The 57,671-nt window shown below is 37.5% G+C and carries 51 protein-coding genes, 2 pseudogenes and 1 other annotated feature (2 of these 54 running past the window's edge); of the genes and pseudogenes, 33 read left to right on the forward strand and 20 right to left on the reverse strand.

Translation table 11 applies throughout. The annotated features are described in order from the left end of the window. A protein-coding gene (gene fabF / locus MKX57_RS11610; protein WP_107922232.1) for a beta-ketoacyl-ACP synthase II crosses the window boundary here: on the forward strand, positions 1–230 show its 3' portion. 1,006 nt of this gene lie to the left of the window's left edge; 230 of the gene's 1,236 nt are visible here — the last part of the coding sequence; its start codon lies beyond the left edge, outside the window; it ends in the stop codon at positions 228–230. Positions 231–393: 163 nt separating this feature from the next. Next, on the forward strand, positions 394–1,137 hold the full coding sequence (locus MKX57_RS11615; protein WP_239354542.1) for an amidohydrolase family protein: 744 nt from the start codon (positions 394–396) through the stop codon (positions 1,135–1,137). 49 nt (positions 1,138–1,186) lie between these two features. Here the strand turns inward: MKX57_RS11615 and MKX57_RS11620 are convergent, their stop codons facing one another. Next, a complete protein-coding gene (locus MKX57_RS11620; protein ID WP_008180083.1) occupies positions 1,187–2,791 on the reverse strand; it encodes an ATP-binding cassette domain-containing protein in 1,605 nt (534 codons plus the stop codon). A gap of 739 nt (positions 2,792–3,530) precedes the next feature. On the opposite strand from MKX57_RS11620, the gene MKX57_RS11625 reads away from it, so the two are divergent. Beyond that, positions 3,531–3,968 (forward strand): helix-turn-helix domain-containing protein, encoded by a 438-nt coding sequence (locus MKX57_RS11625; RefSeq protein WP_069481329.1) that lies wholly within the window; start codon positions 3,531–3,533, stop codon positions 3,966–3,968. Beyond that, complete coding sequence (locus tag MKX57_RS11630; RefSeq protein WP_342551099.1) at positions 3,965–5,146, forward strand: macrolide family glycosyltransferase; 1,182 nt, start codon at positions 3,965–3,967, stop codon at positions 5,144–5,146. The genes MKX57_RS11625 and MKX57_RS11630 overlap by 4 nt, the downstream gene beginning before the upstream one ends. Positions 5,147–5,823: 677 nt before the next feature. On the opposite strand, the pseudogene MKX57_RS11635 reads toward MKX57_RS11630, so the two are convergent. Continuing rightward, a pseudogene (locus MKX57_RS11635) lies at positions 5,824–6,697 on the reverse strand (GNAT family N-acetyltransferase). Between the two features lie 667 nt (positions 6,698–7,364). On the opposite strand from MKX57_RS11635, the gene MKX57_RS11640 reads away from it, so the two are divergent. Both MKX57_RS11640 and MKX57_RS11645 read left to right on the forward strand, forming a co-directional pair. After that, on the forward strand, positions 7,365–8,864 hold the full coding sequence (locus MKX57_RS11640; protein ID WP_342551100.1) for a PAS domain-containing protein: 1,500 nt from the start codon (positions 7,365–7,367) through the stop codon (positions 8,862–8,864). A gap of 275 nt (positions 8,865–9,139) precedes the next feature. Further along, positions 9,140–9,560: pseudogene (locus MKX57_RS11645) on the forward strand (MFS transporter); the annotation flags it as partial. On the opposite strand, the gene MKX57_RS11650 reads toward MKX57_RS11645, so the two are convergent. Both MKX57_RS11650 and MKX57_RS11655 read right to left on the reverse strand, forming a co-directional pair. Beyond that, positions 9,515–9,898, reverse strand: a complete 384-nt coding sequence (locus MKX57_RS11650) for a helix-turn-helix domain-containing protein (protein WP_107922238.1) — start codon at positions 9,896–9,898, stop codon at positions 9,515–9,517. The pseudogene MKX57_RS11645 and the gene MKX57_RS11650 overlap by 46 nt on opposite strands. Before the next feature lie 68 nt (positions 9,899–9,966). Continuing rightward, a complete protein-coding gene (locus MKX57_RS11655; RefSeq protein WP_107922239.1) occupies positions 9,967–10,431 on the reverse strand; it encodes a DUF2691 family protein in 465 nt (154 codons plus the stop codon). Positions 10,432–10,605: 174 nt separating this feature from the next. Here MKX57_RS11655 and MKX57_RS11660 point away from each other — a divergent pair, with 174 nt between their 5' ends. Beyond that, positions 10,606–11,754 carry a copper amine oxidase N-terminal domain-containing protein gene (locus MKX57_RS11660; RefSeq protein WP_239354549.1) on the forward strand — a complete coding sequence of 383 codons (1,149 nt, stop codon included), beginning with the start codon at positions 10,606–10,608 and terminating at the stop codon, positions 11,752–11,754. Between the two features lie 149 nt (positions 11,755–11,903). Here MKX57_RS11660 and MKX57_RS11665 read toward each other — a convergent pair whose 3' ends face one another. Next, entirely contained in the window at positions 11,904–12,104 is a 201-nt protein-coding gene (locus MKX57_RS11665; RefSeq protein WP_008180036.1) for a hypothetical protein, read from the reverse strand. 587 nt (positions 12,105–12,691) lie between these two features. Between MKX57_RS11665 and MKX57_RS11670 the strand changes: the two genes are divergently transcribed. Continuing rightward, positions 12,692–14,578 (forward strand): FAD-dependent oxidoreductase, encoded by a 1,887-nt coding sequence (locus MKX57_RS11670; protein WP_089984338.1) that lies wholly within the window; start codon positions 12,692–12,694, stop codon positions 14,576–14,578. Between the two features lie 12 nt (positions 14,579–14,590). Here MKX57_RS11670 and MKX57_RS11675 read toward each other — a convergent pair whose 3' ends face one another. Both MKX57_RS11675 and MKX57_RS11680 read right to left on the reverse strand, forming a co-directional pair. Then, positions 14,591–15,784: an MFS transporter gene (locus tag MKX57_RS11675; protein ID WP_342551101.1), complete on the reverse strand. Its 1,194-nt coding sequence runs from the start codon at positions 15,782–15,784 to the stop codon at positions 14,591–14,593. A 118-nt stretch (positions 15,785–15,902) separates the two neighbouring features. After that, positions 15,903–16,202, reverse strand: coding sequence for a metalloregulator ArsR/SmtB family transcription factor (locus MKX57_RS11680; protein WP_089986552.1), 300 nt, complete (start codon positions 16,200–16,202; stop codon positions 15,903–15,905). Between the two features lie 104 nt (positions 16,203–16,306). Continuing rightward, positions 16,307–16,526: a binding site (T-box leader), on the forward strand. A gap of 45 nt (positions 16,527–16,571) precedes the next feature. Here MKX57_RS11680 and argS point away from each other — a divergent pair. From argS to recQ, 4 genes are all read left to right on the forward strand, one after another. Next, positions 16,572–18,245, forward strand: a complete 1,674-nt coding sequence (gene argS, locus MKX57_RS11685) for an arginine--tRNA ligase (RefSeq protein ID WP_342551102.1) — start codon at positions 16,572–16,574, stop codon at positions 18,243–18,245. Positions 18,246–18,354: 109 nt separating this feature from the next. Then, the gene (locus MKX57_RS11690; RefSeq protein WP_342551103.1) at positions 18,355–19,530 is read left to right on the forward strand and encodes an MFS transporter; all 1,176 of its coding nucleotides are present in this window, start codon (positions 18,355–18,357) and stop codon (positions 19,528–19,530) included. Positions 19,531–19,827: 297 nt separating this feature from the next. Beyond that, a complete protein-coding gene (locus MKX57_RS11695; protein WP_239354555.1) occupies positions 19,828–20,886 on the forward strand; it encodes a hypothetical protein in 1,059 nt (352 codons plus the stop codon). A 7-nt stretch (positions 20,887–20,893) separates the two neighbouring features. Continuing rightward, the gene (gene recQ / locus MKX57_RS11700) at positions 20,894–22,666 is read left to right on the forward strand and encodes a DNA helicase RecQ (protein WP_342551104.1); all 1,773 of its coding nucleotides are present in this window, start codon (positions 20,894–20,896) and stop codon (positions 22,664–22,666) included. A gap of 65 nt (positions 22,667–22,731) precedes the next feature. On the opposite strand, the gene msrA is transcribed toward recQ, so the two are convergent. Further along, positions 22,732–23,253 carry a peptide-methionine (S)-S-oxide reductase MsrA gene (gene msrA, locus MKX57_RS11705; protein WP_089986547.1) on the reverse strand — a complete coding sequence of 174 codons (522 nt, stop codon included), beginning with the start codon at positions 23,251–23,253 and terminating at the stop codon, positions 22,732–22,734. Positions 23,254–23,430: 177 nt separating this feature from the next. On the opposite strand from msrA, the gene MKX57_RS11710 reads away from it, so the two are divergent. From MKX57_RS11710 to MKX57_RS11720, 3 genes are all read left to right on the forward strand, one after another. Continuing rightward, on the forward strand, positions 23,431–24,381 hold the full coding sequence (locus MKX57_RS11710; protein WP_008177649.1) for an LCP family protein: 951 nt from the start codon (positions 23,431–23,433) through the stop codon (positions 24,379–24,381). 64 nt (positions 24,382–24,445) lie between these two features. Further along, on the forward strand, positions 24,446–25,645 hold the full coding sequence (locus tag MKX57_RS11715) for an AI-2E family transporter (protein WP_342551105.1): 1,200 nt from the start codon (positions 24,446–24,448) through the stop codon (positions 25,643–25,645). Positions 25,646–25,715: 70 nt separating this feature from the next. Continuing rightward, a complete protein-coding gene (locus MKX57_RS11720) occupies positions 25,716–26,081 on the forward strand; it encodes a cupin domain-containing protein (RefSeq protein ID WP_043990359.1) in 366 nt (121 codons plus the stop codon). A 43-nt stretch (positions 26,082–26,124) separates the two neighbouring features. On the opposite strand, the gene MKX57_RS11725 is transcribed toward MKX57_RS11720, so the two are convergent. Further along, positions 26,125–27,300, reverse strand: coding sequence for an aminotransferase class I/II-fold pyridoxal phosphate-dependent enzyme (locus tag MKX57_RS11725; protein ID WP_043990358.1), 1,176 nt, complete (start codon positions 27,298–27,300; stop codon positions 26,125–26,127). A gap of 281 nt (positions 27,301–27,581) precedes the next feature. Here MKX57_RS11725 and MKX57_RS11730 point away from each other — a divergent pair, with 281 nt between their 5' ends. Continuing rightward, the gene (locus MKX57_RS11730; protein ID WP_342551106.1) at positions 27,582–28,397 is read left to right on the forward strand and encodes an ATP-binding protein; all 816 of its coding nucleotides are present in this window, start codon (positions 27,582–27,584) and stop codon (positions 28,395–28,397) included. Positions 28,398–28,443: 46 nt separating this feature from the next. On the opposite strand, the gene MKX57_RS11735 is transcribed toward MKX57_RS11730, so the two are convergent. Further along, complete coding sequence (locus MKX57_RS11735) at positions 28,444–29,238, reverse strand: enoyl-CoA hydratase/isomerase family protein (protein WP_008177644.1); 795 nt, start codon at positions 29,236–29,238, stop codon at positions 28,444–28,446. A 357-nt stretch (positions 29,239–29,595) separates the two neighbouring features. On the opposite strand from MKX57_RS11735, the gene MKX57_RS11740 reads away from it, so the two are divergent. Next, complete coding sequence (locus tag MKX57_RS11740) at positions 29,596–30,471, forward strand: site-specific integrase (protein ID WP_043990356.1); 876 nt, start codon at positions 29,596–29,598, stop codon at positions 30,469–30,471. A 52-nt stretch (positions 30,472–30,523) separates the two neighbouring features. Here the strand turns inward: MKX57_RS11740 and MKX57_RS11745 are convergent, their stop codons facing one another. The 3 genes from MKX57_RS11745 to MKX57_RS11755 form a co-directional block, all read right to left on the reverse strand. Then, on the reverse strand, positions 30,524–31,378 hold the full coding sequence (locus MKX57_RS11745; RefSeq protein WP_008177642.1) for a transglutaminase family protein: 855 nt from the start codon (positions 31,376–31,378) through the stop codon (positions 30,524–30,526). Between the two features lie 61 nt (positions 31,379–31,439). Further along, positions 31,440–32,405: an alpha-E domain-containing protein gene (locus MKX57_RS11750; protein ID WP_089986544.1), complete on the reverse strand. Its 966-nt coding sequence runs from the start codon at positions 32,403–32,405 to the stop codon at positions 31,440–31,442. Further along, positions 32,359–33,849, reverse strand: coding sequence for a circularly permuted type 2 ATP-grasp protein (locus tag MKX57_RS11755; RefSeq protein WP_089986543.1), 1,491 nt, complete (start codon positions 33,847–33,849; stop codon positions 32,359–32,361). Before MKX57_RS11755 ends, MKX57_RS11750 begins: the two co-directional genes overlap by 47 nt. Positions 33,850–33,924: 75 nt before the next feature. On the opposite strand from MKX57_RS11755, the gene MKX57_RS11760 reads away from it, so the two are divergent. The 3 genes from MKX57_RS11760 (at position 33,925) to MKX57_RS11770 (ending at position 36,208) form a co-directional block, all read left to right on the forward strand. After that, a complete protein-coding gene (locus MKX57_RS11760) occupies positions 33,925–34,338 on the forward strand; it encodes a hypothetical protein (protein WP_089986542.1) in 414 nt (137 codons plus the stop codon). 338 nt (positions 34,339–34,676) lie between these two features. Beyond that, the gene (locus tag MKX57_RS11765) at positions 34,677–35,639 is read left to right on the forward strand and encodes a tyrosine recombinase XerC (protein ID WP_043990366.1); all 963 of its coding nucleotides are present in this window, start codon (positions 34,677–34,679) and stop codon (positions 35,637–35,639) included. Positions 35,640–35,692: 53 nt separating this feature from the next. Continuing rightward, positions 35,693–36,208: a DinB family protein gene (locus tag MKX57_RS11770; protein ID WP_090001526.1), complete on the forward strand. Its 516-nt coding sequence runs from the start codon at positions 35,693–35,695 to the stop codon at positions 36,206–36,208. A 54-nt stretch (positions 36,209–36,262) separates the two neighbouring features. Here MKX57_RS11770 and MKX57_RS11775 read toward each other — a convergent pair whose 3' ends face one another. Continuing rightward, positions 36,263–37,171, reverse strand: a complete 909-nt coding sequence (locus tag MKX57_RS11775; protein ID WP_090001524.1) for a copper amine oxidase N-terminal domain-containing protein — start codon at positions 37,169–37,171, stop codon at positions 36,263–36,265. A 207-nt stretch (positions 37,172–37,378) separates the two neighbouring features. Here MKX57_RS11775 and MKX57_RS11780 point away from each other — a divergent pair, with 207 nt between their 5' ends. The 4 genes from MKX57_RS11780 to proS all read left to right on the forward strand — a co-directional run bounded on the left by MKX57_RS11780 (position 37,379) and on the right by proS (position 41,758). After that, entirely contained in the window at positions 37,379–37,528 is a 150-nt protein-coding gene (locus tag MKX57_RS11780) for a hypothetical protein (protein ID WP_008177633.1), read from the forward strand. Positions 37,529–37,714: 186 nt separating this feature from the next. After that, a complete protein-coding gene (locus MKX57_RS11785) occupies positions 37,715–37,885 on the forward strand; it encodes a transcriptional regulator (RefSeq protein ID WP_090001522.1) in 171 nt (56 codons plus the stop codon). A 384-nt stretch (positions 37,886–38,269) separates the two neighbouring features. Then, entirely contained in the window at positions 38,270–39,985 is a 1,716-nt protein-coding gene (locus MKX57_RS11790; RefSeq protein WP_237068830.1) for a GGDEF domain-containing phosphodiesterase, read from the forward strand. 336 nt (positions 39,986–40,321) lie between these two features. Beyond that, positions 40,322–41,758: a proline--tRNA ligase gene (proS, locus tag MKX57_RS11795; RefSeq protein WP_043990353.1), complete on the forward strand. Its 1,437-nt coding sequence runs from the start codon at positions 40,322–40,324 to the stop codon at positions 41,756–41,758. A gap of 47 nt (positions 41,759–41,805) precedes the next feature. Here proS and MKX57_RS11800 read toward each other — a convergent pair whose 3' ends face one another. Next, on the reverse strand, positions 41,806–42,462 hold the full coding sequence (locus MKX57_RS11800; protein ID WP_043990365.1) for an HAD family hydrolase: 657 nt from the start codon (positions 42,460–42,462) through the stop codon (positions 41,806–41,808). 4 nt (positions 42,463–42,466) lie between these two features. Further along, the gene (locus tag MKX57_RS11805) at positions 42,467–42,964 is read right to left on the reverse strand and encodes an NUDIX hydrolase (protein ID WP_107922250.1); all 498 of its coding nucleotides are present in this window, start codon (positions 42,962–42,964) and stop codon (positions 42,467–42,469) included. 213 nt (positions 42,965–43,177) lie between these two features. Here MKX57_RS11805 and MKX57_RS11810 point away from each other — a divergent pair, with 213 nt between their 5' ends. The 5 genes from MKX57_RS11810 (at position 43,178) to MKX57_RS11830 (ending at position 49,228) form a co-directional block, all read left to right on the forward strand. Continuing rightward, positions 43,178–43,864, forward strand: coding sequence for a diphthine--ammonia ligase (locus MKX57_RS11810; RefSeq protein WP_342550293.1), 687 nt, complete (start codon positions 43,178–43,180; stop codon positions 43,862–43,864). 226 nt (positions 43,865–44,090) lie between these two features. Then, complete coding sequence (locus MKX57_RS11815) at positions 44,091–44,417, forward strand: metalloregulator ArsR/SmtB family transcription factor (protein WP_036125832.1); 327 nt, start codon at positions 44,091–44,093, stop codon at positions 44,415–44,417. Continuing rightward, entirely contained in the window at positions 44,414–44,824 is a 411-nt protein-coding gene (locus MKX57_RS11820; protein WP_090001514.1) for an SRPBCC domain-containing protein, read from the forward strand. Before MKX57_RS11815 ends, MKX57_RS11820 begins: the two co-directional genes overlap by 4 nt. A gap of 133 nt (positions 44,825–44,957) precedes the next feature. Continuing rightward, positions 44,958–48,128, forward strand: coding sequence for an ATP-binding cassette domain-containing protein (locus tag MKX57_RS11825; protein ID WP_342550294.1), 3,171 nt, complete (start codon positions 44,958–44,960; stop codon positions 48,126–48,128). Between the two features lie 146 nt (positions 48,129–48,274). After that, positions 48,275–49,228, forward strand: a complete 954-nt coding sequence (locus MKX57_RS11830; protein WP_107922252.1) for a nucleoside hydrolase — start codon at positions 48,275–48,277, stop codon at positions 49,226–49,228. 1 nt (position 49,229) lies between these two features. Here the strand turns inward: MKX57_RS11830 and MKX57_RS11835 are convergent, their stop codons facing one another. The 3 genes from MKX57_RS11835 to MKX57_RS11845 are packed head-to-tail and all read right to left on the reverse strand — an operon-like array spanning position 49,230 to position 53,005. Then, positions 49,230–50,354: a Ger(x)C family spore germination protein gene (locus MKX57_RS11835; protein WP_043990350.1), complete on the reverse strand. Its 1,125-nt coding sequence runs from the start codon at positions 50,352–50,354 to the stop codon at positions 49,230–49,232. Then, complete coding sequence (locus tag MKX57_RS11840) at positions 50,341–51,462, reverse strand: GerAB/ArcD/ProY family transporter (protein WP_008177611.1); 1,122 nt, start codon at positions 51,460–51,462, stop codon at positions 50,341–50,343. Before MKX57_RS11840 ends, MKX57_RS11835 begins: the two co-directional genes overlap by 14 nt. A gap of 16 nt (positions 51,463–51,478) precedes the next feature. Further along, positions 51,479–53,005 carry a spore germination protein gene (locus MKX57_RS11845; protein ID WP_239354569.1) on the reverse strand — a complete coding sequence of 509 codons (1,527 nt, stop codon included), beginning with the start codon at positions 53,003–53,005 and terminating at the stop codon, positions 51,479–51,481. Positions 53,006–53,480: 475 nt separating this feature from the next. On the opposite strand from MKX57_RS11845, the gene MKX57_RS11850 reads away from it, so the two are divergent. The 4 genes from MKX57_RS11850 to MKX57_RS11865 all read left to right on the forward strand — a co-directional run bounded on the left by MKX57_RS11850 (position 53,481) and on the right by MKX57_RS11865 (position 57,031). Next, positions 53,481–54,362: a GNAT family N-acetyltransferase gene (locus MKX57_RS11850; RefSeq protein ID WP_089986533.1), complete on the forward strand. Its 882-nt coding sequence runs from the start codon at positions 53,481–53,483 to the stop codon at positions 54,360–54,362. A 145-nt stretch (positions 54,363–54,507) separates the two neighbouring features. Further along, positions 54,508–55,050 (forward strand): glycoside hydrolase family 73 protein, encoded by a 543-nt coding sequence (locus MKX57_RS11855; protein WP_090001506.1) that lies wholly within the window; start codon positions 54,508–54,510, stop codon positions 55,048–55,050. Between the two features lie 11 nt (positions 55,051–55,061). Continuing rightward, a complete protein-coding gene (locus tag MKX57_RS11860; protein WP_008177603.1) occupies positions 55,062–55,700 on the forward strand; it encodes a response regulator transcription factor in 639 nt (212 codons plus the stop codon). Then, positions 55,697–57,031, forward strand: coding sequence for a sensor histidine kinase (locus MKX57_RS11865; RefSeq protein ID WP_090001505.1), 1,335 nt, complete (start codon positions 55,697–55,699; stop codon positions 57,029–57,031). Before MKX57_RS11860 ends, MKX57_RS11865 begins: the two co-directional genes overlap by 4 nt. A 148-nt stretch (positions 57,032–57,179) precedes the next feature. Here the strand turns inward: MKX57_RS11865 and MKX57_RS11870 are convergent, their stop codons facing one another. Beyond that, positions 57,180–57,671, reverse strand: the 3' portion of a protein-coding gene (locus MKX57_RS11870) for a PhzF family phenazine biosynthesis protein (RefSeq protein WP_171364854.1). The gene runs 363 nt beyond the window's last position; the window shows 492 of its 855 coding nt (coding positions 364–855); its start codon lies off the right edge, out of view; its stop codon occupies positions 57,180–57,182.

Raw genomic sequence — 57,671 nt, forward strand, 5'->3', positions numbered from 1 at the left:
CAGGCCATCTTTTTGGCGCAGCTGGCGGAATCGAGGCCATCATTACTTTAAAAAGTATTATGGAAGGTATCATTCCACCAACGATCAATTACGAAACGCCAGATCCAGAGTGTGATTTGAATTATGTTCCAAACGAGGCGCTTCATCAAACCGTCAACATTGCTTTGTCTAACGGTTTTGGCTTTGGCGGTCATAATGCTGTGTTGGCTTTTAAAAAGTTTGAGGAATAATAGTACACAATGGTATGAAATGGAATGTTTCATACCATTTTTTATTGTCTTTATTAAATGACCTATACATCTATGATAAGTTCTACTTATGAGATTACGCTGATAATCAATATTTTCGCTTATGTACTTTCTATGATATGTTAAAAAGAAGGGAGGATGGATAATGAGGATTTTTGATGCACATTTTCATATTATTGATTTTGATTTTCCGGTTATAGAAAATCAAGGATACACACCACCGAGCTATATAGTAGAGGACTATCAAAAGGAAACAGCTCTTTTCAATATAGAGGGGGGCGCCATTGTTTCCGGTTCCTTTCAAGGATTTGATCAAAATTATTTACTGAAGGCTTTGAAACAACTAGGTCCCTCTTTTTGTGGGGTGACGCAATTACCGTATACAGTGACAGATGATGAAATCCTTCATTTACATAAAAATGGAGTAAGGGCCTTGCGCTTCAATATTCAACGAGGTGGTTCAGAGGATTTGTCTAAACTCGATAGCTTTGCAAGAAGAGTGTATGAGCTGGCGGGGTGGCATAGTGAACTTTATTTAGATGCCAAATATTTACCAGAGATTGCTTCCACGATGGAAGCATTACCAGCCATTTCAATTGACCATCTAGGCTTATCGGAGGAAGGATTACCACATTTGCTAAAGCTTGTAGAAAAGGGTGTACGTGTGAAAGCGACTGGTTTTGGTCGGGTAGAATTGAATGTGAAAAATGCTTTGCAAACCATCTATAGCATTCATCCAGATGCATTAATGTTTGGAACAGATTTGCCATCGACACGAGCAAATCGACCTTTTGAATTTGAGGATGTTGAATTGATTCAAGAGCTTTTTGATGAACAGGCTGCGGATAAAATTCTCTATCAAAATGCTAGGAAATGGTATGACAAGTAAATGCAAAAAATCCTCTACGCAAACATTCGGTAGAGGATTTTTATTGAAATTAGTTTAAACCTTCGCGATCTTTCCACTCTAAGAATTCATCATATGTTAATTGCTTATCTAAAATTGAACCGTCTTCACGGATTTCAATCACACGGTTAGCAATTGTTTGAATGAACTGATGGTCATGAGATGTGAAAATCATAGCCCCTTTGAAACGAATTAAGCCTTCGTTCAATGCTTGAATAGATTCAAGGTCAAGGTGGTTTGTTGGTTCATCTAGTAAAATTACGTTCGCTGTTGCAAGCATCATTTTTGATAACATACAACGAACTTTTTCGCCTCCTGATAAAACAGAAGGTGATTTTTTCACTTCTTCACCAGAGAACAGCATGCGTCCTAGGAAACCACGTAGGAAGCTTTCTGTTTCATCATCAGGAGAATATTGACGTAACCATTCTACTAATGACTTTTCTGTTCCTTCGAAGTACTTGTCATGATCGTTTTCGAAGTAGCTTTGAGAAGTAGTTACACCCCATTTAAATGTACCAGCATCTGCTTCTTTATCTTCCATTAAGATATCAAGAAGCGCCGTTTTAGCAAGTGGGCTACCAAGTAAAACGATTTTATCATCTTTGTTCATCGAGAAACGAATATCTTTGAATAGTGATTCGCCTTCATGATTTGCAGTTAGACCTTCAACTGTTAATACATCATTCCCGATATCACGACCAATTTGGAAGTTGATGAATGGATATTTACGGCTTGATGGTTTAATGTCATCTAACTCGATTTTATCCAGCATTTTTTTACGAGATGTCGCTTGCTTCGATTTAGAAGCATTCGCAGAGAATCGTGCGATAAACGCTTGTAATTCTTTGATTTTTTCTTCTTTTTTAGAATTTTGGTCTTGAGCCATTTTTTGAGCTAATTGAGAAGATTCATACCAGAAATCATAGTTACCCACATATAATTGGATTTTAGAGAAGTCCAAATCAGCAATATGTGTACATACTTTGTTTAAGAAGTGACGGTCATGGGATACAACAATGACTGTGTTTTCAAAGTTAATTAAGAACTCTTCTAACCATTGGATAGCTTTTAAGTCAAGGTGGTTGGTAGGCTCATCGAGTAACAGTACATCAGGCTGACCAAATAGGGCCTGCGAAAGTAATACTTTTACTTTATCTGAACCTTCAAGATCACCCATTAGCATGTAGTGAAGGTCATCTGAGATACCTAAACCGTTTAATAATGTCGCTGCTTCTGACTCAGCTTCCCAACCGTTTAGCTCTGCAAATTCACCTTCTAGCTCAGCGGCACGCATACCATCCTCATCTGAGAAATCTTCCTTTGCATAGATAGCATCTTTTTCTGTTTTTACGTCATAGAGGCGTTTATTCCCCATAATTACAGTGTCAAGCACTGTATAATCATCGTATTCAAAATGGTTTTGTTTAAGGACGGATAAACGTTCGTCCTTGCCCATTGATACGTTACCTTCTTGTGCTTCAATTTCACCAGAAAGAATTTTTAAGAATGTTGATTTACCAGCACCGTTTGCGCCAATTAAACCATAGCAGTTACCTGGTGTGAATTTTATATTTACGTCTTCAAATAGTTTACGATCGCCATAGCGAAGACCTACATTACTAACTTGAATCATGCAAGTTCCTCCTTTTTTCACAATGGCACTAGTATATCATGAAATATGTTCCATAGTCTATAAACATTATGACAGCAAGGTTTATTGGCAATTGTTTTATTGAATAGCCCCAGCACCTGTAAACTGTTACTGAATAAAACTACGGATTCCGTTTCCATTTCTTTTAAAACATGTCCGTATACTTTATAAATCATATCAGGTGTATTTCCCAGTCTTTCAGAAATTACTTTCACATTCATTCCTTGATTTAATAAGCAATGTGTGTGACGTAATCCGTGCAAAGTAATTTTGGGAATAAGAGTTCTTTTTGTAATTCTATCAACTATTTTTTTGTTCGTTCAGCAGATAACGGATCAAACGAGTTAGCGGAGAGAAAGATAAATGAACTTTCAGATAATTTTTGCCACAGGGAAACATTTATTAACAAGAAATGTGTAGTAATGAATATTCACCAAGAAACAGGTCTTTCTAGGAACACTGTTTACTCAATTAAAAGGCAATTAGATGTAGATTCGAAATAAAATCACGACGTTAATAATAAGTAAAAATCCTGTGTTGATAAGCAGGATTTTTTTGTACCACAAACGGGTCAGGTCATGGAATAAGCATCAAATATGGATTTGATATCTTTCTATTGCGTATGGATATTTGCCACAATATTTAACAAGAAATGTTAAGAACTGTTGATAGATATATCCTTAAATCCTCTATATTATAAAAATAAAAGGAGATGAAAAACATGATTGGTATGAATATTCGTGTTTTGCGTAAAAGGCATAAACTAAGTCAAGAACAATTGGCTGAAAAGGTAAACGTATCACGGCAGACCATAGCGAAGTGGGAAAACGGGGAGGCTATACCAGATATTCACAAATTCAAAATGCTCGGTGATATTTTTCAAGTAACCATAGATCAATTATCCCAAAATATGAATGAAGAAGAAGCAAACCGGATCAGTCCTAAAGGGAAGCAGTTCTTTGGTGTTGTGAAGGTAGGAGAACGCGGACAGATTGTAATTCCAAAACATGCACGTGAAATGTATCAGATTCATGCAGGTGATAAACTGGTTGTTTTGGGAGAGGATGCGACAAAAGGAATCGCTGTCTTAAAAAGTGACGGATTCCTAGAATTTGCAGAGATGATTCGAAATGCAGAATCGAAGGATGAGATTGAATGAGTAAAATCATCTTTTTTTCGTTACCCGCACATGGTCACACCAACCCCACTATTCCGGTAGTAACCGAATTAATAAAGAAAGGTCATCAAGTTTGGTATTATTCCTTTTTAGAATTTCAGGACAAAATAGAAGACACGGGTGCTTTTTTTATGGCTTGTGATGAATTCTTACCTAAAGTTACACATATAGAATTGGACCGTAAGGTTGGCAAAGATTTTGCAGCATTAATTGAAATGGCAGCGGATATAACGATTGCTTTGGATAAAAAGGTGTGTAAAGAATTAAGGGATATTCAGCCAGACTGCATTGTATCTGACTCTTTATGTATTTGGGGAAAATTATTTGCTGAGAAACTAGGAATTCCATATATTTGTTCGACTACTTCGTTTGCCTTTAATCAGTATACAGCAAAACTAATGAAGCGGAGTTTCATGGAAGTCTGGAGAATGATTCTAGGCATGCGAAGGATTAACAGAAAAATCAAACTATTAAATGATCATGGTTATCAAGTAGAGAATTTTGTATCGTTAGTTCAAAATGATAATGAAACGGACACCATTGTTTACACTTCGAAAGAATTTCAGCCAATGGCGGATACCTTTTCTGAGCGCTATGCCTTTGTTGGACCATCCATAAAGCAGTCTATACCGATACAGAATGATAAAAGGGTTAGAAAAGTAATCTACATCTCTCTTGGGACTATACTAAATCAGAATCAGGATTTTTACCAAAACTGTCTCAAAGCATTTGGGAAGACAGAGTATGATGTTGTGATGTCAGTCGGAGAAAAAACTGAGATTTCGTCTCTTGATAGCGTACCAGAAAATTTCATAGTGAAAAACGCTGTGGATCAGATCTCGGTATTACAGAAAGCAGATGTATTTATTACCCACTGCGGGATGAATAGTACGAATGAAAGCCTATATTTTGGAGTTCCAATGGTTTTATTTCCGCAACATAGCGAACAAAGAATGGTAGCTGACCGAGTTGCCCAGCTCGGTGCAGGATTAAAACTTAATAGAAAAACTCCAAAGTATTTAGCAACAGCGGTAGCTGAAGTGCTTACAAATCGAGTATACCAGGAAGAAGCGCAGAAACTGTCAGAAAGCTTTAGGAAAGCTGGTGGTGCAGTAGAAGCAGCTAATGTGATCCTGCGTAAAATTGGAGAGAAATCCTAACGGCTTTGTATTCTGCAAAAGTTTATATGGTGAACAAAATTTCAAGAAGCAGGCGCATTTCTTTATTAATGAATGCGTCTTTCTTCATCTAAAGGACCAGATTATAGAATAACGTACTTTAACGAAAGGTTCCAAAACGATGCTGTGGGAATTTACTATTCTGTAATCTCCAAACAAAAATTGGATGACAAAGTAACTGGGCTAACCAATGATATTCGAGATAATATCATAGAAGTAAAAGACTCGCTAAATCAACGGTGAAACAGACCATCAATTTACTCAATATGATGGTGCGAGTTTTCAGTCTGTAGGTAAGCACCGCATTGAACACACGCTGAACAAACACCTGAGAAAACGCTTGCCTTCGTAAAGAAGCATAGTAGGAAATAGCTCAATACGCACATCAGGTTTGGTTTAATGAATTGGCTTCTGTCCGTTACTAGTGAGCTAAAAAACATCACATCGCATTAATATCATCTTTGTAGGAATACCTTGTAACTTCATTTCAACTGCTTTTAATTTTACTTCTTGCGGATAACTCACTCTCGTTCCCATAAAAATAAGCACCTCCAATTGATATTAGGATACATTACCCTAAATTCAATTGAAGATGCTTTTTTGTTTTGTCTAACCCGAAGAGGTCAGTTCAAGGGGCAGCCCACCCCTCTTTTTGTTACCTAATTGAGTTTTGTGAAGTATCTTATCTCTTCTTTATCCGTATAAAAGCCAACCGATTCGTATAGAGATAAAGCTGATTTATTTGTCGTTAGTACCATGAGAGTAGCTTATTGTAGCTTATGAGACTTAAGATATTTCAAAGCCTGTGCAAGCGTAAACTTTGCAATTCCACGCTTTCTCCATGGTTCACGGACAAAAACGTCCTCAATTACACCGTAGTCTTCTTCCTACCATGTCGTTAGTCCGCCAATAATAGTGTCTATTTGACGTATGACCATGGATGTCCATAGCTTGTTATTTTTGTATTCAGACAACCTATTAAGACCAAGTGGAGCATCTGGCCAAATTTCAGCTTCAATATCAAGGTAATCTCTTTCCTCGCTAGATGTCTCCATGCTCCAGTGTGAGAATTGAAACTCCTCCTGAAGTTTTAACACAAGAACCGGTTCAGTCAAATCTCGATTCATGCTATACAAACTATTCAGAGGGAGATATCCTTTTTGGATAAAAAAACTGATTGTTTGCTGTTTCTTTCGAATCGTTACCAACACAAAGTATTGTTCCATATTCTTGAGGTAAAGTTACCTTTAATTGCTTTGCTCTTGTTAAAAGATATTGATAGACTTTGTCAAGCAGAGTAGTGTCCTGTTCTCTTTCATAAATGGTTTTCAGATTAATATATATAGAGTGATTGTTCTCTTTTGAACGACCAGGAGGAACAACGTTAATGATGCTAACTTGCCCCTTAGCGACCATTTTCCCATCTTCAAATGCGCAATAAACGTTACTCCAATTATCTTCGTCCCCGACCCACCAAAACATCGCGTTGTCTTTTGCTGTTACTGATTGGTACAACTCACCAAGTAAAGGCATATCTCCATGTTCGAAGTTACGAATGAAAAATTCTGTTGGTGATTGGCTCAAAATAATACCCCTCTCAATAGTAGGGGGTTCCGCAGTTTAGAGGGCTAGCTATTCGTTTTCCCTTGAAAAATTTGCCCTTTGCTAACATTTGTTAGCTAACAGTAAAATGCTTAACTTACTATTATTACCATTAAAATAACGCACTTTAATACTTGTATCTACAGATTTTTATCTCTATATTAATTTTTTTCAACAAGTATATAATCGAATTTCGAGAACACCCTAATTCTATTCTTTTAATAAACCTTCAATGACAAATTCAATTAAAATTTATGAATATATCATTGATTTATTATGTATTTAAAAAGATTCCTTTGTTTCGCGTTGGATAGCCCGATATGAGTAATCAAAGAATCTCTTTTTATCATATAATTCCTGGGGATTCACTAGTGATTTGAGTATTTGGATACAGATTTAAAAAAATATATAGTTCTTAAAGTAAATGAGGTAGCCGTTATAAGGTATATAGTGCATCTAAATAATATATTATTTTTCGAGTGCTTTTTAACTATTTTTTCGGTTATAATGAGAAAAACACGAAATATGATTCTAGTTTTATAACTAATGATTCTTGAATTAGTCATGTAATCTATACAATATCGAAGGGGAACTAAGCATGTTTTTAAAAAAAGAACGGAACATAACAATTGGCGATCTTATTAAGTTGAGTGAGGCTCAATTGCAAATGGCTAAACGGGGTCAATATGATTATGAGTATACTTTAGCTTCAACAAATGATGAGGAATTAAAACAGTTAGTACATAATTTAAATCAAGTAAATAGGCTTCGGAAAGAATCTGAAGATCAATTGCAGAAAAAATTGGGTAATGTATTGGAAAGTAATGAAATTGGTCTTTGGGAATTACAAGTATTGAACGGACGCTTGGATGATCCAAACAATGTTTTTACAGCTTCGACAGAATTAAAAGAGCTCTTAGGATTCAATAGTTATGCTATTAAAGACAGTTTTCAAGATTTTTTGAAGGTAATTACAGTGGCGCATCGTTCTGATTTTAAAGAGATGCTAGAGGAGAGTTTAGAAACACAAACTCGTTTTAATATGGAGCATTTGATATGCTGCCGTGACGGTCAAGAGCGCTGGATACAGACTACAGGAATTGCTTCTCATCTTGAAGATGATCAGTATCAAATAATTGGTTTGATGATGAATATTCATGATAAAAAAATAAACGTGGAAAAATTACAGGGATATGTAACACGTTATGATTTAATCAATAAAGCTCTAGTAGAAGCGCCATGGGATATGATTGTAGATCAAGGTGATCCATTAAATCCACAAAATTCCTTTTGGTGGAGTGAACAATTTCGAAGAACATTAGGCTTCAAGGATGAACTCGATTTTCCAAATATTATGAGCTCTTGGAGTGATCGCTTGCATCCAGAGGACAAGCAGCTTGCATTAGATGCGTTTAGTGCCCATTTATTAGATTTTTCTGGGCGTACGCCATTTCAAGTAGATTATCGCCTTCAATTAAAAACAGGTGAATATCGCTGGTTTCATGCAAATGGTACAACGCTTCGTAATAGTGAGGGAGCTCCTTTGCGAGTGGCAGGAACTATTCGAGATATTACACATGAAAAAATGAAAGAGCAAAATGTGCAAGAAACTATGACACGTATGGAGGAATTATCAGCTTCTATTAATCAAATGGTTGATGGCATTAATTCTATTACTATGCAGGCACAGGAACTGGCGAACACACAGGAAAAAACAACCGAAGCTGCCAATGATGCGAAAGGGGTAGCAGATGAAACACAGATTATATCACATTTTATTCGAGAGATAGCAGATCAGACAAATTTACTAGGGTTAAATGCTGCAATAGAAGCGGCACGTGCAGGAGAACAAGGAAAAGGTTTTGGTGTAGTAGCTGAAGAGGTAAGAAAATTAGCAGTTAATTCGGCTAAGGCAACAGGTAATATTGAATCAAGTTTAATGCAAATAAAGGTTTCTATTGATACAATTATTGACTATATGGATAAAATTAGTGAGCTTGCGCAAATGCAGGCGGCTCTTACAGAACAATTAAATGCCTCGGCAGATGAAATTGGTACAATGTCACAGGATTTGGTGGAATTTTCAAAGCAACAATAAAATTAAGGAGTATTTCGCTAGTTGATTATTTAACGTCAAGTGACAATAAAAAAGCTTTTATATAAAGCAAATAGGGGAATTCCCATTAAAATAACCAGGGGCTCATAAAATTTTTTATGAGTATCTGGTTTTATTTATGAGTTTTAAAAAATGCCTTTTTTGGCGTTCAGTACACAGAGTGCTAGCAGAGATATACTTAGATCAACAGCTAAGAGACTACCTAAAAGTCCCATAGTAACATATCTTATTTCTATTTATAAAAAGATTACTAAACAACAACACTTGACGCTGTATTAGGTCCGAATTTAGTAGAAAGTATGGGTAGATTTGCACTGTTAATTGGGATTCCTCCCCTTGCGGGACCGTTTATATTATCGTCTATCGCTTTTTGGCAGGGTTAGTGCTTTTATTTTGTTACGTCCTGATCCATTAAAAATTGCAACAATGATAGAAGCAAACAGACAAGAAAATGAGCTTGGAAATAAGACAGAATCCTTAAATAAAAATGCTCTAAATAAAAGAGGTCTTACAGTCGGTGCAACGGTTATGGTTCTTACTCAGATTGTAATGGTTGCTATAATGAGGATGACACCAGTACATATGAAACCTCATGGTCATGGTTTATCGGAGGTTGGAATTGTTATAGGATTTCATGTAGATGTTATGTATCTTCCGTCGATCGTAACAGTGATTCTTGCCTTGTAGTAGTCACGTTCTTCTTCCATATCTTTGAAGTGAATCCGTTTGCCTTTTAACGGATTTTTTATGCCTTTCGCCCCCGATCCAGCAGATGGAAGACGGTTAAACGCGTCAATCGACTCTACTTCTTTAAACTCTCTCACCCATACCTTCACTTGTGAAACATTACGAATCTCGTATTTTTCCGCAATCTTTTGCATACTTTCTTCTCCCGCCAAATAAGCCTGTACTACTTCTAATTTCAACTCAGTTGGATACGTATTATTCTTTCTCGACATCGAAAAATCCCCTTTAAGTATAATGTTATCTACAGCGTACTGTAGTTTTTTTAACATTGTCTACCTAAAGGGGATAATATCAGTTGTGATTTTTGGCAACATAGTTTTTTTTAGTAATCAATTAGTTATCCCCATACTGTCAAACTGGTACGTGTATCATTTTCGATAGTGATATAGTTAATATTAGTGTAATGAAAACTTTTTGCACGTTCGAAAAGTTTATGAGTAATTGACTCATCTTTTGAAAAAATTGAGACATAGCATGAATCTATAATTAAAAGTGCAAGTTCACAAGTGCTCTTTAAAAAATCGTCATAACTTTTAATTTCTACTACCTCTTCCATATTAGGAAAAGCCTTTAGATCCGTAAATATTAAATAATATTCTTTAGTTGAAATATATTCTAAGAATGATGGACCATTTAAACTAACACTGTGGGGGAATAAATCTGAACCAAGTGTTCCTTTTTCTATTTTGTAAGACTCTCCAGGACCTACTGACCAATACCAAGAAGGATCAATGATATTTGAAAAAATATCAGATAAAAACTTGCCATACTCATTATTAATCTCGAAAGAAATACCTCGCATTTTAACATCCTTTCTTCAAACTACTAATTTTATTATAAAACAAAAAAATCTATCAATTACAAAATGTAATTCACTGGGCAACTCTCAATAGAAAAGTGTATAATTTAGCTTATATTGGAAAATGCAGACGTCTATGTATACCTAAAATAAGCAAATCATGTAGGGGAGTATAAAATGAGGATAAAAATTATCATAACAGTAGTCATTTGTTTATGGATGTTGCCATTTAGTCAAACAGCGCAGGCAGCAAATCTTAGTGAACATTATCATGATATTACAGACAATGATCTTCATAACAGTATCATTATGTCGCCTGAAAGCTCAAAGGCATTTGTCAATGGTAATATGGTTTCTGCAGTACAGCCACTTATCAAAGATGGAAGAACCTTAGTGCCACTTCGCTTTATTTCTGAAGGGTTTGGCGCAAAAGTCGATTTCAATGCTAAAAACAATACTATAACTATTAAAAATTCTGATAAAATCATAACCTTGAAAATCGGAAACAAGGCTATTGATGTGAATGGCCACTCGATTCAAATGGACGTTGCGGCTAACCTTCATCATAATTCTACCTATATTCCTTTAAGATATATAGGGGAGGCTTTTGATAAGAAAGTAGTTTATTTAAAAAATGAAAACCTACAACCTTATAGTTTGATTATGATTAGGGATGTAAAGGCAGCGGAGCTTGAAAATCTTAAACTTGTCCGCATTTGTGAATGGCTATTTCAGGGGAAATCAATTGTCTATAGCGATCGTTTTATGGCAGTGATCCAAGAGAAGGGTCAATTATTCTATAGCAATTATTTTTCTGATTTTGAACCATTTGTTTATAAGGAATTTGTTGAGGATAAAAATATCATCAAATTAGGGGATATTTGGATTAAAACAGATATGGGCAATTTTTATATGGACTACGCCTATAACACTACAAGAGAATTTATTTTATATTATGTGGATGGACAATCCATTTCAAGAGTAGCCGTAGAAAAAGCACCGATTAAAGCTGTAAAACCTTATGAGAATAATGTCTATTATCTAACGAGATATGAGCGTGGTATTGTAAATGCTCATGAAACGAGTAATTTAAAATCTGCAACACGAACAAATGGCCAATGGGTTACTGATTATTTAGGCAAGCCAGGGTTTTATTATGGTTTTGATACGATAGGCAATTCATATAACTGGAAAATAAATGATAACGGCATCTATATTTTTGGTTATAATAGATTTGGCAATTTAAGCTCAGATGATAGAAAAAAAACTTTTGGAAATTACAGGGTAGACGTAAAGGGGCATAATCATGAGGTATTACACCCTTAAAGTTTGCGTATTCATGATACAGTTGGCTGGTTTAGGTTCTGTAGTGTACGAATCCTGAGCTAGTCAATTTTTGCTTACTCGGTTCGTTATGATTGGAATGGGGGCATGGCCATTTGTTTGATTTTACTTTCTGGCACTTACATGTTCTATTATTTGCGTTGCTTTTTAATATAAAAAATAAACCAAATATAATATATGATTACAACTAGTGACAAACCTAATGAAACATATTTATTTTGCTCATTGGGCAAAATAATAATAGAAATAATAGCTAATATAAAGGCGGGGAATACCGTGTAAAACCAGATTCGCACTGCTTTATTTTTAAAAGAAACTTCAAATCGATCCATACAAGCACCTCATTTATTGATCCTAAAGACCATTGTTCGGATAGTTGGAAATGATTTCCTAATAGAAAATATACCATAGTAAAATAAAATATAGAAGTAAAAGGGTAGGGTGACGGATAAAACTAGCTCATTAAAGGTTATCGATAAATATCTTTTCTCCTGTAACTTTATTTGAAGTTGATGCGTCTACTTAGTAGTGTATTTAACTATTTTTGAAAAAGAATAGTAAATTCACATCATTTACCAAAGGGTTTTTAGTTGCTTGTCGACAAAAATATAGATTAAAATGATTCTGACTGTTTTTTTATCAGGTACAATGTATCCTGATTATCTACTTGTGCCCGCAAGCACATCCCCGTTTTGACTGCTTACTATAAGTGATGAAACAAACCTTGTCTGCAAATAGGAAAAATATCCCGATTCTTTATGTGATGGAATACACGATAATTTCATAGAAAAATACTGTAGAAAATGATATGCCTTATGGTCGTAGGCAAAAAATCAATAGGACATTCAGCTCTTTCAAGTGGCAGAAATGATGATAAAATAAACATGTTATTGGAAATATTAACTATCGGAGGTATATTATGGGTAAAGGCTTATTGTGGACAGCCACTGCAATCTTAGTAGTTTTACTTGGGTTTGGAAGCTACTATTTTATCAAAGAAATAACAAACTCTATGGCATACAATAAATTAGTGGATGAGTATAAAAAGCCAGTACCAATTAACAATATAGAGTCTGAATATGATGTAATTGTCATTGGTGGTGAGCCTGAGGGTGTCGCTGCTGCGGTTGCTTCAGCACGTAATGGGGCTAAAACATTATTGGTAGAAAAACGTGAAGAATTGGGTGGATTATTTACATATGGGATGTTGAATTTCCTAGATATTCCACGTGATGGTCATAATAATTCCATCAGTGAAGGTATTTTTAAAGAATGGCATGAGCTTGTTCGAGGCAATGATGCTTTTGGTATCGTCGGAGCTAAAGCAGCATTTAAAAAGCTGATTGATGAGGAACCCAATTTAACATTGTCGGTGCAAACGGAAGTTGTCAAAGCGAATCTTCAACAACAGCAACTAACATCTGTTGAGCTAAAAAATGAATACGGTACATATGTCGTTAAAGGAAAATCATTCATAGATGCTACACAGGATGCGGATTTTGCTACGATGTCTAAAGTTCCTTTCTTCGTTGGTGGTGAAGATATAGGGATAAAGGATAAACGCATGGCTGTAACATTAATGCTTCACTTGAAAAATGTTGATTGGGATCAAGTAAAAAAAGCGGCGAAGTCAGATGTATTTGGCGGGGCTAACTTGAATCATACCGTTATGTGGGGCTTTACAAAGCTTCATGATGAATATACACCTTTACAAGAAGGTACAAGATTAAGAGGGTTAAATTTAGCGCGAGTGGATGATGAATATTTTATTAATGCCTTACAAATTTTTGGTATTGATGGCTTAAATGATCATTCGAAGCAGGCGGCCATTGCTGCTGGTAAAAAAGAAACATTGCATGTACTTAAATATTTACAGGAAAACTTCCCTGGATTTGAAAAAGCAGAAATTGTCAGCTTCCCAGAAGAGCTTTATGTACGAGAAACAAGACATATCTGGGCGGAATATCAATTACCAATGTCCGATATTTGGCAAAACCGAGATCATTGGGATAGCATTGGGATTGCTTCTTATCCAGTAGATGTGCAGGCTCAAACACCCCATGATTATGGCTATGTTATTTCTGCACCAAAGCAATATGCGATTCCTTTCCGATCTCTAGTACCAAAGGATATCGATGGTTTACTTGTTGTAGGACGATCTGCAGGTTATTCATCTTTAGCAGCGGGAAGTGCCCGTATTGTTCCAACCGGTATGGTGACTGGGGAAGCGGCAGGGACAGCGGCAGCACTGGCTCTTCAACAAGATGTTACTTTTAGAGAAATGAGCAAGGATAAAAAATTAATTGCTACGTTAAGAGAGCAGTTGGATAAACAAGGTGCCTATATCGATTCATTTTCTGTGGACTATCCTTATCAGGGCGAATGGTATGATGAAGCCATTCAATCGTTAATTAACTATGGACTTGTAGTGGGCGGTTATGATAATGATTTAAAGGTCGACAGTAAAGCAACGAAAATTAAGTTTGCTAAAATGTTTAAAGAAAGTATGATTCGTGCTGGCGGAGAGAGTACAGCCGATAAGAAAGATAAGCTGGAGATTGTCATAAATAAGGTATATAGCACGGGTGATGAAGCTATTACGCGAGATGAGCTGGCGCAATATTTGGCAGATGTGCTTATCGATGAATCGACTGGAACAAGCTGGGAAAGCTTAATTGATAAAGAAATTGTTACTGAAAAAGTAGCTAAAAAAGTGAAAGACAATAAGCAACTGAAGTTAAAAGAAATGTATGCCATCATGGCAGATGTCATTCATTATATAGAAAAAGAACGTTCCTCTAAATGAGGAGCGTTTTTTTTAATGTGGATCGTTTGAATGCCGTCTGTAACTCATGAAGGTGAATGCAGATGCAATCAGTGCCAACGTTGCTGCTGCCCAGGCAAGATATTCTAGACTCCCTGAATTAATGACAAAGCCTCCTATGGCAGCGCCTAATGCTATCCCCACATTGACGGCTACTGGCGTTAATGAGGAAGCAAAATCTTTGGCTGATGGAGAATACTCTTCTGCTAAATCCATGAAGTATAGCTGAATTGTCGCGTTTACGGCATAAAGTATAACAGCCATTAACAGGATACTTAAAATTCCTAGCCAAAGGGAGGACATTGTAAAATAAAAGGAAAATAAGATGAATGCCTGAATGATAAAAATATAACGTAATTTACTTAATCCGTTTCTCTGTGCAATTTTACCTGCTAAAACATTACTAAAAATAGAAAAGAAACCATAGATCAGAAGGACAATGGCTATGTATTTAGTCGGAACACCAAGTTTATTTTCTAAAATAGGCGTAATAAATGTATAGATTGTGTATGTTCCAGCAATGGTGAAAATAGGAATTAAAAATGCAAGTATAACTTTAGGATGCTTTAATAAGGACAATTGATCGGATAGCGATCCATTCTCACCACTTAAACGTTTAGGTAACACAAACATGCTTATGATAAATGCAACGCCTCCTAAGAAGGCAGTTAACCAAAATGTCATATGCCAATTACTCCATTGTCCTATCATTGTTCCTAATGGTACACCCATGACATTGGCAATGGTAAAGCCGGAAAATATCGAAGCAATGATAGTGGATCTTTTTTCTTTTGGAATGACCGTATTAGCAATGGACATAGATAGAGCTGTTAAAACACCACTGACAACAGCAGTCGTAATTCTAGAGCCCATTAGCACAACATAAGTGCTAGATAAAGCACTAATTATATTTCCAAGGATGAAAATGGCAATTAATACTAACATAAGTGGATATTTCGGAAATCTACTGACAAAGCCTGTTACAATGGGGGTGCCTATTGCATAGGCAATGGCGAATCCAGAAACCAATGTGCCTGCTGTAGCAATCGAGATCCCTATAGATGTAGAAACCTCAGTTAATAGCCCTACAATTACAAATTCACTTGTCCCCATGACGAAAGTAAGCAAAATAAGCGTAAATGCTAAAATCTTATGCTTTTTACTAAGCGTTTGTTCTTCATGAACCATTGTATACTGATACCTCCTTATATTTATATATCGAGAATTATCGATATATTAGATGTAATATCGGACCCTATATCTATTTATCGTGAATATTCGATATAATACTTGAATAGAAACCCACTTAATCATTTTGGGTTTCTGATACTAAAAACATTGCAATTTCTTGGACAGTTTCTTCTTTTAATTTGTAATACGTCCATTGACCATGACGAAAAGATTCAAGGAGACCAGCTTTTTGCATCATAGTTAAATAGTGAGAAACGGTCGATTGAGAAGTTTTTGCTTTTTCCTGAATATCCCCTACACAAACGCCTCCTTCAATACTCACTTTTGGAAAATGCTTCTCAGGTTCCTTCAACCACTGTAAGATGTTTAGCCTTGTCTCGTTTGATAACGCTTTAAAAATTTCAATAGGTTCCATGTCTCGATGATATATCGAATTATCTCGATATGTCAATGATTAATTTTATACAAAAAATTATTGACGTCAAGAAAGGACTCCTGTAGAATATGTCAAAATCATAGAAAAATTCGATGATAAAGAGAGTAATTGATGGGACAACTGGAAAGCGAGTTAGGGATGGTGTGAGCCTAATACAGAAACCATGAATGAAGCGCACTTTGGAGAAGGTTCTCGAACTACTAGTAGAGAATAGCGGGGCGTCACCTCGTTAACAATGGAAAGTGGTCATTATGAATGGCAACTAGAGTGGTACCACGGGATTACTATGCTCTCGTCTCTAATTATAGAGGCGGGGGCTTTTTTTATTGAAAATGGAGGAGGATATACATGAATAAACAAATTGCAAACAGTATTGCTGAAATTTTAAAGCATCAGCTAACAGCTCAAGACGTGGAACAATTGCTAGAAAAACCAAAAAGTTTAGAAGTTGGCGATGTGGCATTTCCATGCTTCACCTTGGCTAAAATATGGAAGAAGCCACCTCAACAAATTGCTGCGGAAATAGCGAACCTATTGCAAAATGAGATGATCCATCAGGTGCAATCCGTTGGTGGCTATGTCAACATCTTTTTAAATCAAGCAACAGTAACGCAACAAGTGTTGGGCCTTATTATGCAGGAACAACAAAATTTTGGTACGAATCAAAATGAAATGGGAAGTGTCGTCCTCGACTTTTCTTCGCCCAATATTGCTAAACCGTTCTCTATGGGGCATTTACGTTCAACCGTCATTGGGAATGCCTTGGCAAATATTGCAGTTAAAAATGGTTACCAGGCTATTCGTATTAATCATTTAGGGGACTGGGGCACCCAATTTGGCAAGCTTATCGTTGCGTATCAAAATTGGGGTGATAAGGAAGCCATTACAGCATCTCCTATTGAGGAATTATTAAAGATTTATGTTAAATTTCATACGATGGCCGAACAAGATCCTACATTAAATGAAATGGCTCGCGCCGCATTTAAAGCATTAGAGGATGGTGATTCAGAGGCGTTAGCATTGTGGCAATGGTTCCGCGATGTATCGTTAGATGAATTTCAGGCTATTTATCAGCTGCTAGGTATCAATTTTGATGAATATACAGGAGAAGCCTTTTACAATGATAAAATGACAGAGGTTGTGACAGAGCTACAAAGCAAAGGACTCCTAATCGAATCAGAGGGTGCCTTTGTAGTAGAGATGGAGGGAATGCCTCCTTGTTTAATAACAAAAACAGATGGCGCCACGCTTTATGCAACTCGTGATTTAGCGGCTGCCTTTTACCGACAGCAACAGTATCAACCGAACAAAATTTTCTATGTAGTTGGCAATGAACAAACGCTCCATTTTAAACAATTATTTCAGGTGATTGAAAAGATGGGGTATAGTTGGGCAAAAGATTTACAGCATGTACCGTTTGGGATGATGCTTAAAGATGGTAAGAAAATGTCCACACGTAAAGGTAAAGTGGTGTTATTAGCGGATGTGCTAGCCGAGGCGATTGCCACAGCTAAGCGTAATATAGAAGACAAAAACCCTCATTTACAGCAGAAAGAGCGAGTAGCGCAGCAAGTAGGAGTTGGAGCGGTTATCTTTAATGACCTAAAATATCATCGTTTAAACGATATTGAATTCTCCATCGAGCAAATGATGAATTTCGAAGGGGAAACAGGGCCTTATGTACAGTATACCTATGCTCGTATTTGCTCTATCTTGGCAAAAGGCGATGTGCCCTCTCACATAAAGACATTTGCTCCATTAGGGCAGCATGCTTGGCCAATCATTTTATTATTGGAACAATTTCCGAAGGTTGTGGACACCGCTTTTAATCAGGCAGACCCATCCATTATCGCAAAATATGCTTTACAGCTAGCACGTTTATTAAATAAATATTACGCTCATCAAAAAATATTAACCGATGATGCCCAGCAAGCTTCACGTCTAGCGCTTTGTCATTGTGTGGCGATAGTGTTAAAAGAGTCATTAGCTTTATTGGGCATTGAGTCGCCAGAAAATATGTAGTGAACGGTCGCATATTGAAAGCATTGACCATTTATAGAATACATGGTAAAAGGATAGAATAATAAAAGAAAATTCTTCCATTGACTGGCAGCAGAGGGGATTAAATCAAATGGGTAAAAAACAATGGACTGTTTCACTGATTTTAGTCGTAATAAGTATATTCTTTGTAGCACTTAATATGAGACCCGCAGTAACGGGAATTGGGCCACTCTATAATGTCCTCATGACAAACTTACAGGTTTCCAATACGAGTATGAGCTTTCTCACATCTATCCCAGTTTTTTGCATGGGTTTATTTGCTCCGATTGCTGTACCATTTCAGCGTAAGCTTGGAACAAAATTAGCAATCGTGCTGTTAATGGTTATACTCATCTTCGCAAATGGGCTACGCTTTTTCCAAGAAAGCTATCTTTTATTAGTTGTCACTAGTTTTGCGGCAGGCTTGGCTATTGCGATGATTGGGCCTATATTAAATGCATTTATTAAGAAAAAATTCCCTCAACGCTTTACAATTGTTATTGGTATTTATTCATTTGGCATCGGCGTTGGTGCGACATTAAGTGCAGCATTGACAGTGAGCTTTTATCAATATTTTGATAATCAGTGGACAGTTGCACTGGGCATGTGGGCCTTACTTGCTATGGTCGCCCTTATTCTATGGAGCTGGGCAATTCCGAAAGAACAAGGAGCAGATGGTGAAGAATTAGCTAAAAATGAACCGGCGCGTAATCCTTGGGTAACTGGGCGCGCTTGGTCAATTTTATTGTATTTTGGCTTACAAACCTCACTGTTTTTCTCTATGATGTCGTGGCTTACACCTCTTTTACAGGACAAAGGAATGACGATCAAGGATGCGAGTATGATGCTGACGTTTATGTCTATTGTACAAATGATTGGGAATATTGCTGTGCCGATGCTTATGGAGAAATGGACTAATCGATTAGCATGGGCAGTGGCATTAGGCTGTTTAGGGCTGATAGGCTTTACATTATTATGGCTTTTATCAGGTATTTATTTGTGGTTGGCCGTATTGATAATCGGCATTGTTCTAAGTGGGCTATTTCCGATCGGCCTGCTGTTACCGCTTGATGAAGCTAGAAATGATCAGGAAGCCAACAGCTGGTCATCGATGGTATTTTCAGGTGGCTTTATGCTAAGTGCAATCATTCCTGTTTTGATTGGCGTTTGCTATGACATGACAGGTAACCATACATGGACGTATGTGATCTTTCTAGCATTAATGCTAGGAATAATCGCGACAACAGGGCTACTGCGAAAAAATTAATTCAAGAAGGCATGCCATTCAAAACGCATGTCTTTTTTTTGTCAAAAATATTTTGAAGGCCTAAAATCCATCCATTTTCACAGCAAATCAGAGAATCCATAAATTTTAATAGGTAGAATGAAATAGAACTAAAGCGATTGCTCTATTTTACTACTAGATAAATTCAAATAATAATATTATGTAAACTTGAAACATCCTAAGACCTTGATTATGATAGACAAGAGAGATAGTTGAAAAGAAAGTTTTGGTGAAGGTATGTATAAAAAGATGCTCGTTTTAGGAGCGGCTACAATACTAATGACAAGTTGTGACAGTCAAATAGGTGCAGGCTGGTTTCAAGCAGAAAAAGCAGAGATGCCAACAAAAACAGTGGCCAAGCAAGAAGAAAAGATAGTGCCTGAGGTCAAAGTGATAGGTGAGCATGGAGTTGGTGCAGGCATTATTATTCAGCAAAAGGATGATGAGCTTTATATTTTAACAAATGGCGCACTAGTGGCCTCAAAGCCAACTGCCCTTGTGCAAATTGGTCCGGATAAGCTAGTGGCAACGAATGTTCATTTTATGTCAACGGCACATAATGTTGCACTTTTGCAGGTGACCTATAAAGCGAATGTAAAAGTACCTAAAATGTATGAGGGGGAGCTCGATCAGCTATCAGTTTATGTGAATGGCTTACCTTATACGATTCAAAAATACGATGATAAAATTGCTGCTTATTATATTGATACAGATGAAAAGCTACCTTTGGGAAGCCCCGTGATGGAGGCGGAAAACGGAGCAATTGTCGGTCTTTATTTTAACCGGCAGCAGCAAGGTGAAGCACAACCATACATATTGCCGATAAAGGAAATTCAACCGTTTATGCAGAAGTGGTTAAAGGAAGGCATGAAGGCGAGTGTACGCCTATCGCAATCAAAAAATTTATATCCTTATATTGAACAGGGTGATCAAGAAGCCGTACAGCAAGCCATCGACCAATATGGTGAAAATATATTTGCGTATAATATAGATGAAATCAATCTTTTTTTAGATACATTCCATAAGCATTTAAAAGGCGCTGTCACTATTCAAGATGCAAGTGTTATGGAGCCGATTGTTGGATCAGAAGATTTGCAAGACACTTTGGCAGGTATGGTTGCCTACTATGCCTCCAAACACGCGAAGATTCATTTCTCGAATACGGACATTCAAGATATTCGTATAGTGGATCAGCATCTACAGGTACAAGCTAAAACGGAGTATGTATTGACCAACGCAACTGGTCAGGAGGCACTTGCCCATTCCATCATGCTTTATGAAATTATGAAAAATGAACAGGGCGAGTACAAGCTACTTCGTCTTACTACTGAGGAGTGAACTTTGCATGGAGCAAGCAAGACAAATGCTACAGCATCATTTTGGCTATGAAGCCTTCCGGCAAGGACAAGCCCAAATTATTGAACAAACTTTACATGGACAATCGAGCCTTTGTGTGATGCCAACAGGTGGAGGGAAGTCTATTTGTTATCAGATTCCAGCGTTAATGCTTGAGGGGCTCACAATCGTCATATCGCCTCTTATTTCTTTAATGCAAGATCAGGTGGAAGCTTTACGAGCAGCCAATATTCCTGCTGCCTATATAAATAGTACATTAACAGCACAAGAAGTGAATGAAACGATGCAGCTAGCTAGTGCTGGTTATTTAAAACTACTGTATATCGCACCTGAAAGACTTGAAAGTGCTTCCTTCCTTCAAGCATTGTCCTATTTATCCGTGCCATTAATTGCGGTGGATGAAGCACACTGTATTTCTCAATGGGGTCATGATTTTCGACCAAGTTATCGTTCCATTCAAAAGCTTTTCACACTGTGGCAGCAGAAGCCAACTGTTTTAGCGCTTACCGCCACTGCGACACCTGCTGTTTGTGAGGATATTCGGAAAATATTAACCATTGATGAAGATGCAACAGTGATGACAGGCTTTACACGTGATAATTTGGCCCTTTCGGTGTTAATTGGTGAAAATAAAGAACGTTATATTAAAAATTACTTGCAGAAAAATAAACAGGAAGTCGGTATTATTTACGCCGCCACACGAAAAGCGGTAGACGCGATTTATGACATGCTAAGTCGGTCGGGTGAAGAGGTAGCCAAATACCATGCTGGGCTATCAGAGGATCTACGGATGGCTGAGCAGGAGCGTTTTTTAAAAGATGAGGCACGTATTATGGTGGCTACCAACGCCTTTGGTATGGGAATCGATAAAAGTAATGTGCGTTTTGTGCTGCACTATCAAATGCCTCGCAACATGGAGAGCTATTATCAAGAAGCAGGGCGAGCTGGTCGAGATGGTCTTCCAAGTGCTTGTATCCTACTGTATGCCTCCGGAGATGTTCAAACTCAACGTTTTCTTATTGACCAATCGCAAGATGAAGCACGAATACCACAGGAATTAGCGAAGCTCCAAACAATGGTCGATTATTGCCATACAGAGGGCTGCCTACAAAATGCAATTTTAGCCTATTTTGGTGAAGTACAAGAGGAGCCTTGTGGTCGCTGCAATAATTGTAATGATGGCCGTACTGTGATGAATGTAACGGAGGATGCACAGAAGGTACTCGCTTGTGTTGTACGGATGGGCCAAAAATTTGGCAAGACGATGGTGGCTCAAGTACTTATCGGCTCCAAAAATCAAAAAATGAATGAATTTGGATTTGCACGTTTATCGACCTATGGCATTTTGAAAGGGCATTATTCGTCTAAAGATGTCTCGAACTTTATTGAGTTTCTAATTGCCGAAGGCTTATTGGCAGTTAAGCACGGCACGTATCCGACTGTTTATGTGTCAGCCGATGGCAAAGAAGTTCTACTTGGGCAACGACAGGTCATGCGGAAGGAAGCTGTAACGGTTAAAAAACTGGTTGATAATGATCCTTTATTTGAACATTTACGTGTGTTGCGAAAAGAAATTGCAGATGAAGAGAAAGTTCCACCATTTGTAGTATTCTCAGATAAAACATTACGTGATTTATGTGACAAGAAGCCCGCAGTACTGGATGATTTACGCCACATTAGCGGCATCGGTGAAGTGAAATTTGATAAATACGGCAAGCGTTTCTTTGAGGCACTACAATCATTTTTAGAAACACCCTTCTAAAATTAAGCATGTGTTTTTACAAAAAGAGAGGTGTCTCAATGAAAAATTGAGGCACCTCCGTTTGTTTATTTATCCCAATGCTTAGTTAGAAACTCATCACGGCCGGAAACAGCACGGTCTTGCTTATAGTGATCAGCTTCTTTTTTATAGTAATCTTGGTGATAGTCTTCCGCTGGATAGAAGCGTTCAGCATCGCGAATTTTGGTTACAATAGGTTTATCGAAGCGTCCACTAGTGGCAAGCTTTTCTTTAGATGCCTCGGCGATTTGCTTTTGTTCATCCGTGTAAGTAAAGATCGCTGTTGAATAGGACTCTCCACGGTCATGAAACTGCCCAAAAGCATCAGTGGGATCAATTTGCATCCAATAAATGTCTAGCAGTTGTTCATAGCTAAAAATGGCTGGATCGAATTCAATTTCGACGACTTCTAAATGGCCAGAAGTCCCTTTCTTAACATCCTCGTATGTTGGGTTTTCTAAATGGCCGCCCATATAACCAGATGTTACTTTATGTATACCATCCCACTCGACGAATGGCTTAACCATGCACCAAAAACAACCGCCAGCAAATGTAGCTTTTTCTATCATGTACATCATCCTTTCTTTTGTGAAAATATTATAGCATTGTTTGGCGAAAAAACTGAGCATTTGGGTGTAAAATAACAATAAGATAGATGAAGATGGGACTTCCTCTATCAGCCAAATGAAACTTTCCGGCTAATCAATCGTTACATTAACTATAAAAAAATAGAGGAGTTAGTCATTATGGAAGAGCAAGATTATACTAGACGCTCACAACGTCCTACAAAACGAAAGCTTCGTAAAGGGAGAGCAATTTTTACATTATTAATACTCTGTGTCTTGGTTGTGGCAGGTTATTCTATCATGCAGTACCGCAGTGGCCTCAAGCTTGCCAATCAAACACAAGTTGAGCAGGAGGATTTTTCTGGCGATACATTAAAAGGCGATATCGAAAATTACTTAATCCTTGGTGTCGATACACGTGGCGAGGAGAAATCTCGAACAGATACGATGATGGTATTATCTTGGAATAAATCAAACAATGATATTAAGCTCGTATCCTTTATGCGTGATATTTATGCGGAAATCCCGGGCTATCAATCCTATAAGCTTAATACAGCGTACTACTTAGATGGGGTACAGCTACTGAAGGATACACTAACAAATATGTTCGGCTTACCGATTCACCATTATGCGCTTATCGATTTTAAAAACTTTGAATCGTTGGTGGATATTTTAGCGCCTAATGGTGTTGAGATGGACGTTGAGAAGGATATGTCTGAAAATATTGGGGTAGAGTTAAAGCAAGGTGTTCATCACTTAAATGGACAGGAGTTACTAGGCTATGCACGATTCCGTCATGATGCGGAAGGTGATTTCGGTCGTGTAGCACGTCAGCAAAAGGTTATCGAGGCTTTAAAAAATGAACTGTTAACACCTGCGAATGTATTGCATTTACCAAAATTTGTAGGGGCAGCACAAGGCTATATTACAACCGATTATTCTTCTGCTGAAGAAATGCAACAAGTGCTGAAATTGTTATCTAAGGGCAAGGTGAACATTGAAAAAGCAACGATTCCAATTGAAGGTAGCTATCAATTCCAAAACTTTAGTCATGCCGGCGATTCAATCGTGATAGATGTGGAACAAAATAAGGCCTTTTTAAGTGATTTTTTAGGCATTTCACTGGAGTGATATTTAGCAAAATCCAACATTATCCTGTAATATAAAGGTAGAGCTTTTTGATTGGGGTGGATATATGGAAAAAGAAAGACCAAAAGAACGTTCAAACCTGTTAGCAACCAAGTTTATTCGTTTCTTAGGTGGCAGAAACCTATTATTTACGCTGGTTATTTTATTATTAGTTGCATGTGTTATTTTTATGTTTAATCAAGTTTCCTTTATCTTTACTCCGCTTCAAGTATTATTTGAAGTAGTCATTTTACCAGGGGTACTAGCCGTCATTGGCTACTATTTATTACGTCCATTGTTGGCGATCTTGGTTAGATGGCGTATCCCGAGAATTTGGGGTATTTTAATACTCTACATTGCGGTCATTGGTGTCATTACACTGCTTGTTGTGTTGGTTTATCCGTTTTTACGTGACCAATTCACGAACCTTGTACAGGAATTCCCAGAGTATTTTATGAAGTTTACGGAAAAATTTGTTGCATTCTTTAATCATTCACGTTTTAACGATTATTTAGATAAAATTAATTTTGACTACAATGAAGTGGTTAAAAACTTCACTACAGATATGGTGAAAACTGTGAAGGATACAGCTGCAAATATAGCACAAGGTGTCGCATCCGGTATTACGGGCTTCCTATCAACGTTAACAGGCATTGTTCTATCGCTTGTAACCGTACCATTCATTCTGTTTTATTTACTGAAAGAGGGCGAAAAGTTACCGAAATTTATGCTGAAAGTTTGCCCACCGCGTATGCGTAAAGAAGTGACTGAAATTTTCCATGATATGGACAAGCAAATTAGTTCTTACATACAAGGGCAAATTTTAGTATCAATGTGTATTGGTGCAATGGTAACGATTGGCTTCTTAATTATTGGTATGAAATATGCTTTATTGCTCGGCTTCCTTGCGATGATTACAAGTGTGGTGCCTTATTTAGGTCCTGTTATTGCCATCACACCAGCCGTTATTATTGCTCTTGTCACATCACCATTGATGCTGATTAAGCTAGCGATTGTATGGACAATCGTGCAGTTAATCGAGGGAAAATTCATTTCTCCACAAATTATGGGGAAATCGCTCAGTATTCACCCGATTACAATTATCTTTGTATTATTAACGGCAGGTTCGTTATTTGGTGTGCCGGGTGTCATTTTGGGGATTCCAGGATACGCAATCTTTAAAGTGCTTGTGACTCATCTATTCAAGCTATTTAAACATCGCTATAACCGGTACGAGGACGACGTTCACCAAAAATATGATGTATAAGTAGATACAGCTACTGCCGCTGGACAGTAGCTGTATTTTTAATAGGAGATGAAGGATGGGGGAAAAGGGAATGACATACATACCAATTAATTTTCAAGAAAAATTAGCGAAATTCCAAGAGCACTGGTCACCAAAGGTAATTGCTGAAATGAATGAATATCAATTCAAACTTGTTAAAGTAAGAGGAGATTTTGTTTGGCATAAACATGATGATACAGATGAAGTGTTTATTGTTATTGAAGGGGAGCTTGTCATCGAATTCCGTGATGGAGAAGTTAGATTAAAGGAGGGGGAAATGTTTGTTGTACCACGCCAAGTTGAACACAAACCTTACGCCGCTGCCGAGTGTAAAATTTTGCTTGTAGAGCCTGCAGGGGTAGTGAATACGGGTGAGGAAAAATCTGTCCTTACTGCTGAAAATGATGTTTGGATTTAATTAATAAAACCCTTCTAGCTTGTTGTTAGAAGGGTTTTCTATGTTAGTTTTCTTGTAGTACTTGAACTTGCGCTAAACGATCGACTGCTTCCTGAAGGATTTCCGCTGGCTGCACGAGTGCTAAGCGCAAATAACCTTGCCCTGCGGTTCCAAATACAGTACCTGGAACGGTCACAATGCCAACCTGCTCGATCAATTTAAAGGCAAGTTCTGTGCAGTCCATATCATATGGATATTTTGCCCAAACAAACATACCACCGTTGGAAGGTGCTGCGTCCCAACCTAGTGCCTGTAAGCCATTCATCAGTGTTTGATGACGCTCAGAGAAGGTTGCACGTAAGCTTGCCGTAATTTCTTCAGCATGATCGAGGGCAACAACAGCTGCATCCTGAATAGGCTCAAAAATACCGAAATCTAAATTTGATTTTAATTGCTTTATGATCGAGATCATTTCAGCATTTCCTGCGATATAGGCAATACGTGTTCCTGCCAAACTAAAGCTTTTGGAAAGGGAGTTAATTTCCATTCCTACTTCTTTCGCACCTGGGGTAGCAAGGAAACTAATTGGTCCATCGCCTGTAAAATAAAACTCAGAATAGGCTGCATCATGCAGAACGATGATGTTATATTTTTTAGCAAAGGCAATCACTTTTTCAAAATATGCTAAGGATGGCATCGCTGGTACTGGGTTTCCTGGTAAGTTTAAAATTAATAGCTTTGCTTTTTGGGCAATATCTTCTGGAACAGCGTCTAAGTCTGGAAGATAGTTGTTGTCAGCTGTTTGAGGCATGTAATAGGGTGTTGCACCAGCTAAGTGAATGCCTGCGTCATACGCAACGTAAGCTGGGTTTGTCGATAGCACGATGTCTCCTGGATCACAAAAGGCCATTGGAAGATGCACTAAGCCTTCTTGAGAGCCAATCGTTTGAATGATTTCAGTAGCGGGATCTAAATCAACATGGCTACGGCGCTTATAGTAGCGACTAACTGCCTCATAAAAACGCTGTGTGCCTGTAAGTGTATAGCCATACGATTCAGCTAAACCTGCTCGATAAGATAGATGTTCACGAATTTTGGCATGTGGGGGAAGGTCTGGGCTTCCTAAGCTTAAGTCAATCAGGGTCATGCCCTTTGCTTGCTGCTCTCTCGCAAAATTTTTCAAATCTCCGAAAATTGCTGGTGTAAATAAAGACATTTTTTTAGATGGTACGATTTTCAAGACTAGTACACTCCTTGTAGTTGTATAACAGAATAGTAGTTCACATTTTATCATACTAAAGCACAGAAAGGGGCAGATATTCTGAAAAAAGAAAATATTTATATAATGTAGAGGATGTGCGCATAGGCTAGCGAAAATGGATTGCCTAATGTTGGGGAAACCTACTGTAAATTCCGTAAATCTAGAAGTTGTATTATACTTACTATATAGCTTTTCAGTGAGAATTAAGGTACGAATCGATGGATCTACCTGCTATCATTAGCATAAGGGGGGGGAGGGCTTTGAAGGTATATTCGTTAAGTGGACCGAGTGGCACAGGAAAAAGCACTAGTGCTCTATCTTTTGCCCATAAAATTGGCGTACAGGCAATTATCGATGATGGATTACTCATTGTCAATGGCGTGAGAGTCGCAGGAGTTTCTGCCAAATTTGAAAAAAATACAATTACCGCTGTTAGGCGTGCCATTTTTACGGATCAAGAGCATCGTGATGCCGTCAAGAAAGCGCTAGCGACCCACCAAGTGGAATCTATTTTACTTATAGGGACGTCAACGAAAATGACAAACAGTATTGCAAAGCAGCTGGAGCTAGGGGCTATCGAGCATTATTATGCTGTGGAAGATGTTCGTTCCTTTAAGGACATTCAAAAAGCTCGTTTTATTCGTCAAACGCAAGGGAAGCATGTCATGCCAATCCCTTATCGACAAGTTGAGCAAAACTTCTTTAAGCGACTGGTGCTAAAGGGAATGGAGATTTTTTCAACAAAACGTGAAAAGATAGGGGAAACAACCATTGTTCGTCCTGATTTTCAACGGGAGTATATTGAGATTAGTCATCATGTTTATGTCCAACTACTTACGTATTGCTGTCAACAGCAAGATTTTGTGCAAAAGGTGGAGCAAGTCCAATTCGTGCTAGGTGAACATGTCCAAGCTATATTGTCCCTACAGGTAAGGCTACCGATCGATTATCCGTTGGCAGAACGATTATATAACTTACAACATGCAGTTCAGACAGAGTTTTATGAGCATTTTGGCTATGAATTGGATGCTATCCATGTTCATGCTAAATCCGGAATACAGAAGAGAAAGTCATAAAAAACAGGTACTCCCGTCGCGATAGGGCGAGAAGAGTACCTGTTTTTTATTTAGGTTGACGCGTAAACAGTGGCTGGCGTTTTTCAACAAATGCTCGGCAACCCTCTGCAAAATCATTGCCGACAAATGGCGTGGAGCCTTGCCATAAGGCTGGAACACTATCCAGGCATTCTTGGACAGATTGCTTTACTGCCAGTAAGGATTCAGGAGACATCCCCGCCACAAGCTTACCCATGCGGATCATGTATTTATTTAAATCCTTTTCTGCTACAAGATAATTGAGCATCCCAAGCTTGTAAGCTTCCTCTGCTTTAAACATTCTTCCTGTGAATACTAAATCCTTGGTTGTAGCAGGGCCGACAAGCTGTACTAAACGCTGTGCAAATTTATTATTTAAGGTAATCCCCAATTTACCAACAGGAATGCCGAGTTTGGCTTTATCGGAGCCAATACGGATGTCACAGGCTAACGCTAATTCCAACCCAGCCCCCATGGCAGGCCCATTAATCACACCAATTGTAGGAATCGGCAAACGCTCAATAGTGGAAATGGTCTTTTCCATATGTATAAACGCCTCCTCAGCCTTGTCGAGAGAGATGGCATTAAATTCTTTAATGTCAGAGCCAGCAGTGAAATTTTGTCCAGAGCCGCGTAAAATAAGGACTTTATTTTTAGGATTATCTAATACTTGTAGGGCAATTTTTGCTAATTGGTCCCACATATTTGCGGTTAATGCATTTTTCGCTTGTGGTCGATGAATCGTAATAATTGCTAGCCCAGCAGTTTCTTGATAAATAATTTTTGCATCTTCTGCTTCCAGTCGAGTCGTCTTTACTTGCATTTTAGAGAACCCCCTAATTTGTTTATACCTTTATTATATAGTACAAGGAACGATAAACACGAAATTATACGAATTTTCATATAAAATTGCGTTGTTATACAAAAATAGGTGGAATAATAGCATTGTTCTACAACAAAGGAACGCAATTTACTATTGTAAGAAAGCAAAAGGTATGAGAAACTAAAAGTCGAACATTTGTTTCTTAATTATGCAAGAAGCATTTGAAGGATGGGAGCGGGTATGAACCTTGACTACAGATTATCCGACACTATAAGTTAATATTAAAAATAAGAACATACGCACCGAATATATAGTAAAATGAAGATAATTACCGCTCAGCAAACAAGGAGGGATCGAATGATCACACTCAAGGACGCGTGGAACAGATATATTTTGCTGTTGCAGTCATTAAAGAAAAGTGCAGCAACGATGAAGCAGTACAATATGGACGGGCAGCATTTTTTATCCTTCGCCCATGAAAAAAATTACTTGTATGTTGATCACCAATTTCAAGAGTTATTACAAATTTATTGTCACGATATAAAGGAAACCTATAGCAATATCAATACGTTTAATCATAAAATAGCAACAATGCGCGGCTTTGTAGACTTTATTTTCTTACGAGAATGGATGGAGCCCTTTGATTATCAACATATTTTACAGCCGAGAAAAAGGCAAAAAGAGGCGTTACAAGTACTTACAAATAAGCAAATCGGGCAAATGACTAATGTTTGGCCAACTTATTTTCAATATGCAAAAACAGCAGAGCATGCATGGCTGGCGAGGCGGAATGGTTGTATTGTTCAAGTTTTGATGGAAACAGGTTGTAAGCCAGCAGAGCTTGTACGTATGAAATGGTCGCATTTCCAAAGGGAAAAATCAACTCTTTTTATTGCCAATCGGAACGGACGCCGTGAGGTAAAGTGTTCGCCCTTACTTATGGACATGCTAGGACATTATAAGGAAGAAACAGAATCCATGCATGACAAAAAGGTAGAGGAATGGGTGTGGGTGAGTGAGGCAAGCATGACAAAGCCGATTACGACGAAGACAGTAGAACGTATTTTTCAAACGATGTCTAAAGATATTGGAAAAAACGTCAGAGCTACCGATTTACGTTATACCGTTATGCAAAGGGCGTTTCAGGAAGAGAAGACGCTGGAACATATTCAGCAAGAAATGGGCTATGTTCGCAAATGGGTACTAACAGAAAGACAACAGCGCTTTGAATAAAAAAATGTGCAGCAATTGCGTATGTCACCATTCCTGCACATGTCATTATTTCTTATAAGTGATTCAATGCTTTGACACTTACTTTTACGGTTAAATCATGCTTGCCTCCTGAATAAACCCCTTCAACAGGGCTTATATCACTATAATCTCGACCAATACACAAAATAATATGGTTTTCTAATACTTCCACATTATTTGTAGGATCAAGACCAATCCAGCCAATACCAGGTATCATTACTTCTACCCAAGCATGTGTTGCAATATCGCCGACGAGAGCTGAATTTTCATCGACATATAAATACCCACTAACATAACGTGCTGGAATTCCTTTAGAGCGCAATACACCTAGCATAACATGAGTGAAATCCTGGCATACGCCGCGTTTTAGGGCAAATGCCTCACTGGCTGTTGTACCCACATCTGTTGCTGAAGGATCATATTCAAAGCTAGAGTATAAGTATTGCATTAAATTAAGCGAAAAGAGCACAGGATTTTCAGCATGGCCAATTGCATGAAAAACTTCCTCCAGCTGTTGTTCTGTCATATACGTAAAATGAGTTGTTTTTAAATAGGGAAGATAATGTTCATAAAATAGCTGTGAGTGAAAAATAGTCTGCATTTCGGGCGAATATTGAATGCGGTGAATAAATGGCGCACGCTGGATACTGACAATCGACGATGTATGAATTTCTAGTACTTGATGCTGCTCAGGAATATAAAATGAACCTACTGTATTTCCCCAAATATCCGTATGCTCACGGGTAAGAGAGGATGGAGTAATTGCAATTCGATAGGATAACAAGCGTTGACGCTCATCACTCCGCGGCTTTAAACGAATCGTATTTAAGCTTTGATCGACTTCAGACTCATACTGAAAAATATTTGTATGTTGAATTTCAAATTTCATTGTGTCCGCTTCCTTCTGCTTACTGACTTGCCTGTTGAAAGGGAGCTGTGATGGATTCCTTTCAAGGTTGTATGCTGGGTTCATATAAATGATAGATTGTCGAGAATGTTTCGCTAAAGGCAATCCATTGACTCAATCTTTCCTCCATTATTGTGATGGCTTCCTCAACGCTCATTGACCAAAAATCATGATGATCGATTGCTAGGACGAAGCTTTTGATGGTCGAATGAAGCGTTAAACATCTTGAAGACAAAGGATCATGCTCGATGGACTTGAGAGCTTCTTTTAATTTTTTCAGACAAAACATGATCGAGCAAGGAAAATGTTCATCCTGCAATAAATATCGTATGACCATTAAGAGATTGGTTTGGCGGTGCTTCTGCAAAAATGTTTCCTTTGCGGCAGCAAGCTCCAATAGAAATGTACCATCCATTTCATGAAGGGATGGTCCTGTTATTTTCTGTTGTTCGAGAATAATTAACGTCATCCGCATTGTTTTTTCAGCTCTTTCCAGCCATTTCCCAATCTGCATGAAATAAAAGGGGAGATCCCGATCCATCGTGCCCTCAATTAATCCAGTCACCATCCACAACGTCTTCCGAACTTCCTGTAAAAAAGCTTGAAGATCAATTAATGGGATAGGCCGATCCATTGTTAGTATGTCCTGTTGCTTAGTTAAATAAAAGGCATTTTGTATTTCCCATAGCTCCGCAGGTATACGATCTCTCGTAACTCGGGCATTTTCTCGAATGGCGCGTAATGTAGTATGGAGAGAGTTGCCGTTTGTCTCAGAAAACAGAAGATAATCAATTAATGGGTTAACACGTATAGCTGTATAATTGGCTAAATACTCCTCCTTTGAGGCACAAATATTTAATACAGCCTCCCAATGATCAATATAATCATGTTCTTGCCCAGATTGCTCCAACATATTCAACAGCTGTACCTGTAATATATGTGTATTGGTTTGTGTGCGTTCACTATACCGTGCCATCCAAAATAACGCGTCGGCTACTCGACTCAGCATGCTTCAACTCCTCCTTTAAGATCCATGTGTCCTTAGCACCACCACCCTGTGATGAATTGACCACAAGTGAACCTTCTTGTAAGGCCACTCGTGATAATCCACCTGGCAATACATAACAATCCTCACCCTTCATGGCATACACACGTAAATCCACATGGCAAGGATAGAATCGTCCATTTTGAAAGGATGGCGCTCTAGACAACTTGATAGTTGGCTGGGCAATATATTGACATGGATGCATCATAATTTTGTCCTTAAATAAAGTAATTTCATCCTCACTTGCATGGGGACCAATCAGCATATCATAGCCCCCGGATGCACTCACATTTTTTATGACTAGCTCCTGAATATGCTCCAGTACCCACGCTCGCTGTTGCTCATCTTCTAAATGATAGGTTTTCACATTCGGTAATATTGGCTCTTCCTGTAGGTAATAACGAATCATTTCAGGGACATAGGCATACATCGCTTTATCATCTGCCACGCCATTGCCAACAGCATTTAAAATGGCCACATTGCCTGCTTGGTAAACTGCCATTAAATGAGGGACACCCAATAAAGAGTCCTCACGGAATGCAACCGGATCTAAAAAATCATCATCGATACGGCGATAGATAATATCAATTTGCTGTAAACCATAGATTGTTTTCATATAAACCTTTAAATCCTGTACGACTAAATCGCGGCCTTCCACCAGTTGAATACTTAAATGCTGAGCTAAAAATAAGTGATCATAATAGGCAGAGTTGTACATTCCTGCTGTTAGTAGCACAGCTTTTGGTTCTCGCCCTTCTTCCATAGTAGATGGGCGGTGGGCAAGCAGTGCTTTTTTCATGTTAGCCATCTGCTTATCAAGTGATAAAATGGTATGCTTGGAAAAAAATTCTGGATACACTTCCTTCATGACGTCACGGTTTTCAAACACATAAGAAATACCAGAAGGGTTCCGTAAATTGTCTTCCAGCACGAAATAGTCACCTTTTTCATCCCGTATTAAATCAATACCTGCTAAAAATATATGATTAGCAATTGGAACCTTAAGTCTCAGCATGATTGGCGAGAAATATGGATTCTTTTCTACCAGCTGTCTAGGGATATAACCATCACGGATGATTTTTTGTTCAGCATACACATCCTGTAAAAATAAATTCAGTGCTTCCACACGTTGTTTGACACCTTCCTCAATAATTGCCCATTGTGTTTGAGGAATAATGATAGGGACGCAATCAAAGGGCATGGTCCTTTCGGTTCCATCTTGTGCACCATAGACCGTAAAAGTAATTCCTTGTCTGAGAAAGCTTGCTTGGGCTTGACGATATTTCTCTTCGAGTTGCTCCTGCGAAAAAATGGATAGCTTATGATGAAAAGATCGATAATGGGGCTTCGGTTGATTGCCATCAAACATTTCATCGAAAAACAGACTAGAATCATATAAATTCATCATATGGATCCCTCCGAATTTGAGTAGTAATAAAAACATGGTACACTGTGAGTAAATACATAAAAGGAGCTAACATTCATGACAATCATTAATCTAATGCAAGCTTATGAACTTGATAAACTTTCTAAATTAAATTTTTCAGACGAGGAGATCTTACGTGCTTTACGGGCGGGGGATGTATCAGCTTGGCAGGAACAAGTACCAAACTATGAATTTAGTGAAACAATGGCACTTTTTCAGGATGGCGAACAAGAGTTCTTAGATGCGTTACATGGCCATTATCGAATCAAGTATGTAACATTGCCTGGCATCCAACGTTTATTGCACCTGCGCTTTAACCTAGAAGAAGGGATAGATTACCAACTTTTAGAAACTGGTATCCAACATTTGATGTGTGATGAGGAAACGGTCACAAAACTACAGCAAATGTTATCGACGAACTGGTCTCTTACAAAACAAGCTGATCAGAAATACTCGGTTTTTGTAAAATAATCAATTTTTCCAAATAATACCATGCATGTTGTGAGACGAATCGACATGGGTAGTTACCCACCTTTCTGTTTTTCGAGTCGCCTCACAAAGCAATAGAAGTATACTAGATTTTAATATTCATCGAACGTCAACTTTATACCTAAAAACCAAAAACTGTCACAATTCTTTTCTTATTTAGTAGAAGGTCCTCTATATAAAAAGGGGATCTTTTTTTATTTGTATATATCGAACATATGTTTCTTTAGTATAGAAAAGTAGCTTGTTTTTTCAATAAAGTTCCCAAATTTATATTTGGGAACGTTTTTTATGGTAAAATAGAGCAAATAGAGGTGATTGTGATGCAAAAATCAAAACAACCAAAAATCATGAAGGACTTTCTTGTATATTTAACAACCATCAAAGGAAAGTCCCAGCGCACAAGAAAAGAATACGAATATGATTTGACTTTATTTTTCCGTTTCCATACAGCTGTCCAGGAGGATCTGGATATAGAAAATTTAGCAGTCATTGATATTGCCACCATTACAATAGAAGAAATTCGAGATATTACACTGGAGGACCTTTATTACTTTATGGAGTATTGTGAGGTACAGCGTGGAAATTCTGCAGCTTCAAGGGCACGGAAGGTTGCGACATTAAAATCCTTTTTCAAATACTTAAAAGGGAAACGGCGACTAATTGAGGAAAACCCAGCAGAGGAATTAGAAACACCGAAAATTGGTCGAAAAAGACCCATCTATATGAATTTTCAAGAAGCTACACAATTTATAGATGGCATACCTGCTAATCAGGCATCGCCAAGAAATTATTGTATGATGATGTTTTTCTTAAACTTAGGAATTCGTGTGACAGAGCTATGCCAGCTTAATATTACCTCTATACAAGGACGTCATTTAACCGTTGTCGGGAAGGGCAATAAGGAGCGTACTGTTTACTTGAATGATAGCTGCATGCAGGCACTAGCAGACTATGAGAATAGTGGGAAAACACCATATAAAGGAAACGGAGATGAGCCTCTTTTTGTCTCCCAAAAGGGAACACGTTTTACACGGCAAACTGTTGCTAAAATCGTGAAGCGTATTAATCAGCAATCAGGTCTTCAAAAGGAGCGACTTACACCACATAAGCTGCGCCATACTTCGGCAACAATGATGTATAAGGCTGGTGCTGATATTAGGAGCTTACAGCATATTTTAGGGCATTCAAGTGTAGCAACCACTCAAATTTATACACATATTGAGGATGAACAGTTACAGCAGGTTTTAGAAAACAATCCATTTAATATGGTGCATGAAAGATGATTTTCACCTATCTCTGTCGAATATAAAGGTATAACGAATGAAGGGGGTAGCGTATGATTATACTTGCAAAGGATCAATTTGATGCCACAAGAGAGCAATTACTTCAGGAAATTAATCATTTAAGTGATACCGAATTTAATGACAAGCCAGATGCACAAAATTGGAGTATAGCACAAATTTGTCATCATTTGATTTTAGTAGAGGAAGCTACAAAGAAGGCTGTTACATGGGGCTTACAATCACAGGAACAATCGTCTCCTGAACGAAAGGATATGCAGCTGTTGTTAGACCGTACACGAAAATTTCAAGCGCCAAGCATAGTGGAGCCTTCGGAAGATCCTTTCCATGTTCAAAAGATGGTGGAATTGCTAGCAACAACAAGAGAAGAATTTCTTGGGTTTTTAGAAACCCTTGAGGACGCTGATGCTTTAGCAAAGCGCACTATGAAGCATCCAGCTCTTGGTGAATGTCCACTAGATCAATGGATTGAGCAAATTTATCTCCATGAGCAACGTCATATCCTGCAAATTCAGGAAATAAAAAATAGCTGGCAACAGGCATCAAATTAATTTGAAAACCCATCTATCCATTCAACAGATAGATGGGTTGTTTTTTGCGATTGATCATTGATCAGGAAGCTTTTGTATAAGGTCTGAATAAATGTCCATCTTCATTTTCTTTTCTAAAAAATGTCCGGTCTTGTCAGTGTAAATAGCTTTAGCTGTACCGTCCTCATACTCAGTAAAAAGCACATTTCCATAGTTATAGGGTTCCATGATGGGATCAGTATCTAAACTCATATCGGGTGAAATATTCCCTGCGGCTATAGATGGCACTCTTCGCTCACGGAAAAGCTGTCCAATGGCAATGGCCTGACCTTTTTTAATTTCCACAAATGTAAATATACCATCGAGTAAATAATATACATCTGCTCGACCGATAGGAAAGGTATAACTGTGTAAGCGATGTCCATCAAATGTGCCTAGTGTTTTAAAATCAGCCTTAATAGGTAGAGCAATAGCAGCTTTGCGCGCTGCTTGAAGATCCTCCTGCTCCCATATAGACGAATCAAACGAATAGTCTTTGGCATTAATGAAAACGAATTGACGAATGGGTTCAAAATATATGTCGTATCCCAAAGATTCAGAGACAAATCTGAGAGGAACAAGGATACGGCCTTCGCGATTTTGCGCAGGCACCTCCATTTGTACATCTTGTCCATTGTTAGAGGCGGAATGGCTATTGGCAGTGATTTTTAAGTAATCGCCATTTTTATTTTGCACGGTTGTCATTTTAGTTTTAGCATTAAAACTATAGGAAAGTCCAAGTGATGCAAGGGCACGGATGGGAACGAAAAGATGATGGCGGTCCATTAGTGGATGTATATCCAGCTTGATAAATTCACCATTGACAACAACTTCGATTGGCCTATTCTCTACTGCTGGCTTTGCTAGAGGCGCTGCAAATACAGGGGTATTGGCTATCATTCCCCAACCTACTATTAAAATAATTCCTGCTAGGATGTTCTTCATATTGTGTATTTCCCTCCGTTCTAAAATTTATTTTCCATTGAATACCAAAAACTCCATATTTTGGGTGTTTATAAGCGCTTGCAAAGCGATGCAAGCGTTTATGATTTTTTCTGTCATAAGCACTTGACGTCCATCATAATCTGTTATATATTAAATAAAAATAAAAACAACTGTTATAAAACAGATTCGACTAAGGAGGAATTTTTAATGTCAAAGTATCGAGATGGATATGAATTTTATTGTGAAATGTGTGAGCGTTATGGATTAGAACCAATTTCTTTCCGCTATTATGTATTACAGTTATCCCAGAAGCAACTTTCCGCTTATAATATGCAAGCAAAACAATTAGGGATTTAAAAGAATATGGAGATGACGGAAGCCGACGCGAATATTTTATGAAAAGCCCAGCCATACTAAGTAAAATGGACTGGGCTTTCATCTTTCTAAAAAAAGATTTCGGAAAATTCGTTGATTTATAAAGTAGAGATGTAACGATATTATACGTACAAGGAAAAGTAGTTCAAGTGAAAGGGAGAAATAAAGATGACTGATTATCGAGAAGGCTATGAATATTATCGACATATGTGTGAGGAGCATGGATTAGAGCCCATCAATTTTCACTATTATATTTTAAATTTATCACAAGAGCAGTTAAATGCTTATAATGAGCATGCTAAAACATCTGGAGGATCAATAGAATATGGGGTCTCCTAGCTATTAAAATGCCTTACTGCTGCTTATGAGTGACAATAAGGCATTTTGTTTGATCATTTTTACAATGTGATAAATTTATAAGTTATTAGTATTTTGTATTTAATGGAGAAATAGCCTAAGGAAAATACTATCAATAGTACAAAAGTATTCAAAAATCTTAAGATTAGACATTTTAGAGTGTTAATAATAACTAATATTTGTATTTTATATCAAAAACTATCCCAACCTTGACTTGAATGATTTCATATTTGGGTTGAATTAACTGCTTTTCTAAGACTATAATATAATTACAGAAAAAAGGGCGATATACCACAACTTTATACCTCGCTGTAAAATAAAGCAAAAGTACCAAACCCTTCATATTTTAATGAATGGAGAATGAAAATGATGAATGTCACGCCGAGTAGTAATCAAATGAACTACAGTCTTAAAGAATTGCAAGATATTTTTTCCGCTATGAATAGTTCCATTATTGTGGCAATTACAGATCGTACCGGAAAAATTACTTTTGTTAATGATCATTTTTGTAAAATTTCGAAGTATACGCGTGAAGAATTAGTAGGCCAAGATCACCGTTTACTGAACTCAGGCTATCATCCTAAATCTTTCTTTAGAGAGATGTGGAGAACAATCGGTAATGGTGAGATGTGGAATGGCGAGGTTTGCAATCGTGCAAAAGATGGCAGTTTATATTGGGTGAAGACTACTATTTTCCCATTCCTCGATGAGCGGGGAAAGCCTTATCAGTATATCGCAATACGCGTCGATATTACAGCGCAAAAGGATATTAAAAAAATTACCCACATAGCCTATCACGATGAATTAACAGGGCTACCAAATCGTCGTAAATTAGAACAGCGTTTAGAAAATGAATTCCATCAATCTCGACGTACAGGAGAAAAGTTTGCGTTATTTTTCATTGATGTGAATCGTTTTAAACACATAAACGATGGGCTTGGCCATATTATCGGTGATATGTTTTTAGTGGAAATGTCCAATCGTTTACGGAATATTGATTATACCTCTAATTCTTTCTATCGTCACAATAGTGATGAATTTGTCATGATTTTAAATGATGTCAATCGTATAGAGGAAATGGCCAAGGAAATTATTAGTGTCTTTAATGAAAGCTTTGTAGTAGATAACTATGAATTTTATGCAAGTATTAGTATAGGCATTAGTATTTTCCCAGATCACGCAAACACTGTAGAAGAATTACTGAAAAATGCTGATATTGCGATGTATGCTGCTAAATCTACGCGAGGAAATCAATATCGCCTCTACCGTGACAATATGGATGAAGCGAACGATAAATGGCTTTTACTAGAAACAAAATTACATCAAGCTTTAAAAAAGGATCTTTTAGAATTACATTACCAGCCTAAAATTGACTTAAAAACAGACACAATTATTGGTATGGAAGCATTATTGCGCTGGTATGATCCCGAATTGGGGCATATCCCGCCAGATCGGTTTATTCCATTTGCTGAAGAATGTGGACTAATTAATGATATTGGTGTATGGGTGCTAGGTAAAGCCTGTGCACAAGCTAAACTTTGGAATGAATCACATAATCTCAGATTACGAGTAGCTGTTAATATTTCACCGATTCATATAAGTACTTCAGGCTTTGTAGATATGGTGAAGGGAGTCATTGCGGGAACAGGCATTGACCCACATTTATTAGAAATTGAAATTACAGAAATGAGCATGCTAGATTATACAGAAGATTTAATTAATACGATTAATCAATTGCGCGCGCTTGGAATTACGATTTCATTAGATGATTTTGGGACAGGCTATTCATCTTTAAATTACTTAAAAAAATTCCCTGTGGATGTACTTAAAATTGATCGTGCTTTCGTTCGTGATATCGTACCTGAAAAATCAGGTATTGCGATGATTTCCGCCATGATTTCTTTAGCTCATGCGCTCAACCTACAAGTAGTTGCGGAAGGTGTCGAGGAAGAAGCTGAATTAAACGTACTTCGTGAGCATGGCTGTGAGTATGTTCAAGGCTATTATTTTAGTAAGCCTCTTTCTGTAGAGGATTTTACAAATTTAATCGTCCAGTCGTTCACTAATAGTTCCAGTTATTAATTGCTATTTATGAATGATTTTGCTAAAGTGAGAGATAATATAAATTACAATTTGATGATGTGACCAAGTAAGTAAGAATAGTGAAACAGAAAATATAGCATTTGCTGAGAGCTATATCACCGCTTCTTTACTGAACACCTATCACGGAGAAGTTATGAAAAACATAACCGAGTCGTTTTCGTTACTAAACGCTAGAGGGTTTTAAGCATTAGCTTAAAGCTAAATTCAAGGTGGTACCACGTCGGGTCCAGCACAAAGACGTCCTTTATACAAGGACAGCTTTGTGCTTTTTTTATTCATCAAATAGAATACTTACAAAAAATGGAGGTAAGCACAATGTCAAAACAACTAGAGGATTTTTCAAAATGGTATATCGAGACCATTCAAAAAGCAGATTTAATGGATTATACGCCAGTTCGTGGTTGCATCGCCTTTAAACCAGATGGCTACGAAATTTGGGAGCATATACAGGAGGCAATGGATCGTCGTTTTAAAGATACAGGCCATCGAAATGCCTATTTTCCTATGCTAATTCCTGAATCCTTCTTCCAAAAGGAAAAGGATCATATTGAAGGGTTCTCACCTGAGCTTCCTTGGGTGACAGAAGCAGCAGGTGAAAAATTAGAAGAACGCTTAGCACTTCGTCCCACATCTGAAACAATGATTGGTCATCTTTATTCAAATTGGATTAAAAGCTACCGTGACCTACCAGTTCTCATTAATCAATGGGCCAATGTCTTCCGTTGGGAAAAGAAAACATTGCCTTTCATTCGTACCTCAGAATTCCTTTGGCAGGAAGGGCATACGGCTCATGTGGATGAGGAAGATGCACGTAAAGAAACGATGCAAATGCTTGAGATTTATAAAGAAGTGGTGGAACAAGTTCTAGCAATTCCAGTTTATGATGGACAAAAAACGCCATCAGAACGTTTTGCAGGAGCAGTCGATACGTATTCGATTGAGGCAATGATGAAAAATGGGAAGGCTGTGCAAGCAGGTACGTCTCATTATTTAGGAACAAAATTTGCAGAAGCCTTTAACATAAAATATTTAAATAAAGCCAATCAACACGAATATGTACACACAACATCTTGGGGGACATCCACACGTTTAATTGGTTCTGTCATTATGGTGCACGGGGATGAGCAAGGATTAGTTTTACCTCCACGAATTGCTCCAACTCAAGTGGTCTTAATTCCAGTAGGACCTTGGAAAAAGAATCCCCAAATTATGGAGCAGCTGGATGCGATTTTTGCGGCATTAAAAGCGAAGGGGATTCGCGTACGACTGGATGATTCAGACCAATCGCCAGGATTTAAGTTTAATGAATGGGAGCTAAAAGGAGTGCCTGTTCGTATTGAATTAGGCCCACGTGATCTTGAAAATAATCAAGCTTTACTGAAAGCACGTGATGAGGATGACAAACAGACGATTGAATTATCAACTATTGTGGCAGCCATTGAGGAAGAATTAACGACGATGCAAACACGTTTACTTGAGAAGGCTCGTCGATTCAGAGAGGCACATACTCATTCAACAATTGATACACTGCCACAGTTACAGCAGCACATTGAAATAGCTAAGGAAAACGGCACTATTCCAGGTTGGATACTTGCTGGGTGGTGTGGGGAAGATGTGTGCGAGGAAAAAGTGAAGGAAGAAACGAAATACACGACTCGCAATATTCCATTCAATCCACCAACAACAAAAACGACTTGTATTTGCTGTGGAAATGAAGCAAAACATACCGTTTGGTTTGCCCAAGCATATTAATAATACGTGCACGAACCCCTGAGCGAAAACTCAGGGGTTTTGTTCTTTTATTTGAAATAGCTTCCCAAACGCTCCAACGTATGAATCTCAGCATATGGCTGGATAGCAGTGTCATTTTTGCGCATGTCTGGATTAAACCAGACGCCCTTTATATGGGCCTGTTGGCACCCATCAATATCCTTTTCTAAGTCATCCCCAACAAAAAGAGTTTCCTCTGGATTGACATCAAGTCTTTTTAAGGCCACTTCAAAGATACGCTTATCTGGTTTACTAAATCCCACTTCCTCAGAAATAATGACCGTATCAAAACAGCGATCTAAATTTGTGTAGGCTATTTTAGCTTTTTGTCTTTCTACAGAGCCATTTGTAATTATGCCCACTTTCACTTGCTGCTTTATACGATGAATGAACGTTATCGTATCCGGATGAACAGCAAAACATTGAGGGAAGTGAAGATTCCAAAAGTCTTGAATAGCATGGTTCGGCATGCCGTTTTGCGGCGGAAATTCATCAAAAAATGATGCGATAACATCGGTTTTATCATGCTGACCAAAGTATTTTCCATCATATACTTTAAATTGTTGTCGCATTTCATTTTCTAACGTATGATCGACATCCCTGTAACACATTTTTACTAGCTTGAAAAACAATCTATCAACTGCCTCATCTCTATTAAGTAAGGTGTTATCTAAATCAAATAACATTGCTTTAAAACCGTTCAACGAAGTCACGACCTATCATCTTATTAATGAAGCTTTCCTTTAATAAATAGGTATCGATAATATCTATTGCTTTCTTGACGGTATTAGATGGCAACGCATCTAAAGAAAAATAGGCTAGCTGTAAACTCTCACCATCAACCATTGCAAGCTGTCCATCTATTTGATCTGCCATAAAGACGGCCGTTACCCCATAAACTTCATCTCCATTTGGATAGTGAAAATAATCCTGCTGACCAGATAGCATCGTTATCAAACGAAGTTGGGAAGTATGTAGGCCAGTTTCCTCAAACAGTTCACGTCTAGCGGTATCCTCTAAACTTTCACCAGGCTCCATCGCTCCTCCAGGTAAACCCCACATTTTTATATCTGAGCGTAGCTGGAGAAGAATTTGTTTCTTGTCATTCAAGACAATGACCGTTGAACCTACCAAAATAAGAGGCATTGTCCCAACCTGTTGTCTTAGTGCTTTTACATAATCACTCATAACATTCCTCCTTTTTCCATCAACCGTTACCTATACCTTAACATAAATATCCAGATTCTTAGCATGCTTGTGATAAAATAAAGGGGTGATATCCTACATCTCTATCATGTAAAATAATCAATAACCTAGGTGAAAGAAGCCAATTTATTAGCGACTATCTAATAAGAGTGCAAGAAGGATTGATCTTCATGGACAGTAAAAGGAGATATAGAAATGACAGAAACAACTGGCTGGAAAAATAATGCGAAAAATCATCCATTCATCGCTTCATTTAGTGGGGGAAAGGATAGTGTATTAGCTTTATATAAAGCATCACAGGTGGGACGAGCGATAGGTCTGATTGTCATGCTGGAGGAGGAAGGGAAACGTTCTCGATCACACGGTATGCCACCTGAGCTTATACAGGCTCAAGCCGATTCTATTGGATTGCCAGTCTATACGGCTGGGGCAAGTTGGACGGATTATGAACATGTATTTATCGAACTTTTAAAAAATGCGAAAAATCTAGGGGCAGAGGTGTTAGTTACGGGCGATTTAGATATGCCTGCACACGGCTGCTGGCATGATGAGGTGACGAAAAAAGTTGGATTAAAGCTTGGCATGCCGTTATGGGAGATGAATCATCGGGATGCTGTTGATGAGTTTATTCGCTTAGGGTTTGTTACGATGGTGGTGACAGTTAATCTGTTATTAGGCATGACAGAAGAGGATTTAGGACGAGTACTTACCCCTGATTATATTAAAGAACTGGAAGAACGTAATATCGACCCTTGTGGAGAAGGGGGAGAATTCCATACAACAGTGATTGATGGACCTCTTTTCCAATATCCCATCAAGGTTCGTACATGTTCTATTATTCGAGATGGGGAATATGCATTTTTACCATTAGAGCTTGCTTAAAAATAACCTAAAAACATCGATGGATGCCTGTTCTATGGCTTGTCTAAAGCAGAATATCCATAGACAATCATCATAAATACATGCACAAAGGAGCTCACCTTTGTGTTTTTTGTATTTATAAGTATAAAATCCAAAGCAAAATGTCCAAAATAATAATTGACTAGACACTAAACGGTGTCTTATAATTAGGACACCATTTAGTGTCCTAATAGAAAGGGTGGTGGTTTTGAATAACAATCATCAAGAGCGTGACGTGTATGTAGCCATTGCTGACCCTACAAGACGCCAATTGATTAATTTATTAGCTAAGGCAGATGAGTTACCGCTTCACGAATTAACGGCTCACTTTGATATGGGACGTACTGCCGTGTCAAAACATTTAACTATCCTGAAAGACGCAGGTCTTGTGATCGCTCGAAAAGAGGGTAGGGAAACAAGATATAGGCTAAATGCGGCTCCATTGAAAGAAATACAAGATTGGATATCGATTTACGAAGATTTTTGGAAAGCAAGAATTTCAAAATTACATTTATTATTGGGGGAAGACAAATGAAACCAGATGTAGCATTAGATTTTAAATTTACAAGTTCCATCGAGCAAGTATGGCATGCCTTAACTGATTCGGACACACTTGCAAAATGGATTTGGAGCAATGATTTTCAGCCGATTGTTGGCCATAAATTCCAGTTCCGAGCTGAGCCAAATGAATGGTGGGATGGTATTGTCGATTGTGAGGTACTTGAAATTGAAGAGCTACACAAACTATCTTACACTTGGACAAGTGCGGGTGAAACAACAACCGTAACATGGACATTAACACAAGCATCTGATGGGACAACTCAGTTACATCTCGATCAAGGTGGATTTAGTGAAGAAACAAAAGCTCGTCAAGGAGCAATTGAAGGAGCTAAATACGCTTGGACTAACATGGGTAGTCAGCTTGAAAAAGTATTAGCCTAGTAATTGAATCAACCTTTATGAAAAAGAGCGCAATTCCTTCAAATGAATTGTGTTCTTTCATTTTCTGAAGGTTGCTCTTCATAGGTCAATATAGTGTCCTTTTGAAAAATAGTAAACACGGAAGGAAAACAGAATGAAGATTAATCAACTTATTGCCAACAATATTAACCGTTTAGACGTCGACTTACCCGAAGATCTATCCCTTGGCATTGCAGGCTTGTCTGGGTCAGGGAAAACTACTTTTTGTCAAACAATAGGGGAAGAATCCAAAAAACGTCTTGTTTCTTTATTACCTAAAGCTGAATATCAATATTTGTTTCCAGCGATTATGGAAACGAATTTTAGTGCCATTAAAATGGAGGATATGCCATTAGTTCTTTTTCTAGGGAAATCATCCATATCTACGAATCCACGTTCAACAATCGGTACGCATACAGGTGGATTTAAGGAAATACGTGATCGATTAGCGGAAGAGTTTCATTTATCTCCAGAAGTTTTCTCCTTCAATAATGCACTAGGCTGGTGTCCGACGTGTAAAGGGCGTGGGACGACGAAAAATGTTGAATGTAAAAAATGTCAGGGGAAGCGCTATAGCGAGGAAGTAGAACAGCACCATCTAACAGTAAGAGGTGGACAATATAGTATTTCGGATATCCATCAATTAAGTGTCGAAACGATCTATTCCTTATCAGCGGAATTAAAGATTAGTGAAGAGAAACAACATATTCTTCAAAATATTATCCAGATGAATATTGGCTATTTAACATTAAATCGTATTATGGGCACATTATCAGGTGGAGAATTAACAAGGCTGTATTTAGCTGAGTTTATGGCAACAAGCGAAAATACGGTAATTATTGTTGATGAAATCTCCGTAGGTCTTGACCATGATACACTCTTGAAAATTTTAGAGCAAATTCAACGACTTGGCTCTAAAAATCAAATTTGGCTCATTGATCATTCGGATACGGTTTTAGATACAGCAGATAAGCATCAATTCTTTGGACCAGGGAGTGGAAAATACGGAGGAAAAATCGTAGAGGAATCTCCTCGACCACAGGCTATCTATTGGGAACGTAGTCAGCTAAAACCAAAGACCTTCTATCAATTCCGTGACCTACATTGCCGCAATATCCAGATAGACGAGATAGAAATTCCACAAAATCAACTTGTCACCTTCACAGGAGAGTCTGGCTGTGGAAAATCAACACTAGTTAATGAGTGTATTGCAATGGATTTTGTAAAGCGCTATCCAAAAGATAAATTAGTGATGGTTGGGCAAGATCGAAATCAATCGATTACAAGCCGATCCACTGTTGCGACATTTCTTGATATTAAAAAGAAATTGACCAAATATAGTGAGGAAATCGATGATATTTTTCAACGCTCGATTGAAGATATTATCGAGGAACTCCCAAAGGAAGATATTGCTCATAAACGTTTAAGCTTGCTCATCAAACTTGGTCTAGGCTATTTAACGCTGGAAAGAAAAACACAAACTCTATCAACCGGTGAATTCCAATGTGTGCATTTAGTGTCAGAGCTGTTCGCCAATACGAGAAATCCTCATACACTGTTTATTTTTGATGAGCCTTCTAAAGGATTATCACAAAATATTTTAAACCAATTTATTGATAGTATTAGGGATATTCTGAAAGATGATTCAATCACCATTGTCATGATTGAGCATAATGCCTACATGCTTGAAAGCTCTGATTATATTGTAGACTTTGGTAAAAGACAGCAGGGGCCAGTGACACATCTTGATGTAGTGGATCATGAAGCATATTTTAAACAATCGCACCATACGAAAAGCACCACTGACCTAAAAATCACATCTACATTAGCATCGAAAAAGGGTATTCATTACTTACAAGACAATCCTATTCGCTATTTTAAACATGCCGAAAATATATACAAAGGTGGCATCTTAAAAAGCCTCTCATCAATGGCCCGTCTAATTTACGGTGAATATGAATCGAATAAGATTGCGCCTGTCATTGCGATTGATCTTGAAAGACATTTATACAGCCAATATAGTTTTCTATATGAAATAGGTGGTCTCATCAATCATATTGTGGCTGCTCATCCGACGAATAAGGATACGAGAAGCTTTGATTTCTTTAGCCAAGAAAATCATTGTCCTAGCTGTTCGGGTCGATTACAGATTGAAGAGTTCGATTTTGATTTAGTCATTCAACATAAAAATGTGCCATTCTGGGACGGTTTATTGTATCCAGAGGTGATGGATGTTCTTAAATACTACCAACATTCAAAATTAGCATTCCTTTTTGAAGAGATCAAAAATGAACTGGGTCAAGACATCAGTAAGAGCTATAATGATATGACTGAAGATGAAAAGCATACATTTTTATATGGTTATTGGGACAAATCATTTTATGATAAAGCAACAAAATCCTCCAAAAAATGGGAAGGCTTTAATTTTATTATTGGCCGTTATATGGTCATCTCTAAATCCATCATTAAAGAGCAAATGAAGGAAACAAGAGAGATGGTCCCTTGCCCAATTTGTCATGGCTCTGTCCTTAATCACCAAAAGAAATTACGCTTTGGTGACACGGATATTCGAGAAATAATCCGTCAACCGATTGATGAGGTCATCAAACTAGTAGGCGATTTACCACAGCTTGACAAAATCAAAGCCATTGTAGGCAGTGATATGTCATTGATACAGGATGTTTCATTACTGCCAAGAGAAGCGCAAGTATCGCTGAAAATGCTGGAATTAGAGCTTGCCAGCTTTGTTGGCTACGAGATTGTTCTGCAAAACACATTACCATTCTGGGATAAAATCAAAGATAATATTGCTGCCATCAGCCGTAAAAACCAAGTAACAATTTGTGATTTCCCGAATATTTATGAAACGAGAGACACCATCATTGATCAATATTTTACGAATGGTAAATATAAAAAACTGACGTATGTTTATGAAGCTTTCGGCTATAAAAAAATAGTGACGCAAATCAATAAAGTGAAAGGGAGTCATCCATGTCCATTCTGTAAGGGGAAAAAGGTTCTAACGGAGGATGGACTACATGACGGTGTCTACAAATTAACGGTTCCATGCGTTAGCTGTGGTGCAACTGGTATTAATGATGAGGGCCAAAAGGCAATTATCGAAGACATTGACGTACATACATGGCTAACGGGTATCGTCAGTGATGTTGTAACGGAAGGAAACCACTTGGAAGCAGTGGCGCAAATTCCTATTTTCAATCGTATTAGAGAGTTAAATAAGCAAGAAATGATGGCGGTTTATCAGTTCCTTGAACATAATCGTTAAAGTATTCGTTTCGAAGCCCATTTGCCAATTGCAAATGGGTTTTTTATGTACTAATTTTCCCAAAAAAGTAAACAATCAGTGTCGTCTTTGACCGAGTAACCGTACAATAAGAATAGGTAAATTGGCAGTAACAGGGAGGCTTTTGTTTGAAGAAAAAGGTGTTATTATTCGGAGACATTGGCATCGACGATACGATAGCATTGATTTATGCAAGATTACACAAAGAAATCGAAATCGTTGGGTTAATTGCTGATTATGGAAATGTCTCAAGAAAAGATGCTGTATCTAATATTTATTATGTCATGAAATTATTTGATTTTCCCGAGGGAATTCCCGTTATTTTAGGAGCAGAGATTCCTCTAACTGGCGAACAGCCAACATTTTATCCAGAAATACATGGAGAGCATGGGCTTGGTCCCATTATTCCGAACGAAGATCATGAAATAAAAATTGAAAACTTTTTGGAAATCGTTCGAATTATCGAGAAATATAAGGATGATGAGCTAATCATTGTTAATATTGGGCGTCTTACATCACTAGCGACCATGTTTATTCTTTATAATCAGCTCATGCAACATGTGAAGGAATTTTATATTATGGGTGGGGCTTTTTGGGTGCCAGGTAATGTTACGACCGTAGCAGAAGCAAACTTTCATGGGGACCCATTTGCGGCAAATATTGTGCTCACCTATGCAAAAAATGTCACAATTATTCCATTGAATGCTACACAGAAGGCTATTGTTACGCCTGGGATGGTTGATTATATAGACTCATTTGGCAAGACAAAAATCCTCAAACCTCTAATGGAATACTATACAAAATTTTATCAGGAACGGGACCCGTCACTACTAGGTAGCCCCGTCCATGATGCGTTAACGCTAATGGCAACGATTTATCCTGAGATGTTCATTTATGAATATTACCCTGTAACGGTCATTGAGAAATTAGATGGACCTGCTAGAGGGCAGAGCATTGCTGAAACACGACCATTTGAAAATGTAAATAACGGAGAAAAAAAACATCGTATTGCATTTGATATACACTATGACATGTTCTTCCATCATTTTATAACCATTATGACAGGCCATGATGGGCAATAGCTTATTCAAAAACACCGTCTCTTAAGACCACAAAATCAACATTCACATTTACTTTCATATCTTTATACATTTCATGCCATTTGTCTTTTGTTAAATTGGAATGTCTCACAACGCTTCTATATTTCTCACCAAAGCCAAAAATATCGGATTCCACATCCTGACTATGAGCAATGACTCTTGCTATTTCCTTCGACAATTTTTTTTCGATGGCTTTTTCAAGGGCTGCCACGCTTTCTCGGTCACCTTGATTAATATCTGGAAATACTTCTAATACCCTTGATTTGATTTTAATGTTTAAATCGAACTCAGGAGTTTTTGCATCAATTAATTTCATCTCTCTATTAGAGTGGATGGCATCAAAAGCAACAGTTATTTTATCCGCAGGTTTATGGAGTAATTGAGGTGGAATATCTTCTTTCTCCAAAATGGTTTCATATAAACCTACTTTAAACGTATCTCTGACAATTTTTACATAAAAGCTATCTTTTGCTGGAAGCGTACTAACCATTTTGCCACCTTTAAAGAGAGCCACGCCACTTAGCTCCACAAACTCACCATCTCTTTTGATGGTAGGCATAGCTAAATCTCGTCCAATGGAATAATAATCATGAGCAATCTGATGAAGTGTCGCTGAAATCATATATTCCTGTTTCACATTTTGCTCGATTAACCTGAATACATGCTGACCAATATCCTCAATATTTTTGTATTCGTAATTCAGAAATGGTGCTGCTTTACCTTCCACTACGGCCATATAAATACCGTTGCTGACGCTTGCATTTTCTAGACTAGTATCAATATAATAACGTAAATCTTCTTTTGCTAATTCTTCACCAAACAAAATAACCCTCATTTGACCGACCATTATTTTTTTAGAAAGCTTCCTGTTTGCTTCCATACGATTTCCTTTACTCGTTTCATTTTCTGTCGTCAAAACTTCCACTTTGCTTTGGAACTCTGGATTGACTTCACGAATAACGGCTGTCGCAGCTATTTTGCTTTCTGTTCCTACATCGTAGCCAACTAGTGTGGTTAATCCTACTTTATCCAATACATTCGTTTGAGCACACCCATATAAAAAAATCAATGACAGAAAAACAATAAAAGAGCATCTAAGCTTGTTCATTTTTGGGCACCTTCTTTGATGAAAACTTCTTTTTTAAAATAGCCAAGATCCATAACAAAATAGGGTAAATAAAAATAACGTAAAATGCTATATTGCCAAATACGGTGTTAATCGTATTGATTTCTGTACGGGTTTGAATGATCATTGTGAAAATGAAAACGATGATGGAAAATATCCAAACAAATGTCGTGGCCCGTATTTTAACTAATCGAATGACCCCGCGATAAGCAGCCCATAAGTATAGACATAGATTCGGTATAATAATGAGCATCCAAAAACAAACAGCTATAAATTCAAAGCGCTCTATAAAAGGGAAGCTAATAAAACTAAACAATGTTAATGTTGCCCAAATTGTTTTTAGTAATTTTCCCTCACTGTAATAAGCAATGGACACCATCATGACTACAACATAAATCAATGTTGTAAACAACAGCCCTAAATGAACAGGCTTGCGGATATTTTTTTTGTCCTTTACAAAGGGATAAATAACATTTAAGATTTCGAAGCCGATAATGGTAAAGGTCATGGAATGGGCACCCTTTAAAATGGAACGAATATCGTTTTCAAAAATTGGAAATAAACTTTCCGCAGAGGCATACTTCATTGGAAAGGCTAGCATCGGTAAAATCCATAGGGATAGTATGATGCTGAAAAAAGATACACCGACTATGACTCGAAGCCCACCTGTAAAGGCATAAATAATAATGATTAATAAAGTAGCTGACAGAAACCATGTTCCAATACTAGGGAAAATCCATGCGTGGATCACTTCAATGTAATTACGCAAAACAGAAAAAAAGGCGACGGTGCAATAAGTGACATACAAAGCATTTAAAAAATTGCCAATCCATTTTCCGAAAATATCTTGTTGAATACCATATAGATCATTGGAGCCGTAAATCTCTAAAGTTTTAATCATACAAAATGTGACGATATGTGTAGCAATACCTGCTATAAGAACTGAAATCCATGCATCCTGCCTTGCATCTTGATAGATAATACGTTGAAATCCCTGTATGCCGACCCCAATTTGAGCGCCGTGCACGACAAAAAAGAGCAAATAAGCGTTAATCATCTCTTTCGGGTTAAGTTGTATAGGATTATTCATTTATTTCACCTTCAGTTCAACCTTTTTCCGGTTTTATTGGCTCAGGCTCGAATTTATTTTTATCCTTTGGTCTTGTTAACGCAGGTCTTTTCGCTGTATATGGAATAGGCATTCTAATAATACTATCCCTCATTTCTTTCAATCTTGGTGGATAGAAAGGAGACATATACGGAGCACCCAAGCTTGATTGACGTAAAAGATGAATAAGAATAAAGCAAAAAGCTAGCATGATGCCATAAAAACCCCAAAAGCCTGCAAGGATAATGATTGGGAAACGAATCAAACGAATGACATTGCCCATCATATAGCTCGGTGAAGTGAAGGATGCCAGTGCACTTAAAGCAATGATAATTAATAAAATATTACTCGTAATACCTGCCTGCACAGCTGCTGTTCCGATTACGATACCGCCAACGATACCAATAGTTTGTCCAATTTTAGTTGGTAGCCTTGCTCCAGCTTCTCGGAGTAATTCAATAATAAACTCTAATAATAATGCCTCGAATATAGGTGGGAAAGGAACCAATGCTCTAGACTCACTTAATGGCACTAAAAAGGCTTGCGGAATGACTTCATAATGAAAAGTTAAAGCCGCCACGTAAAAAGGTGTTAAATAGACGGATAAAAAGAAGGCAGTAAGTCGTAATAAACGAAGAAAGGTAGCAATTTGCCATCGTAAGTTTTGATCTTCCTGGCTTTGAAAAAACTCAGTAAATGCTTGCGGGCAAATGATGGCCATCGAGCTACCATCCACTAAAACACCCATTTTGCCATCTAATATCGCATCACAAAATCTATCTGGCCTTTCCGTCAGCAGCATCTGGGGGAATACTGACAATGAATTATCATCAATCATTTCTGCTAAAACGGCGCTATCAAGTAGCTCATCAATATACAGATTCGTAATTCGTTGGCGCATTGTATTGACCATTTGCTCATTAGCAATGCCATTCATATATAGTAGTGAGACCGAGGTATTGGTACGCGTGCCGATTTTTAGTTTTTCATTACAAAGATCAGGACTTACTATGTAGCGACGGATCAAAGAAATATTGGTAGTTAAACTTTCATTAAACCCAACCTGTGTCCCAATTACTTGTGATTCATTTTCTGGTGCCGATAATGATCTGGATTCTCGAGTAGCTATATTGCCAATAAGAACTTGGGAGCAGCCGTCTATATGAATAACGACAGATCCATTGACCATCGATTCTACTGTTTCCTGTAGTAGATTGGATGTTACAATTTCGGGGATAGAAAGAGTTACCTTAATGGCTTCTAGTGTTTCTTGAGGATTATTTAGCAAATTTGCGATAATGTCATTGTTCAATGTCTGATCATCGACTAAATTATCTATATAAATAAGGGTAACATTCGGTGGGATTGCCTTAATGATTAAATCTGCTGCGTTATTCGTCGCGTTTCGAATCGACTGAATAAAATGATCCGTTGTCGGGGCGATCCTTACAAGACTTTCTTTTTCTTTTGGTGCCTCTTCGAAGGAGTGTGGTTGATTTTTATTGAAAGGTAGTTTAAATTTCATGCTGAATTGTAGGCTCCCTTCATAGTTAACTTCGATTATAGATTTAACATTTGAAGGATATTCTATACTTATTTCATGCTTTTTCAGTCTAAACATTGTCAGTAAATCTCTAGACAACATTTAACAGAAAGTGGTAAGATTAGTGTATTCTTAAAAACAGAAGGGAGATTAGACATTTATGCTAAAACTTATTATCGCAAATTAAATTCCCATGAATTTAATAAAAGGGCTATTCTATCATGTTTGAAACATGATAGGTCTATTTAGTATTGCCCTTTTGCGATAACGTAGAGAAGCATAATTTTGTCTGATCCATATAAACAGATACTATCGTAGCCACTAAAGTGGTTAACGTTGTTTTCTGTATATAAGCAAAGACTTTATGAGGTTTCCTCATAGAGTCTTTTTCTGTTTTTAGGAGGTGATCATTCCAATAATAATGATGTATGAATAGATAAAATCGGAGGGAATAAACATGGAAAAGTACAAATTAGTTAGCGATTATCGTCATGATGATCGATTAAAGGAAAGCTTTAATGATTTAGCGATAAAAACGTTTGGGTTGGATTTTCGAGATTGGTATAACAAAGGGTATTGGAACGACCAATATATTCCTTATTCATTTGTTCAAGAAGGAAAAGTCATTGCGAATGCTTCTGTTTATAAAATGTCGATTCGCATAAACGGCGAGCAATTAAAGGGGATTCAGATTGGTACGGTGATGACCGATGAACATTATCGTCATCAAGGCTTGGCAAAGCAGCTGATGCTGCATATCATGAAAGAGTACGAAGGAGCCTGTGATTTCATGTATCTCTTTGCCAACGAAACGGTACTAGATTTTTATCCGAAGTTTGGCTTTACTCGTATACATGAAAGTGAATTCAGCTTAGACCTTACAGCAAGTCCTATTCAACGACAGCAGACCAGCGTCCAACAGCTGACAGTTGAGCAAGATTTAGCACTCCTTGAGGATTATGCAAAAAATCGATATATCCATTCAAGTATGATCGCTGTTGAGCAAAATGAAAGTTTATTAATGTTTTATTGTACGTTAGTTTTCCCGCATGCCATTTACTATTTAGAAGAATTAGAAACAATAGTGTTCATGGAGGAAGAGGAGGGGGTGTTAAATATTTTTGATATCATCTCCTTACAGCCCATTCATATAGAGGAGTTGTTGGCCAATATTGTGAAAGATTCTACCCAAAAAGTGGTGTTTTATTTCACGCCGGAGTTTACCTTGAATGGCATGACCGCGACCATCCAACCTAATGATGACGACGCTTTATTTGTTCTTTCAAAAAAGGCGATTCTGCAAGGGAATTTCATGTTCCCTTTAACTTCGCATTGTTAATGGGAAGAGGTTGAAACAAACAATGCGCAAGCCTGTACCTTAAAAAGTACGGGCTATTTTTACAACTTTTAATGTTTGTCAAATAACTGTAACATTGCTGTTTTACGATACAACCATCAGTTAAATGGAAATGAGGTAAAACACAATGAAAAAAATCAGTATTCTATTACTTACCGTTATTTTAGCCCTTTATATGGCCAAGCTATTTGGACAAGGTCATCAAGACGAAGTTGAATTTATTGATGAAATTGCACCAATAGCCGTTGCGTTAAATAAGCAAGATCAAGAGATATTGCCTAGTGTAATTATTGCACAGGCTATATTGGAGTCGAATTACGGTAAAAGTGAATTAGCGGTTAATGCAAATAACCTGTTTGGGATTAAAGGTAGATATCATGGAAAGTCTATTAAAATGCCGACAGTTGAATATGAACAAAATAAAAGCTTTACAACTGAAGCAGAATTTAGAGCTTACCCTGATTGGAAAAGTGCATTAAAGGACCATCGTCAGCTATTATTAGAGGGTACCAGTTGGAATGCACAACAATACCAAGAGGTTCTGGCTGCTTCAACCTATCAAGAGGCTGCCTATGCCTTGAAAAAAAGCAATTACTCGACAGATCCTTTATATCCCGAAAAATTAATTGCTATTATCGAGCAATATAATCTGGAAAAATATGATGATTAGGAGTTTTATACATGAATATTCTCATTGCAGATGATGAAGTAGATATGTTAAAGATTTTACAAAACTATTTTCAAAGAGAAGGGTTCACGGTTTTTACTGCAACAAATGGAGAGGAAGCACTTACCGTTTTTTATCAAGAAAGAATTGATTTGGCCATTTTAGATTGGATGATGCCTAAAGTAGATGGGATGATGGTTTGTCGTGAAATGAAAAGAACACAAAAGATTAAGGTCTTAATGCTTACAGCAAGGGACACAGGTGAAGATGAATTTAAGGCGTTAGCAGATGGGGCTGACGATTATGTCAATAAACCCTTTTATCCTAAGGTACTGATAATGAGGGCAAAAAAATTACTGCAAATTGAAGCTATTCAACAACTGCATGATGTGTCCTTCGATGTTACAAGTAAACGTGTTTGGCGAGCAGGGACAGAAATAGAGTTAACGAAAACGGAATTCGAGCTGTTACGAATTTTTAGTCAAAATCGGAGACAAATTTTGACGAGAGATCAATTACTAGATTTAGTGTGGGGATTGGACTATATGGGAGATCCACGAACAGTGGACACACATATTCGACGATTGCGAGAAAAAATAGGAGAGAACATTATCCAAACACACAGAGGTATTGGATATAGTACAAGCGAATGAAACAAAAAATCGGCACAAAACTAACCATTTATATTACTTTAGTAGTTATTCTTACATTTTCGATATCCCTTGTTGTAAGCCAGTTTTTCCTCCCTAAATATTATCTATATCAGCTGAATAAAAAAGTATCAGAAGCCTTTGAAACTTATCAAGTTTTAGAGGATGTAGAATTGGTGAAGCGACAATTTGATGTCACGATTGTAGCAGTCCCATTGGAGGACTCCATCAATGACCTGAATGATAATTTAAGACTTCAACTGGCGAGAGAGCACATAGCCTTAAATAAATTTTGGGTCTCCGAGGAAGTACTACAAACTATCTCGGAGGATAAAATTGTAGGTAAGCTCTATGATCAGGGGAAACAAAAGTCCAGCTTTATTGTGCATTATGCGAAAGAAGGGGATCAGCTTGTCATGATTGGAGCCTCTATGGCCCATTTTACAGATATAGCCTATTTTATTAATCGTTTTAATTTAGCCTTTCTAATTGTAAGCATTTTAATTATTATAATGGTCACGGCGCTACTATCTCGGAAAATAACCAATCCATTGCATGAATTGCAACAAGTTGCAAAGGAGATTGGGGAACTGAATTTTCAACAAGCTACCATTCAAACAGGTGATGAAATCGAAGAGTTAGCAAAGAGCATTAATAAAATGAGTACAACGCTTGAATCAGCGCAGCAATTATTAACACAACGGAATCTAGATTTAAAACAATTTATGATCGGCTTAACACATGAGTTGAAAACGCCTCTCGCTCTAATCAATGTATACTCAAGTGGGATTGAAGATGGGTTGGATGATGGTACCTATTTAACAGTTATACATCAGCAAGTGGATCGTATGGAGAAAATCATTACAGATATGCTTTATTATGCCCGAACAGAAGAAAATGCTTTGAACCTATCACGTTTTGACTTTTACCAGCTACTACAAGAAATCATCCAAAGCTATCAGCCTTTGCAGGGGGAAAAACAGATTTTTCTTCAATCGGACGTAACTGAATTTATGCTCAATAGTGAGAAGGAAAAGGTCTATTATATTGTAGAAAATTTGGTGAGCAATGCACTAAAATATACATCAGACATGGAAATACAGATTTCCTTTACTTCGGGCATATTCGAAATAAGTAATCATACAACGCTACAAGATATTTCTAAAATATGGCAACCGTTCTATGTAGGTGAAAGCTCTCGAAATAAGCATTTCTCTGGAACAGGGCTTGGTCTCGCTACAGTGAAAAGTATTGCCGAACAGCTAGACTTTGTAACGGAATCCACACTATCAAATGGAAAAATAACGTTTACGATAGATTTTACAAGCAAGTAATAACCATAGGTGGTGAATGCATGAAAACACGGTTTAGGTATATTCCTAAACCGTGTTCAGACAGAAGACAAACATCTTGTTCAATTAAATACTATGTTTGGAATTAAAACGTAGAAAATCCACAGTCTAAGGTTGAGAAATGATATTCTTAACCTTTTTCTATATTTAAAGACTTAGTTTCACAGTAATAGCCTTTGCCCCCAACATAAACTTTTTCTATTTCATTCTTACTATTAGTTGCTAATTTAACTAATATTTCGGAAGGCGAGTGTAAAGAATAACCTTGTTCAAATACATAGACTTCTTTTTGCAAATGGTGCTGTTCATAAAGGTAGCAAGCTAATGCACCGTTTGAAGTTCCAGTCGCCGCTTCTTCATTGATATCGTATAGTGGAGCAAAATTTCTGCATATTATTCGATCGTCATTAAACGTATATACATGCATCCCGACAACATGATAATACTGGCTGATTTCTTTAATCTTTTCAAAATTAGGTTGCAGTGCATGTAATTGTGTTTCACTTATTATAGGAATTAAAATATCTTTTAAGCCGGTGGAGACAATTTGAATCGGGTATTGATTGTCTATAGCTTTACTGTCAATACAGTCGATAAACTCGTTTGGAGATATAACATCATA

This window comes from Lysinibacillus sp. FSL M8-0216 (assembly GCF_038595555.1).
GTDB classification, from domain to species: domain Bacteria; phylum Bacillota; class Bacilli; order Bacillales_A; family Planococcaceae; genus Lysinibacillus; species Lysinibacillus fusiformis.

Excerpts from the sequence above, each read along its gene's own strand:
- MKX57_RS11615 (WP_239354542.1), top strand. The coding sequence starts at position 394 with ATGAGGATTTTTGATGCACATTTTCATATTATTGATTTTGATTTTCCG.
- MKX57_RS11620 (WP_008180083.1), bottom strand. The coding sequence starts at position 2,791 with ATGATTCAAGTTAGTAATGTAGGTCTTCGCTATGGCGATCGTAAACTA.
- MKX57_RS11625 (WP_069481329.1), top strand. The coding sequence starts at position 3,531 with ATGATTGGTATGAATATTCGTGTTTTGCGTAAAAGGCATAAACTAAGT.
- MKX57_RS11630 (WP_342551099.1), top strand. The coding sequence starts at position 3,965 with ATGAGTAAAATCATCTTTTTTTCGTTACCCGCACATGGTCACACCAAC.
- MKX57_RS11640 (WP_342551100.1), top strand. The coding sequence starts at position 7,365 with ATGTTTTTAAAAAAAGAACGGAACATAACAATTGGCGATCTTATTAAG.
- MKX57_RS11650 (WP_107922238.1), bottom strand. The coding sequence starts at position 9,898 with ATGTTAAAAAAACTACAGTACGCTGTAGATAACATTATACTTAAAGGG.
- MKX57_RS11655 (WP_107922239.1), bottom strand. The coding sequence starts at position 10,431 with ATGCGAGGTATTTCTTTCGAGATTAATAATGAGTATGGCAAGTTTTTA.
- MKX57_RS11660 (WP_239354549.1), top strand. The coding sequence starts at position 10,606 with ATGAGGATAAAAATTATCATAACAGTAGTCATTTGTTTATGGATGTTG.
- MKX57_RS11665 (WP_008180036.1), bottom strand. The coding sequence starts at position 12,104 with ATGGATCGATTTGAAGTTTCTTTTAAAAATAAAGCAGTGCGAATCTGG.
- MKX57_RS11670 (WP_089984338.1), top strand. The coding sequence starts at position 12,692 with ATGGGTAAAGGCTTATTGTGGACAGCCACTGCAATCTTAGTAGTTTTA.
- MKX57_RS11675 (WP_342551101.1), bottom strand. The coding sequence starts at position 15,784 with ATGGTTCATGAAGAACAAACGCTTAGTAAAAAGCATAAGATTTTAGCA.
- MKX57_RS11680 (WP_089986552.1), bottom strand. The coding sequence starts at position 16,202 with ATGGAACCTATTGAAATTTTTAAAGCGTTATCAAACGAGACAAGGCTA.
- argS (WP_342551102.1), top strand. The coding sequence starts at position 16,572 with ATGAATAAACAAATTGCAAACAGTATTGCTGAAATTTTAAAGCATCAG.
- MKX57_RS11690 (WP_342551103.1), top strand. The coding sequence starts at position 18,355 with ATGGGTAAAAAACAATGGACTGTTTCACTGATTTTAGTCGTAATAAGT.
- MKX57_RS11695 (WP_239354555.1), top strand. The coding sequence starts at position 19,828 with ATGACAAGTTGTGACAGTCAAATAGGTGCAGGCTGGTTTCAAGCAGAA.
- recQ (WP_342551104.1), top strand. The coding sequence starts at position 20,894 with ATGGAGCAAGCAAGACAAATGCTACAGCATCATTTTGGCTATGAAGCC.
- msrA (WP_089986547.1), bottom strand. The coding sequence starts at position 23,253 with ATGATAGAAAAAGCTACATTTGCTGGCGGTTGTTTTTGGTGCATGGTT.
- MKX57_RS11710 (WP_008177649.1), top strand. The coding sequence starts at position 23,431 with ATGGAAGAGCAAGATTATACTAGACGCTCACAACGTCCTACAAAACGA.
- MKX57_RS11715 (WP_342551105.1), top strand. The coding sequence starts at position 24,446 with ATGGAAAAAGAAAGACCAAAAGAACGTTCAAACCTGTTAGCAACCAAG.
- MKX57_RS11720 (WP_043990359.1), top strand. The coding sequence starts at position 25,716 with ATGACATACATACCAATTAATTTTCAAGAAAAATTAGCGAAATTCCAA.
- MKX57_RS11735 (WP_008177644.1), bottom strand. The coding sequence starts at position 29,238 with ATGCAAGTAAAGACGACTCGACTGGAAGCAGAAGATGCAAAAATTATT.
- MKX57_RS11740 (WP_043990356.1), top strand. The coding sequence starts at position 29,596 with ATGATCACACTCAAGGACGCGTGGAACAGATATATTTTGCTGTTGCAG.
- MKX57_RS11745 (WP_008177642.1), bottom strand. The coding sequence starts at position 31,378 with ATGAAATTTGAAATTCAACATACAAATATTTTTCAGTATGAGTCTGAA.
- MKX57_RS11750 (WP_089986544.1), bottom strand. The coding sequence starts at position 32,405 with ATGCTGAGTCGAGTAGCCGACGCGTTATTTTGGATGGCACGGTATAGT.
- MKX57_RS11755 (WP_089986543.1), bottom strand. The coding sequence starts at position 33,849 with ATGATGAATTTATATGATTCTAGTCTGTTTTTCGATGAAATGTTTGAT.
- MKX57_RS11760 (WP_089986542.1), top strand. The coding sequence starts at position 33,925 with ATGACAATCATTAATCTAATGCAAGCTTATGAACTTGATAAACTTTCT.
- MKX57_RS11765 (WP_043990366.1), top strand. The coding sequence starts at position 34,677 with ATGCAAAAATCAAAACAACCAAAAATCATGAAGGACTTTCTTGTATAT.
- MKX57_RS11770 (WP_090001526.1), top strand. The coding sequence starts at position 35,693 with ATGATTATACTTGCAAAGGATCAATTTGATGCCACAAGAGAGCAATTA.
- MKX57_RS11775 (WP_090001524.1), bottom strand. The coding sequence starts at position 37,171 with ATGAAGAACATCCTAGCAGGAATTATTTTAATAGTAGGTTGGGGAATG.
- MKX57_RS11780 (WP_008177633.1), top strand. The coding sequence starts at position 37,379 with ATGTCAAAGTATCGAGATGGATATGAATTTTATTGTGAAATGTGTGAG.
- MKX57_RS11785 (WP_090001522.1), top strand. The coding sequence starts at position 37,715 with ATGACTGATTATCGAGAAGGCTATGAATATTATCGACATATGTGTGAG.
- MKX57_RS11790 (WP_237068830.1), top strand. The coding sequence starts at position 38,270 with ATGATGAATGTCACGCCGAGTAGTAATCAAATGAACTACAGTCTTAAA.
- proS (WP_043990353.1), top strand. The coding sequence starts at position 40,322 with ATGTCAAAACAACTAGAGGATTTTTCAAAATGGTATATCGAGACCATT.
- MKX57_RS11800 (WP_043990365.1), bottom strand. The coding sequence starts at position 42,462 with ATGTTATTTGATTTAGATAACACCTTACTTAATAGAGATGAGGCAGTT.
- MKX57_RS11805 (WP_107922250.1), bottom strand. The coding sequence starts at position 42,964 with ATGAGTGATTATGTAAAAGCACTAAGACAACAGGTTGGGACAATGCCT.
- MKX57_RS11810 (WP_342550293.1), top strand. The coding sequence starts at position 43,178 with ATGACAGAAACAACTGGCTGGAAAAATAATGCGAAAAATCATCCATTC.
- MKX57_RS11820 (WP_090001514.1), top strand. The coding sequence starts at position 44,414 with ATGAAACCAGATGTAGCATTAGATTTTAAATTTACAAGTTCCATCGAG.
- MKX57_RS11825 (WP_342550294.1), top strand. The coding sequence starts at position 44,958 with ATGAAGATTAATCAACTTATTGCCAACAATATTAACCGTTTAGACGTC.
- MKX57_RS11835 (WP_043990350.1), bottom strand. The coding sequence starts at position 50,354 with ATGAACAAGCTTAGATGCTCTTTTATTGTTTTTCTGTCATTGATTTTT.
- MKX57_RS11840 (WP_008177611.1), bottom strand. The coding sequence starts at position 51,462 with ATGAATAATCCTATACAACTTAACCCGAAAGAGATGATTAACGCTTAT.
- MKX57_RS11845 (WP_239354569.1), bottom strand. The coding sequence starts at position 53,005 with ATGAAATTTAAACTACCTTTCAATAAAAATCAACCACACTCCTTCGAA.
- MKX57_RS11850 (WP_089986533.1), top strand. The coding sequence starts at position 53,481 with ATGGAAAAGTACAAATTAGTTAGCGATTATCGTCATGATGATCGATTA.
- MKX57_RS11855 (WP_090001506.1), top strand. The coding sequence starts at position 54,508 with ATGAAAAAAATCAGTATTCTATTACTTACCGTTATTTTAGCCCTTTAT.
- MKX57_RS11860 (WP_008177603.1), top strand. The coding sequence starts at position 55,062 with ATGAATATTCTCATTGCAGATGATGAAGTAGATATGTTAAAGATTTTA.
- MKX57_RS11865 (WP_090001505.1), top strand. The coding sequence starts at position 55,697 with ATGAAACAAAAAATCGGCACAAAACTAACCATTTATATTACTTTAGTA.